The following is a 57,671-nucleotide window of genomic DNA, read 5'->3' as shown; positions in this document are numbered from 1 at the left end:
ATTTCCACGGGTCGTGGTTACATAAACCTGATTGTTTTTTTCATTGTAGACGAGTTCGTACACCCCATCTCCTACTTTGGTAGATTTTCTCACAGCTTGTGCAGATGCATTGTGTCCAATAACTGTGAAAAGCAAACAACCTAGTGCAATTTTTATCATTTTGTACGCCATAGTTTCTTATATTTTTAAATATTGATTCACGGTGGATTCAGTTTATTATTCGTATTCTAAATTGCTCAAATATTCTTGAGCAATTTAGAATAGTGCAAATGCGTAAATAAAACTAATTTATATCTACCTGAGGAGTCAATTTACCCAATCCAGGGATAGAAGTTGCATCGGATATTGAGACACCTTTTGTTGCTTTAGCAGTTGCAGGGTCTACGACATATACTGTTGGATACGCATCGGTTGTGACTACAGGAATATAAGCTTTCCCGTCTGCTGTAAATGGCCAACCAACGCTAGAAATTTTGTCGATAGCAGGAAAGCCCTCTGTGATCATTTTGAAAGATTTATCACTCATTTTAACAACTCCATACTGTGTTGCTGTACCCGCACTTGAAGCAGTTCCTGCGGTATTATACATTTCTAATAAAAAATAATCATCTTTGATATTCCAAACTTTGCGAAGCGCGTAACCTCCTGATGCTGCTGAAATATCGAAGAAATAGCCTGCATCAAAGGCGGTAGCACCTTTTTTTATCAATAATGCACCAGAAGGTTTTACGCCTTGATAGCCTGAAGAGAATACATAAGTATTTCCTTCCTGGTCATTCGCCAATTGACCGTATCTTGCCGACCTAAATTGCCCACCCGTTGGACTTAGGCGACTATCCTCATATTTTGTTAAAACTTTCATCGACGCATCAAACTTTGCGACATATATTTTATCAGTTGGAGGGGCTACAGCACTAGGCCCTGCCGCTAAATTGACCCCGCTTAAGAAAGTTTCATTGCCGGCATCTACTAAACCTACAAAACTTGCTGTAAAATCATTCACATAGTTTTCACCAAGTACTGGATATGGCGTGATCTGATTTTGATTCGAAATATTCACTGAATAAAATACCGATCCTTTTTTACCATTATTTGGAGCAGTCAATGTTTCTCCATTAGCAATAGCTACCAAGTAATGACTAAAAGAACCGATACTGTTGAATCCCTTATCCAATGTAAAGTCATCTATTTTCTTCAGTGCTCCCGATGCACTTAACTGAAACACTGAACCAGGAGCAGGATTACCCTGACGATATTCTATGGCAAACAACGCGCTTGTTCCATTATATCCCCATTGCGTAAAGCTTCCATTATATTCAATCGTACCGGGATATTTTGTGGTAATAACGGTATCTTTTGCAAGATCATCCAATGCCATAACATAGGTAAATCCATTATTCACCCCAGCAAAGAAATATTTATCCTTGACAACAACTTCAGGATTCTCTGGATCAACTGGTGTCGGATCTGTGTCGTTAATATTTTTATCCTTACTACAAGACGCTAAAGCCAGTAAAACGATGGCGAAGCTAAAAAACTTGGTTTTTGTTCTATTCATCACTATTTAATTAAAAATTATTTATTTTGTTGATTTTTACTTCTTTTCATCACATAGAATCTCATCTTCCCGTAGATGGCACGGCCCGGTTTGAGCATTCCAAAATTGTCAGCCAATTCGGCACCGGTTAAATTCTGCACTTCAAGCGTAAAATTGTACTTCCCGTTTTTGACCATATAAGTAGCGCCAAAATCATGTGATATTTGTGTTGGAAGAGCATACTTCTCACCTCCATTGACCGCATCCCCTAGACTTTCAAAATTCAGATAAAACTTCCCTACATAATTAAAGGAGTAAGTCAGATTTAGTACATTATCCTTACCTCCTAGATGGTGCAAATAATATCCTGCTTCAAGGTTGCCAAAATTGTACGGGATATTCGGCATGTGATCTTTGTAAGTAGAATTTTCTATTGTACCAGAAGCAGCATCTCTCGTCTTTTCGTTATTATACAAGTTCATAAAAGTATATGTTCCACCGATAGTCGCGATATTCTTAAAGTAATAACGGGCTTCAAGATCCACTCCTAGCGTTCGCGTTTTACCAAAATTGACAAGCTCAGTTAACTGCGAACGTGGCATAAATGTGGTTCTGATAAAATCTTTGGTATCTCTATAATATCCATTGACATCCACATAGATGACATGCGCACTGCCGACTTCTTTATTGATGGTCACACCAAGATTATAGTTCATCGAACTCTCTGGTTTCAGGGCTGTATTACCGACTTCCTCCGTCTCATCTCCAAACAAGTCCCTATCAGAAGGTAGACGATATGCCCGCTCCCAAGATGCCTTGAACTGAAATTCTCTCCAGAAATAGGTACTGGCGATTCCATAACCGATTTTATTGTAGGATACTGATTTTTCCTGATAGTCTGGATGCGCTTCATCTCCGTTATTATATGGTCCTCTAACCTTCTGTAGATAATTTTTGCCAAATGCATTTACGTTCCAGCTACGGCTGTGCCTGTAGCGATAAGATAAACCAAGTACATTTTTTGAACTGTGCCTTTTTAGTTTTTCGAATTCACTGAGCGATTCTTCGGGCAGATCTGAGACGACATTTCTAACAAATCCTGTCTGAATATCATTCAGGGTAATGGCATGCTGGTCATTAATTCGATAGCTTAAATTAGCCGTCCCAGAATAATTAGAATTATCTGAGTCTGAAAGGCCTGCAACACCACGCTCTCCTTTGGACACAGCAATGATGCGTTCCCCCAACCAGTTGTAAGAATAACTAGACGTATCTACTGTACTATTTCGGCTAAAATTATAGTTAGCGGTAACGCGCGCCGTCAATCCCTTTATTAACAGATCTCTTTTATAATACTCCATTGTCGGCTGTATCCCTTTTGATTTTTGAAATACGTCTCCATAGACCGTTTCTATATTCCCAGGAGCATTCTGGATTTCTTTGTAATCCTGACTCAATGTCGCACCAATAAAAAATCGATCTGCCCAAGGTTTATTCACCCACCCCACTTTAGCTACTATCCCCTCATTATGATAACCACCATGAAAACGTTTAAACCACATCGTATCACGACTCGTATTTCCATTCGTTTTTAATCTACTTTTGATTTTATAGCTATTATCCGAATAGTTTTGATACCCGTTTAGCTGAAAGGAGAACCCTTTGGGAGTTGTGTGTCCCACAATAATATTGGTCCGATGTGTATTATATGTACCATAAGAATAGGACGCGTCCACAAAAGAATTTGTACTCTGATTGGTTACAATATTAATTACTCCTCCCAAAGCGTCAGATCCAAATTCAATGGGTATTACACCTTTATAGATTTCAATACGCTCAGCTAGAGACACCGGAATATTATTGAGCTGGAAGGAGGAACTTGTACCTTGCATAGGTACGCCATCCATAAAAATTTTTATGTTACGCCCAGTAAATCCATTGATCGCGATATTAACATCCGATCCCAGACCTCCAGCCTGTCTTATTTTGACTCCCGAAGCTTTTGCCAAGAGGTCTGTAAGGTTCATCGTCGAATTATATCATGCTTTAGCATCCAATGCAACAACATTAAAAGGCGACTCTCGAACCTCCTGAATACCAGATTTGCCAGCAACAACGACTTGGTCCAATGTTGTACTCGGATCTGCATTTAAATCAAATTGTAGGTACTTATTTTCACCATTATTCACTGTAGCAAATTCTTTATGAGCTAAGAATCCGACTTTAGAACCAATAATTTCATATTTCCCTGGTACAACCACCAATATATAGTGTCCGTCTTTATCCGTTGAAGTACTATACGCCGTGTTCTTAATATATACCGTCGCATCCGATAATGCTTTTCCATCCGCATTTTTAACATAACCGATTATCTTCACAGAAGCACGATGCTGAGCAAAAGCTTGAATCGTAAAAAACACAATAAATAGAAGTAGATATTTTCTCATTATATGACTATGATTAATTGATATGGATCAGCTCAAGTAATACTATTATTATTTAGACTGATTTTAAACTGTCGCAAATTTAAGAGATGACAGCCGTCGTAGTATAACGGAAATGGGATTAAAAATCATGTTTTAGGGATTATAGGGATATTTTCGACCAAAGCTCAACCTAGATCGACGAAACTCTTTTTTACAAGATTTAGAGGCTGCAATTTTGTTCTGTTTAGAATGATTAAAAATAAAATGAAAAATTGTATCACGATTCGTCTCTTGGGACCAGCTGATAATAGTAGACAAATAATGGAAATTACACTCCCTGTAAGAGGCAGCGATAGGGATGAATTAGTTTATAGCAAAAAGGAATTTAAAACTGATCAAAGTAAATTGTCGCTGAGAAGATGGGTAATGCCCGGATTATGCATAATAGAGGAAGAAAGCTTAATTGTCTCACAATTCGACATAGATAAACCCTATATATCAATAGTCTGTCAACAAGGTGTAGTTAGAATCTCCAATAAGTTAACGACTCAGGCACAACAGCTAATGACGCTAAAAACTAGAGTACCCCGTTGTACGGTTTTATTTTCTGTAGATTTATTTACTAACCTTTTTGGAAAGGAAACTTGGATCAATAAGGATAATTTTTTTGAAAAGCTGGTGAGCGCACCAATAATTGTCTTTGAATATTTTCTCGAACCCAACATAAAAAATATAATTGATACCCTTTTAAATGAACATACTGATGATCCATTTAAAAGATATTATTTTGAGTTAAAAATAAAAGAACTTTTATATCTCTTACTTCTACAACCTCCCCTGAATTTTTCTGATTCAACAATTCCAAATGAAGTTGAACAAAAATTAGCCATCGCAAAAGCCTACTTACTAACAAGCTATCAACTATCTCCGACAATCAAACAGTTGTCAAGGTTGGTCCTGTTAAATGAATTTAAACTTAAATATTTCTTCAAGTTAAAATTTGGAACAACGATAAAGTCCTATATTATCCATCTCCGGATGATAGAAGCAAAAGCCTTAGTATGCAATGGTTGTAGTGTAAACGATATTGCGGCTCGATTGGGGTATAAAAACGTTTCTCATTTTATTCTAATTTTTAAAAGAACTTTCGATGTTACTCCTAAAGAAATGGCCAAGAAAAATTGAGCATAATGAAGAAATTGCTCAAGATGATATTATATAAATTGGATAGCTTTTAAAACATTAAATGATAAAGCAATTGAGAAATTAAATCAATCTTAAGTAAGCAACCTTTTAAAGATTGCGTGAAGTCCTTTTTTATACTGCTCCCCAATTGTTATTTCATAATCCTCAATCCATACACTATTGGTGGATAAAGACGTGACCGCATCCAATGCCACGATATACGACTTTTGAATCCGCCGGAATCTTTCTAACGGCAATTTCTGTTCAAGTGACTTCAATGTAGCTAACGTAACAATTGTTTTGTCAGAGGATTTCAAATGAATAGCAACATAATCTTTTAAGCCTTGAATAAATTTAATATCCTCCCATGCAATCTTTATTTGTTGATGATCAGATCTGACAAATAGTGCCCCCTCCCCGAGAAGATTAGGCAAGGCTGCGATTGTTGACTGGTAGTATTTAGAAGCTTTATCGACAACCTTCAAAAATTCATGATATTCAAAAGGTTTTAATAAATAGCCTAAAGCTTCTACTTCATAACTTTCGACAGCAAATTCATTATGCGCTGTAGTGAAAATAACCTTTGGCCGTTTGGATTCCTCTAATTCCTTAACAGATCGCGCGATTTCGATTCCATTAATGCCAGGCATATTTATATCCAAAAACAACAACTCAAATTCTATTTCAGAAATTCTATCGATAATGTCCTTTGTACTATTATAGGTAGAAATCAGCCGCAATGCTGGTGTATTTTCGATAAAGGAATTAAGGAGACCAAGTGCTAATGGTTCATCGTCGATCGTCACACAATTTAATATCATGTCAGTTGAATTGCAAGTTTTAAATTATAAGTCCTGTTGATTTCATCTACTTCAGTCAGTATGTCATATCGCGATGCATATAATAATTCTAGCCTTCTTTTTGTATTACACATTCCTACCCCTTTTATTTCAAGGTCCTCTAGCCTATTGGACAAAGTACCAATTTTATTTTTTGTTTTCAAAGTCAATATATCACCCTCCAATGCAATATTAATGAATATAGTTGCATCATCATCAGTAATACCATGTTTAAAAACATTTTCAATATACGAGATCAGAAGCATGGGTGCAATTTGAAAATCTCCAGTTTCTTCGGGGATCAACAATTCAATATGAATATTGTTATTTGTACGTAATCGCATAATAGACACATAATCTTTTATAAACGCCAACTCATTTGCTAATGGAGTCATTGTATGTTTTACCTCGTAAAATTGATAGCGGAGCAACCTCGAAGTCTGCGCAAGCGCTTTTCGTGAAGCATCTGCATCTAAATAGCTAAGTGCATAAATGCTATTAAGGGTGTTAAAAAGAAAATGCGGATGGATTTGTGCTCTCAACGTGGTAAGTTCCATTTGAACTTGCTCGTGTTCCAAATGCACTAACCTTTTACTGTCTTTATTCCATTTAGTCATAATCGACATAGAGGTACTAATACCCAGCATGATCAAAGTTGTCCAAGTTGCAAAACGGTCAAGGTATAATCTATGCCAGATAGTAGGAATCTGTAAAAATGGTTCCTTGTTATGGAGATCAAGTAGCCGAGACACAAAAGACATAAAAAAAGAAGCAAATAGAACAAAACATACGATACTTATTACATACCATACATATCTCTTATTAAATAGAAAGTAGGGCACAAAATAATACGAATTCATATAATAAGCTATCACCATAATACAAAGGTGAATAACCTGCTTAATCAAAAATTCAGCGGGATAAGATATTTCCTTTTTTAATGTATAGGGGTATCCAAGCAAAGCAAATGCAAGCAATGTCCAGGAAAGTAGATGTACCAACACACCCTTATATTATTAAATTTACTCACTTTCATGCTCATTATTTAAGAACCTCCACGGAAGTAACTCCGTCAGGCCTTGCTATATTAATTCTCTTAATTTCCTGCCGAGTCTTTAGGTCTATTACAGCAATATAATTATCTGGGGTACAAGAGATGAACATACGTTCTTGTTCAGTATCCATATAGGTACCTGCACCTCTACCAATTTTTTGTTTTTGCTCAAGTTGCAATGTGGTCCGATTATAAAAAAGTAGATCGCCTGTTTTAACACTCACAATACATACTGTATTTCCATCGGGTGTTATTTTGAGACGATGTAAGCCCAATACACCACTATTTATATCATGCTTGATAAGCTTTTTCTCCAAATCCACCACGATGATATGACCATCTGGACGAGCTGTCCACAATTCTTTGCCGTCTAAGGATATATCAAATCCCTCAGCACCAAGACCGACCTGTATAAGATCTTGCCGCCACTCCTTCCGTATTTTTGCATCGGGAGGCAAAACTCCTGTTGGAGGCATATAGGGAGCAATATCTTTTTTTTCATAAACACTCACTGTCCCGGATTCCACATTGGTTGTATAGAATGTTAAACCATCATTCTGAACGGATATCAAGTGAGTAAAGTCTTGACCGGTTCCAAATACTTGTTCAACTCGGTCCGTCTTTAAATCCAATAAGACCACAGCTTTCGATCCCTGTACTGTAACCCAGAGCTTATTGGATTGATAGGATAAGCCGTGAGGGGTAAAAAAGGGCTTTGTATCTATTGTCCTTTTTAAATTTAGTTTTTTCAGATCGACCACATTAATTTTGGAGCCAATCCCTGTCAAAATCGGATGTGAAATATATGCTTCATTTCCTTCGCTATTGGTTACGATCTCATGGGGATCTGAACTAATGGGGATTGATTTTATAGCCTTGAGCGTTTGATAATCCAAAACAACCAATGAACTATCTCCCTTCGATAGAGCCAGGATATACTGCTTCTTTTGAGCAAATAGGATGTTTGCCCAGAAGAAGAAAAATAAAAACAAAGAATTATACATGATCGTATTTTATTACTTAGATTTTATTTTATTCATCAATTGCTGGAATGCAGGAATAAAATCCTCAAACAAAGAATTATCTTTATTTCTCAGCATTACCTCACTAAAAAGCTTCAATCCCAACGCAAACTCTACATTGTCTTGTTGTGTAGGAAAATTATTCCTTTGTATTGACATTTCAATAATTTTAAAAATGTCATCGTGATTTTGGAATTCGAACGTCAAAGGTTGATGTTCCATTATTTCCCCTTTGTTATTCTTTAAATATTCCAATTGAATGTTATATTGATAGGTTTTCTTCTCCATTTTAAATTTTATTTTTTGATTCTATATTAACTAAACCATGTCTTAACGCTGATCTAAATAGCCCCTTTAAAGCTTGTCTTTGAATTTAGTAAAACTATTTACATTTCATAATCAATAGAAGCTAACGCATGTTTATTTTTACATTAAATCAATTCTTCTTAGAGTTGCAACAATAAAATGGACAACTAGTCTAGCAACATGTTTACATATTTTTCTAACGAGCTCCTCTGGAGAAATCCTGTTTTAGCTGGTAATCAACTATCTCTGCATTAAAATCAAAAAGAAAGGCTGTACTCAACGACAGCCTTCTTTTTCTAACGAAACATATGCAAACCTAGGTTAGGACTCAGCATATTGGAAAACTATTTGGAAAAAATTTCCTCTAATTTTTTATCCAATTCTTCACCACGCAAATATTTCGCAATGATTTTACCATTAGGGTCCACCAAGAAATTCATGGGAATAGCCTTCACATCATACATTAACCCCGCTTCATTTTCCCATCCCTTGAGATCTCCCACTTGTTTCCAGGTAAGTCCATCATCTTGGATCGCTTTTAACCATTTCGCTTTATCAGCCGCTTTATCCATGGATACGCCTAGAATTTCAAATCCTTGCTTTTGGTATTTAGTATAGGATTTTACTAAATTCGGATTTTCCCGTCGACATGGTGCACACCAGGATGCCCAAAAGTCGATCAGGACATACTTGCCGCGGTAATCGGATAATTTCACAGGCTTGCCATCAACATCAGGCTGTGTGAAATCCTGGGCTTCGACCCCCTCACTTGTTTTTTTGACTAACGCTATACGTTTTGCCAAGTCCTTACCCAGAATAGAATTCTGCAAGCTAGGATCTAGTGTAGCAAATATCTTCTCGGCTTTGAGCGCATCAAATTCAGGGGGTAACGTTGAATTAAAAGCCATTAAAGCCATATAGCTTTTTGGGTTTTTGGCCACATAGTCCAATTTCGCATCGATGGTCTGTTGCTGTATAGCATTTGCACGATCCTCCAAAGACTTGATATATTTAGGGTCTTGCTGATCTGCGAGCGACTTAGCTTTATATTCGTTATTTAAAACCTCATATTGATCATATATCGGTTTCAACATCGTATTTACCCGTTCATTTTCTGTATTTAAAGGGGATCCGGAGATTTTTGCATGTTTAATTGAATCTGCCGCTACAAATTTGATCGTTGCTGATTCAATAAAAAAAGGAAGAATATCTTGTTTCGGTGGTTTAGCAGGGTCAAAAGGAGCATTATCGTGGATAATACGTAAATGCGCTTCCATCGGGGAAGGGATACTTCCCTTAAATTCAAATTTTCCATTTTTTATTTCAACGGAGTCAATGCGTTCTTTTCCGTCATAATTAAGACGCAGATATGCCTTCGCAGGTTTGTCTAACTTGCCCACTGCTCCTTGCAGTGTATAATTTTGTTGTGCATATCCTAATGCTGGCAATACGCAAGCTAAAGCTAGCGCCCATTTCATATTTTTCATAATTATTTAGTTTTTCTCGTTCAAAAATCTATTTCACTAATTTCGTCAGACTGTTTTTAGCAGCCTGTCCCACAGTTCCTGTCTGTAATAATTGTTTGTAAAGTTTTTCATCCCGTAGTACAGACAATGCCTCTTTAAAACTTTGGTTGGATTCGTTCCGGATCCGGGCCATATAATCACCGCCAGTATATAACAATGAACCTACTTGTGCTTTAAATTCAACATCAATAGTAGCATGCGCGTCAAGCTGTTGTGCAGGTGGAATTGCTACAGCAATTTTGTTAGCGGCAGTGATCAGTTGCTGGTGTACTTCTTTTGGAACTTTAAACCTTATGTTGAATGCTTTGAAATCTGGATACGCTTTGAGCAGAGCCTCACGATTTTGTTGGACAAACTCAAATCCACCTTTGGCAACGAGCCCACTGTTCATCAGTTGTGCCATCCAGGTACTATATTCATTGGTATCTATGGGAACAAAACGATCTGGCATAATTCCACCACCCCCAAAAACAATCCTTTTATTTCCAAGTGTCATGTATTTTAAAGAGTCCGGAAAGGAAATATGTCCTTCTTCCAATAATTCTTTTGATTCCATTCGACGGTTAAAATCCTGGAAATAATCATCCTTGCCTTTATTGTAGGGCTTTTGGATCGAACGCCCTGATGGAGTATAGTATCTCGCACCGGTAAGCTGCATTTCTGAGCCATCCGATAGCGGTACCGGTTTCTGCATCAAGCCTTTTCCGAAGCTGCGGCGCCCGATAATTACAGCACGATCCCAATCCTGAAGTGCTCCAGTGACAATTTCACTGGACGAAGCAGTTGATTCGTCAATAAGGACTACGAGCTGTCCTTCGTAAAACTGACCAAATCCGCCCGTAAAGTAATAGTCTTTTCCGCCTTCATTGGGCACTGAATAAAAGACAATTTTCTCCTTAGGCAAAAACTCATCGGCAACACCAATAGCAGATTCGACATAGCCTCCACCATTGCTCTGCAAATCAAGGATCAGCTTTTTCATTCCTTGTTCTTTCAGATTTTTTAGAGCAGCATCAATCTCCTGACGTGTCGTTCTATTGAAAATTGAAAGCGCAATGTAGCCGATCTCCTGATCTACCATATAACTTTCTCGAACCGATTTCTCCAATATATTTTCGCGAACAATACTGATATTCTTGCTTTCCTTACTTCCCGGAGACGCAATTGTAAGGAGTACTGGCACGTCTTTTTCACCGCGCAATTTTTCCATAATCTCCTTATTGCCCCATTTTTGCTCAAGGATGCTTTCTCCGTCTATCCCTTGGATCTGATCACCGACACGTATTCCTGCACGCATGGCAGGTCCATCAGGATTGACTTTGGTGACAAAAGTCTGCTCTTTTGTTTTTAGAAACTGAATGCCTATCCCAGCAAAGCTTCCACTCATGGCGACACGCATCTGTTCAGCCTCCTCACGACTGGTATAGTGTGAATGGGGATCTAAATCTGCTATCATCGCTTTGATCGCCGCATCCACCAGATGTTCTTCATTGACCTGGTCGACATAATTCTGCTGAATAAGCTTCAGTGCCTCCTCAAATTTATATTTTGGATTCATCTGAGCCTGCAAAGACAGCCCTAGACCAAGCATGCCGACGAGTAAACTCGTTGCTTTCCTATTCATATTGCGTAATATTTTAATATTTTATTTTTCGTTTTTAAGTATCTCGATAGCCAGGGAAAGTTCATCCATCAATTTGCTGGGGCTTCCTGAGTAACCTCCCGAGCAATAACGCACCCGACCATTTTTCACAATGATTTTTCGTGGAATAGATGAATCGCCGAACAGCGGGACCAATTGTTTGAACACCAAATCCTGCTCATTCGTCTGTGGATTGACCGAATCATGTAACAAATTGAAACGAAAACCTTCTCCACGAACATAGTTCACTGATTTATCTTTATAATTTCCGGTCTGCATGGTACCTAGCATATAAATGGCAACATGTTTATCCTGCGCATATTTATCGACCAAAAGCTGCATTCCTGGAAAGGCCATAATACATGGACGACACCAGGTAGCCCAAAAATCCACGACAACAATTTTATCTTTCCAATCTTCTGGCGTAATAAATAGACCTTCGGCAGTTTCCAATCGAAAATCAGGCATAGGATGATTGACCCAATTGTGATCCACATAGGCCTGCATTGCAGCTTTTTCCTCGGCGGATTTTAATCCCGTCAAGTAAGCCTGATAACCACCCTCATCGCCAGCATGTCCTTTTAAGTAAATTGCTTTGAGCTTATCAAACATACGCGGTGTCATTGCATTGTATCTTGCACTCATCTCAAGTAAGGGTAAGATTTGTTTGTCATCGCCTAAGCCTTCCAGCACCTGAAGATTAATTTCATTGAGTTCGGCATTATTGTATTTACCATCTTCGGAAAGCAGTAAGAAATATTTTCGGGCTTCTTCATACTTTTTGAGGTCATTTAATAAAGAAATATGGGTAAAAAGACGGTCATCCAAATTTTTAACGACATTGGAATCTGCCTGAGTCTGCCGATCAAAATCTTCCTGATAAGAGTTGTCTCCTTTACGCGCGATCAACTTGGGTAGAATTGCTTCGGATACTTGATAAAGGCTATCTCTACCAACCATTTTAAACATATATGCACGCATGATATTCCAGCGCATCAATTCGTTTCCTGTACGGAAATCAATATCGTCATACAGTTTCGCGAACTTGTCAAGTTGTTTGGAGTCAAAGTAAGCCGATCCGAGTCCACGGTATACTGCATAATAGATAAACCCCTGACCGTTGGGATGCTGACGCCATTGCTGAACAGGAAAACGTTGTAAAAAATTCTCATACGAAGCAATTACCTCAGCTTTGTTTGGACTGCTTCCCATGGTATTGCTGTAAGCAATAAACCGGGCCGTCGCACCAGTTGGAAAATCGGTGTTTACACGTTGCTCGATCAATTGAGTCAAGGCTTTATCCTGAAGCCGCGCGCTCGCAAAACTATAAAGTTGGTTAAGGTTTTGATCCGAGATAGCCTTTTGTTTAAGTTGATCATTAATCAGCTTCCTGGCGTATGCTGGAAATGCGCCTTCCAAAGCCAATTTTTGTAAGTTCATAAAAGGCTGAAAATAGCGCAGGTAAAGTTTTCCAGACAAAGCAAATTCTTTTTCAGCCAATCCTTTCAGATAGACAGCTGGCATCGCAGGAGGCTGATTATTATAATAAGAGAAGATTCCACCACCTGCTATTGCAGGTACCTGAAAAGCAGCTTCTCCCAAATATGCCCCCGCTACGGAATTTCCTTTTCCATCAGCTAGAGCAATAGCATAGCCACGATTCTGATTGTTGTCAATTGCATCCGGGTGATCAGCTTCTCCCTGATAGAATTTTACGGCTATAAAAGCCGTCGTCGGTTTAACCGGTACCGCTACTCTCCATAGCCCTGTCGCATTTTTCTGCATGGGAAGGCTTATCTGCTTCCAGTCAAAATCTTCAAACAAAAAGAATGTCGCATGTATTGCATCACTAAATTCAAGATCCTTGTCTTTGGCGCTGTAGACCACCTGAACAGGCGCTGTCGTTTGGGGTTTTGCCGGCTTGAAAACGCTGCTGTCAAATCGAGGCTGCGCATATAACACAGCCTGGACAAACAACAGCACTAAAAAGATCATCTGTTTTTTCATCTTATATAAATTATCTAGGGTTTTGGCCAATTTCAGGATTGAGAGTCAACACTTCCTGGTTAATGGGGTATATCAAACGTGGGCTTGAAGCCGTCAAGGTATAAGTCTGTCCGTTTAACGTACGGCTAACAGGTTTAAAATAATTACCATCCAATGTAAGGCGGCGCATGTCGTACCAACGTAGATCCGTTCCAACAAATTCGCGACGGCGCTCGTCGACGACCGACTGTAGTAAGTCACCACTGATATCTGTCGGTGAAAGTGCGATGTATTTACTTGCTGCAAAACGCTTCTTACGCAATAGATTTAGCAATTCGACTACTTTGGCTACATTATTTTGACGAGCGTATACCTCTGCCCGATTGAGAATGATTTCGGGGCTATTCAAACCTACATAAGAGTTGTAATAATAGGGGTTATTAAATAAAGGTTTGATATATACCGATCCTTTGTAGGTATTGACATCGGTACCAATGAATAATTTCAGCCGAAGATCATCAGCTTTGTACAGTGCAATAAGTTCAGGATTTATCGGGCCGCGTATAAATCCTGAGCTTAACTTCGACAAGAGTACTTCCTTATCATCAATCAACCGAGGATAGGATCCTGAAACGTAGTCCTCCAGATTATATACTGTAGGATCTAAAGCTAAGGCCAAGTCGGCATATCTACCAGCTTCTTCAAAATTACGCATTGTCAAGTATACTCTTGATAACAAGGCATAAGCGGCGATTTTGGAAGGATGGTAATTAAAAGTCGGATAATTAGGTAGATTTTCCGTAGCCAAACTTAAATCTGTGATCATCTGTTCATAAATCCGAGCTAGCGACACACGACTTAGGTTTTCAAAAAGATCTGCTTTCAGCAATAATGGTAATCCGGGTTGGCTTTCGGCCTTTGTGGGATCATATACTTGGGCATACTGATTGGCTAAAGAAAAATAGGCAAACGCACGATGAACACGAGCTTCAGCAGCTACAGCAAGCTTTTGTGCCGTTGTGCCATTTTGGCTTTCCATCACCCCGTCAAGAATTTCATTGGCAATGTAAATCTGTTTATACAGATTATTCCAGGCTACATCTTGCTGATTGTCTACATAGAAATAGTCATTCCAGATATAAGCTCTTTGGTAATTCTCGCCCCAGGACAATGAAGCTGTTAAGGGAACTTCCGTAGCGATATTATCACTTGTGATAAGTGGCAGTACATACGAACTTTCAAAGTTACCCTTATTGTTGAGAAGATAACGAAAATCGTCGGTTGTCTTCAGGGTACGTTTATCATACTGATCTACTTCTACAAATTTCCGACATGAAGCTGCCAATAATACGCTCGAGGATAGTAGGCTATAGAGGATAATATTTTTGATTTTCATGATTTCAGGTTTAAAAAGATAGGTTTAGACTCATAAAATACGTTGGTGAGGGCGGAAGATTTGAATAACTATTCAATGTCCGATAACTTGGATCAATTCCATCTTTATTTTTACGCCAAAGTAAGCCTAGATTGCGAACACTCGCATTTACGTTTACAGATTTAAACGGTGTATGTTCCAAGGTTTTGAATGGAAAACTATAACCTAGATCAATCTGTTGCAAGCGAACATTACTACCACTGATTACCAACGCATCCGAATTGGCATAACGGGACAAACTATTGTATTGGTAACCTTGCTTACTCAACCCTGGTACGTTTGTGAAAGCCTCATCTCCAGGTTGACGCCATCTCTTTGCTAAATCAGACTGAAGACCGATCACTCCAGAATAGGGAGCATAATCTGGATAGTTTTGTACGGAAAGTCGTCTAAATACATGTCCCAATTCGTAGGTTATACGCACTCCCAAGGTAAAATTACGATAGGAGAATGTATTGAATAGTCCACCAAAATAGGGCGGTGTGGTACGCCCCACATTCACAAGGTCTTCGGGTGAAAGTGCTGTAGCGGGTGCGTCAGCATTGACAATTTCTCCATTTTGTTTGTATACCTGCGAACGTCCTTGATTATCTAGTCCTGCCCAACGGTAGGCATAGACATAATCTGTTGAATTTCCGACAATCGGAATAGTTCCATTGATGTAGTCAAGGACCCGAGTCGGATTGCTGAAACGCGAATCTGTGACTTTATTGGTATTATAACCAAAATTGAATAATGTATTCCATTTCACCTTAGATTGCAACCAAACAGCCCTTAAGCCTAAATCAACACCTTGTCCCGACATTGTCGAGCTATTAAATTTCAGACGCGTCCAGCCATAGGTTGGGTTGAACGGGAAATCATAAATAATATCAGAAGATTTCTTCGTATAATAATCTACGTTAAGCTGTAGTCTGTTGTGCCAGATGCCGTAATCTAGACCAATATTTAGTGTATGGACTTTTTCCCAGCTAATCTGACTATTAGCAGGCGATACAATTTCTGCCGTTACTTCATTTGTAATGTTATCATTACTTGTATTGATAACAACTACCCTATTTGCACCTGTTGGCAAAATACCGTTGACTCCGTAGGTCATACGAATTCCCAAAGCATCTACCCATGTCGATTCTTTTAAGAAGTTTTCTTTTTTAACATCCCATTTTCCACCTACAGACCAAAGTGGCTTACCGCGCTCACTCTTAGAAGCACCAACTAGCGTAAAATCATCAAATCGAATGCTTCCAGAAAGTACATACTTACCGTTAAAGGCCGAAAAAGCGCCATTGGAATAGTAAGATAACGCTCGGTTTCTATTCTTTGCAATGGCAGCATTGGAACTGAAATAATTATCCCAACCATAAATTGTCGGGTAACTTCCTTTTGGGTTTATAACGGCAAATGAATAGGTATCAGCGTTGAATCCTAAATAGTTATCTCCGGATGACCGGTAATTATTCTGTTTCCATTCGGCACCGGCGAGAAAATTCAAATTATGCTCCATAGACCTGCCAAAAGCTTTGTTGATATTCAGCTGCGAACGAAAAACGTACTGGGAGCCATTGTAATTTTGAATGCCCAATCGACCTCCCATCGGATAGCCATATACATAATTTCCATTAGCATTGAATGTAGTACCGATATTGATCTGATTTCTCTGGCTATAACTATTTACCCCATCAACATTTTCCGTGTTGTTCAGCTGCCGCTGCCATTGCCCCATTACCGAGAGATCTGCCCAACTGGTCAATTTAGTATTGATATCCATGTGCATCCGCAACCCATGATTTTGATTATTATAATTTGCAGCAGTAAGCTCTTCTATTGGATTATAAGCCCAATCCATATAACCTTTGTTCTCAAAATCCTGCGAGACCTCAGGTCTAAATTGAATATAGCGTCGTATGTTATTTCCGTTCTCATCTTTCAACAGATCATAAGGGAGAAGGCCGCCTGAACTAATATTTGATGATAGAGCGTTGATTACGGCCGAATTACCAATGGAATTCCCATAATTATACGTAATACCCGTCGCTAGCTTAACCCGATCGTTGAAAAGCATATTGGTAAGATTAGCCGTTGTATTGAAGCTTTCTGCTTTATTTGCGCGAAACACGGGGACATCTTTTGTATAATTGGTGGAGACAAAGTAGGTGCTCTTATTGGCTCCTCCCGAGATCGAAAGATTATACTGTTGGGAAGTCGCTTTCTGCAATAGATAGTCTTTGATTTGATTACGATTATCAGTAGATGCAAGTCTTGAGAGTGCTGCGTCGCGTTCCTGCTCGGTTGCTGTCCCCCGTATTGCACGAAAAATCCATTCGAGTGATTCAGAGTGAGGTTTGCTACTATTAAATGCGTCCCAGCTATTTTTTTCGATATTGTCTGCTATAAAGCCTTCCTCGACCAATTGTTTTTCAAGGTCAATATATTGCGACGAAGACATCCTGTCCATTTTATTCAGATCAGCTGGAGAGGCGATACTTAAGGAAGTACCGAAATTGATTGATGTTGGGGTAACTCTTCCTTTTTTAGTTTCAATAACGATTACCCCATTTGCGGCTTTGGCCCCCCAAATTGATGATGCCGCAGCATCCTTCAATACAGTTATGCTTTCGATATCGTTCGGATTTATTCGGCTTAATACCGCACCACCAGAGCTCTGTGTATTGCCTTTATTTGTAAGCGAAAACTGGGCATCAACGGTTTCCGCCATCGGAAATCCATCAACTACGATCAATGGTTCTTTTGGCGTTCCTCCGGTACCAAAACTATTTATACCGCGTATCTGTATATTATTTGTTCGTGGATCTACATACATCCCCGGTACGAGCCCCTGTATTCGTTCAAGGATATTGATTGCCGGTGTTTCCTGTAATTGTTTGGCCGTCACGTTTCCAAATGAACCGGTAGCTGTCTCTTTGGGGATTTTAGTGTACCCCATAGACACCACTTCAACATCATCCAACACACTGACGACCTGTTCCATCGTTACATTAATCTGATTACTACTGCCGATTACCCTACGCTGCGGCTCCATCCCCATGTAGGAAAAAATCAGCGCATCAGCTGGTTCGGTGAGGCGAAGTGTGTAGCCACCATCACTACTTGAGGTCACCCCCGTACGTACAGCATGTCCATCGGACATGACAGTAACACCCACCAAGGGTGTACCTTTATTATCTTTTACAAAACCTGTGATAGTCTTCCAATACAGCCCATCATCATCTTTACTTCTCTTATCTCTATTGTCCCGAATAATGGTAAAATAATTATTTTGAACGTAGAGAAAGAGATAATTGTTTGGATAGAGAAGTTCTTTCAATACAGTCTCCACAGGAATTCTCTTATTTTTCGGGATCAGATCACTGTTAACAAAAGAATCGCGGATTAGTCCCTCTTCATAAGAAAATTTCGTTCCGTAAATGCGAGTTACCTCGCTAAGAGCCTGCCCGAGACTAGCTCTTTTTTGTGCAAAGCTACCTGTGGTACTCATCAGGCAGACTATAGGCACAAGAAGTTTAGTTTTCATAAATTTTGATTGATTAATAGTTGTTTTAGTTAGGTTTTATTACAATCTGTTTGTTTTTCACTTCAATGTTTACATTCATCGTATGTTTGATAACAAAGAGAATGTCATCAATCTTTTTTACTGGAATGACACCGGTAAACCGCTTATTGAGCAATGCTGGGTCTTCAACCACCACTTGGTAGCCATAGTTATCTTCCAACACACTTACTATATTGGCTAAGTTACTGTGCTCAATGCTCAATTCGCCCCGAGTCCAGGATAGCACTTTGTTGGCATCGTTATAAACGATCTCATTAGTTTTTAAATTTTCGTCGTAGATGAACATCTCCCCTGGTGCCAGTACACGATCCTCTCCATTTTGCCCCTGAACGCGTACGCTTCCTTCAAACAAGGTCACTTCGATGCGTCCACGGCGATCCTTCACATTGAACTTTGTCCCCAACACCGTCAATGAAAGTTTGCCCACATGCACGACAAAGAGATCGTTTTCGCGGAGGCGATTTTTAATTGCTGTATGTTTTACCTCAAACATACCTTCCCCTTCTAACCAGACTTCACGCGGTTTATCGGTTTTCCAACTGCGTACATAGGAAATGCGGGAATTACTATTTAATTTGATAATAGAAGAATCTGGAAGAGCCAATTCACGTTGTTCACCAAATGCGGTATTCGCTGCTTTTGTACCAAATTGGCTAATTTCATAACTCAATATTCCAAGAAGCAATAGTGCCGCCGCTGAAGCTGTCCATCGAAGAATTGTTCTAATAATCGATTTTTGCACTTGTTTCCTCTCATAAACTGGAATCTGACTTTGGATGTTCGTCCAACGCTGATGACTATTTAAGCTGCTTTGAACAGGTTTCTGTGCTTTAATTAACAGCATCCACGATCTTGCAATATCCATTTCGGCGGCCAAATTTGGATAATGACTGCCCAGTTCCTGCCAAAAATCCTGTTGCGCAGCTTCATTCTGAAACGTAGACTGCACAAAGTCCTCATCCGAAAAAAAGTCCGTCGCCGTATAATCTTTATATTTTGCTAACCTAGAATTCATACTGTTTTATATAGGTTACACCCTTCACAAAAATTTTACCCCAATAAATTTTATTTTTTTTAAAAATAGCAATGCCAGTCAAATCAACCCAAAAGGCACAAACGCCATTCAGGATAATTTAATACTGGTTATTTTATATATTGTGGAAAAACTTACAGTTAGATGTAAGATTTATTGATATCGTAGCTGGTTGAGCAAATAGAGCAGTACCAAAAGACCAAACCTGCCAAAGTGTTTTTTCAAACTGTCTAGCGCACGGTAATACAGTTTATAGGTATCTTTGGTCGAAAGCCCCATTATTTCGGCTATGTCTGTATAGGGCAATTCTTCAAAAAAGCGGAGATGAATAATTTCGCGCTGACGAGCGGTCATCTTTTGCAGTGCTTGATCGAGTCTATCCCGGACCTCAGTAGCACGTTCCTGACGGATTATAGTAAGATCATGTGGAAGCTCAATGGTAAATGGCAAATAATCAACGGAAGAATTCGTCACTTCTGTCCGCCGAAGTGATTGCTCAATTTTCTTCACCAACGTACGACGGAAAGCCTTATATAGGTAGTTTTTGACCGCAACATCTGTACTTAAGTTCTCCCTGTTACACCATAACTTAACAAATAGCTCTTGAATACTGTCCTCGATAATCGCCTCATCTTGTGTGAACTTGAACCCATAATTGAACAACAGTTGGTTGTATCGTTCAAAAAGTATTTTGAACGATGGTTCATGTCCAACTTGAAACATTTGCCAAATCTGTTGATCGGAGTTCATTAACTAATGCGCGACTTCTTGCTTTTCAGTTTAAGTAGATAAAATTTACATTCAAATCTAGCAATTTTTTTCAATCAACATAAGATTCAATATTTCTAGTTCTGAAAAGCGAGTATTCGCCTTCCTCTAGCCAAGCTGGAGATTTCAGGGCAGTTGACTATCCAGATTCGAAAACCGATGACTAGTTAATCCGGGCAATTTTGAACATTTGAATGTTACGCTGAAAAGTCTCAAAACCATTTTCACTTACTTTTATGGTTTATTTAAAGTGGTCAATTCGCCTCGGAATCTCATGGTCTCAATGCCCGAAATCGCCACTAAGGTCCATATTACACGTTTTAATTCGAAATGATTCACCGCAGCTTTTCCATAGCAAAGGTTAAATCACGTATCTGTATTTTTTGCTCATTATTAATAATAGCACCATCAGTCCATTCCAGTAACAAATCGTAACCCCAGCTTCTACTTACCTTATCTTTAAATAATGATGGATCGAAACGAGGTTTTTTCTTTTCAGCTATGTCTATCACTGAATTTAAATAAAGATAAACAGGTGTTAGATCTTTTTCTTTTATGTCGTAACCTATCTCTGCAGCATATTCTTTAGCTTTTTGTTGTTGATTGGATACGATATAGATTTCCAGAATACATAGCCGATACAATTCTTTATTCGCTTGAATTTCCATTTCATTTGCAATCCGCTTGCAGTAATAATCTATTGTTTTCTGAAATGCCTCGCGAGACTTTTCTTTCTGGTTAGTCTTCTGATACAAGAGACCCACGTCGACCCAGCTTTCAATTCTAAACTGCTTCGACAAGGTGAGATAGTCTTGAATTGCCGCTAGGGTATCCTTGACGGCGAGATAACTTTTGGCTCTATTTTCAAATTCGGGGACAACAAAATTCATTATGCGAATCGGCCCTATAGTGTCGCGCTGAATAGCTCTCGTCAGATCGGATATTGCACCATTATAATCACCACGTCTGAATCGTGCCTCACCAATATTTCTAAAATTGAGCGTTTTTTTGGTTAGATCTGGATTAAGTTCAATGGCCTTATCTGCCAACTCAACAGCTGTCTTATAATCCTTGTCGAAAATAAAGGATTGGCTACTCCGCTCCACAAGCGCATTGACCATATTATTATCATTGGGCAGATCATCCATGTCCATCAGACCAATCTGTTGGAAGTACAACATTACACCGCTACGCTTTTCTGCATAGGAGTTTTGATTTTTGGGCGATTCTGGTAGTTTATTTCGTCGGAAACTCAAGCTCTCCAATAGTGGTGCTACGACCATTTCTTTTGGAACCTCTTTTATATTATTGTCCATCAAAAGTAGCTCCTTACCAAGAAATTTTTCCCATCCTGCTAAAGGTAAAGTGGAAATTTTACAATGAGAGAGATCTACAGCATATGAAGTCGATGGAATAGTGAATAATGACTTTACTATTTCAAAAGACGAGAAATCATTATTGGATATTAGAATAGTGTTAATACTCTTCCAGTTTTTCAGATCATTTGGAAAACTACGAAGAGCTGTACTGGCAAGCTGACGGTTGGTTTTGGGGTCGTCTTTGCGATAAATTTCTCTCGATGAATCATATACATTATAATGTGAAGGTCGGCTATTGATCGCATAAAACGCATGTAAATTAACAAGTTGACCTAGCGATTCAGGGAGCACAGTTATATCATTGTGACTTATATTTAAAATCCTCAACTGTTTCATATCACCGATAGAAACGGGTAATTCACTCAGGTGATTGATATCGGCATATAGCTCCCGGAGATTGGCCAGCCTCGCCATATGAAAGGGTAGTTTTTCCAGTAAGTTCGTAGAGACTCTTAATTTTTCGAGCTTCGCTAGCTTTGCAATACTTTCTGGTAATGCTTTTAGAAAATTATCGCTTACATCAAAATTCTTTAAACTCAACAATGTACCGATGTCTTCGGGCAACCGACTTAAATTGCAATACGATAAATTTAATATTTCGAGGTTTTTCAATCCAGCAAATGACGGTAGTGTAGCTATCGGATTAGCTTGCACATTTAACTCGTGTAATCTATGAAGACCATTGATCGTAACCGGAATATACTGTAACTTATTTCCTTGAAGCTGTAAGGTATTTATACTTGTCAATTTCCCCACATCATTTGAAAGAAACCCAAGCTTATTATAGGATAGGTTTAGATTTTTTAATGCAGTTAACTGAAACAAGACATCCGGCAGGCTATCAATTGCATTGTCAGATAGGTCGAGTAGACGAAGTTTTTTTAACTGGGCTAACTCTTTGGGAAGATAAAATGCAGACTTTGTATTTTTAATCTGCAATTCCCGCAATTCTTTGAATTGAAATAAAGAGGAAGAAATCTGTTTTAGAGGTCCGTTTGAATAGTTCAGATATTTCAATTGAGTGCTGCTGCTGAAATTATTCGTAAATCGTCCTAGGTCATCGATATCGTTAAAATTTAATACTAACGTTTTGAGGGACCTGAATCCTCGGTCTGAATATATTGCTGTGTCTTTAACCGTAAAGTAGCTTAAACTAAGTGTTTCAATTCGCTCTTTATTGGGAAGTATATCCAATACATGATCAACGCGGTCACTTGGCGAAGTAGCGCTAATAGCTATTTCGATTAATTGGGACGGAAATTCAAATTGATCCAATAAAGGTTTATAATTAAGCGAAATGCCTTTCAATTGATAATTTTCTTTTAAACCTTTCGGGATATACTGCACCGGAAAAGCTTTGAAAATTAAATAGTGTAGCATGGGCAACTTATTCAGGTTTGAAATTTCGCCAGCCAAGTTTATTTTAGAGTTGCCCTCAAATGCTATTGCCCTCAACTGATTTTGTTTATAAAAAGTATCGTCAAGATGTAATATACCTACAGGCTGCAAAGTATCATTTCTAATTCTAAATTCCTTAAAGACAAGAGCCTCCACATGGGGGAATAAATATAATGATTGACAAAGACTATCTAATTGGGACTGATTTTCAAATTTTAGCCCTAAATAGCGAACCTTATATAGGCTATCAGAACAATCTTTTAAAAGAGGAATATCTTTGGTACTCAGCTCAACAAAAGAGATTCGATCGTTAGGATGATGATGGTTTATAGAACTTACACTGTTTGAAGAGCCACTCAGAATCGCTTCATACCCCAAAAGATCCTGAGCAGTTAACTGCAGACTAAAAAGACAAAAAGCTAAAAATAAAAATCGCTTCAAATATAAGATGTTAATCATATTCTTTCGTTTATCCATTGGCCAACTAATCAACAATAAATTTATATACTATCGGATTCGAGATTTGGTTATGTTTGACAAGAAAACTATTCCCAACCATATTGACCAAATCGATAGTATTGTCATGACGGAGATCTTAACTATATGCCCAGGGATAATTAATGTATTCCAGCGTGGAACGACTACATTGGAAAAAGTGAGGTAAAACGCCACTACTATTAAGATTAGAGTTAATAAAAATAAAACAAAAAATATCAATTTTGATTTAGAATTCATATTATAGCTGGTATTTCTTAAATATATACAAATGTTAGGAAAATTTTGGAAGAATCGGAATCTACTTACATTTATTTCCACTTAAGTAGTCAGTATTCCCGAAGGTTATTAATGGAACAATCAAATCTGAAGAACCTAATACGTATATCGAATCCATGTTTATCAAAGATTCCATATACACGGCTTAAAAGGGGTATAGCGCTGCGACCTTTGGAGATACAGGAGTTAAAAAAAAGCGTCTCGGCTCGGCCTTAGCACTAGTTTATTCTTTCACCTGAGATACCCATTTGGGAGCACGATCAATAGTCTGTCTAAGGTATAAATTCAATTGTGCAACATGATGCTGAATATGCCGCATATTATACAAGAGAATCTCAAGGAAAGAAAAGTTTTTAGATTCGTTGTTCCAACGGGCATTCATTCTGCTCGGTGTGAACTCTTCTATATGCTTTCTAGCTTTCTGTCTACAGTGCTCTAAACACGTAAGAATTTCCGACCTGGTATATGTCCTGTCCGGCTTTTTGCCTGTCCGATCAAATTCTGAAAATGTAAACGGTTTTGGTGGTTCAAATTTTCTGGGTTCTACAGATAAATAATAATCTGGCCAAAAGAGACAGCGGAAAGACAGATACCAAAAATCTAATGCGGTGTCCCAATGTTCATCGGAAAACATATAAATCGCGTTTTCGAGCATGTCTTAACTAGCTCCAAACTGGCTCTACAGTACATCGTTTATCATAATCGAATCTTGCATCATTCTTATAATTGCATATCTATAATTAATAATTCCTTCATCCTAAACTCGCTTAACGATAATTTGATGAATAAATATAATTAATGTTCTTCAGCAAACTGTATATCGACAGTTCTATTTCTTACCCTATGCCAAGTCGATCGAAGAACAAATCTTTTAAATTTATAAGACTGTAAATAATCAAAATTCAAATAGGGTAACAATAACCAAAAAATATAAAGCTATGCAAAAGATAATTCCAAACCTTTGGTTTGACAGCAACGCACAGGAAGCCGCGGCATATTACCTATCGGTTTTCAAAGATGGAAAAATAATCAATACTACCTATTACCCGAATTCAGAAGCCGAAGGACTGGCTGATTTCCAAAAGGATTTCGCCGGAAAGGTACTAACCGTGGAATTTGAGATTCTGGGAATGCGTATTATCGGGATCAATGCCGGACCGATATTCAAATTTAACGAGGCTATCTCGCTGATGATCCCCTGCAAAGACCAAACTGAAATAGACTACTATTGGGAAGCACTTACATCGGATGGAGGACAGGAGAGCGTTTGCGGGTGGCTCAAAGACAAATACGGATTAAGCTGGCAGGTTTGTCCTGGAAATTGGGAGGAACTCAACAAAAGACCAGGCGCGTTCAAAAAAATGATGGGAATGAAAAAGATTATTATTGCGGATTTCTAAAACTAGGTAACGACAAAGTCCATATTCAAACACTGGTGTAAACTCGAAAAAATAAACGTACCGGCAACGCAGCAATGGCCGCTAGGTTTCAATCATAGACCGAGGCCTTCTTAAAAATTTGAAAATGCGTCTCTGATTATTGCGCAAGCCATTATCTTTCAATAGGAGATTGGTCTAGGTAATTTTCAAATATCGAAAATCCGACAGCAGTAACATCCAAGGCAACATTGGACAGAATAATAATTGCTTTTTGAGATTTATCATCAAATGCCACAAAAGACCTAAATCCACCTGTACCTCCAGAATGATGAAATATCGCCTTACTTCCAGCTTTTTTAACACGCCAACCCAATGCCATAGTTTGATCCTTATCTGCAAAAGTCAGCTGATGTGTCAAATGAATGGCCTTTGTCAGTTTATTTTTGAAGCCTAACTGTGCCTTCATAAAAATAATCATATCGTCCAATGTAGATCTTATGGCACCAGACCCCGCCAAAGATTCCAAGTGCCAATACGACGTTGGCCTACCTTTTTCATCGTATCCTTGTACCACGTCGGTATCCCCTAGCGATGTATTTTTCATTCCCAAGGGCAAACAAATATTATCAATGACCAATTGTCCAAAACTTTTGTTACTATGACGTTCTAATGCTACACCTAAAACCCCAGCGCCTAAATTTGAATAAGAAAATCTGACTCCGGTCTGAGACGAAACATGATAATTTTTAAGGAAATGGAAGAGTGAATCAACCTTATAATGACTATAAGGATCTGCCGGAACGGCATTAGTCGTAAAAATATTATCCGGGAGCCGAGGAAATCCAGCGGTATGATTTGATAATTGAACAAGTGTGATCGGATGACAATGCCATGCTAAACGAGGAATGGAATCGGGCAGGTATTTACTGATCGGATCCTCTAATCGCATATTGCCATCAACGACTTCTTTTGCCAATAAAAGTGAGGTGAAAATTTTTGTAACTGAACCAATCTCAAAAATACTTTTGGAAGCATCTGGAAGTTGTTTACTTGTCTTAGCAATAGCTCCATAACTATATTTTCTTTGTCGCTTTCCATCAATTACCGCTAACATAATACCTGTGGCAGCACCCTTTTGAATATAAGGCCTGACGATTTTTTCCACCAGCAAATCTATGGAGTCTTTTAACGGATTATTACTTTCTGCTTTGAAATTCTTATCTTCTATGAAAAATGGCAGTTCCTTAAAATTCATCCTTAGAACCTGTTTCTCATTGTCAAGCAGAACAGAAAATAATTGTTCGGAGTTTTCAAATTGAATGGTATAATTATACCCGTTTTTAGTAGAATCAACAAAAGAAAAATATTGCATCAGGCCCACATTTGCCACAAACTTCCGCATTCCCAACGAAAACTTTTCTTTTGAAATTTTAGATTGATAAGTGGCGGACGATTGCCCGTAAATCACGTCTGATTTTTTTTCATTAAAAAGTCTTTGAAACTCCTCCATAAAATAATTGTAATCGGCACGAGTAGTCTGGGCAGGTAAGTACCGTACCGAGAACAGCAATAAAACCAGGAGACTGTAAAATCTATAATTTGGTTTAATTTTCATTTTTGTGTATTTCGGGTATGTTTAACAAATTTAATATATCCAATTGAAGAATCTTTACTATTTTCATTAATAAGATTTTATCTACATTGTCAAGAATATGCATCAATTATTGAATTTTTAAAATATAAAATTTGGAAGATAATCGATTACATCATTTAATTAAAATTATTAGGCAGTTGTTCCCTTTGAATGATAAGGAGGTTCTACTCTTGACGGATAGTATCAGTATTTTTTCCGCAGAAAAGGAAAATAACCTGATCAGACCGCTGCATGTTGCCGATCGGCTTTTTTTCCTAGAAAAGGGAACTGTTAGAAGTTTTTATCAGAAAGATTATAAAGAAATCAATACCGAATTCTTTTTTGAAAATGATTTTTTTACTGCGTTTACAAGTTTTCTTACCCAGGAAAAAACGAACTTGCATTTTCAATGCATTGAACATTGTGATTTAATAAGCATACCAAAGGATCTCATAGATAAATTGCTCCGGAAGGATACCAAATGGAATATTTTATTGAATAATATTTTAGCCAATGAATATATCAAAAAATGCCGCAGGGAAAGTTCCTTTCTGCTTTTGGATGCCAATGAACGATATCACTATTTTCTAAAACAATTCCCGGATGCAGATAATCGGATACCGCTTTTCCATATTGCTTCATACCTTGGGATGAGTCCTGAAACACTCAGTAGGATCAGGAGTAAAAAAATCAACCAAATTGATCTAAGTCAAGTAAACAATATTTAGATTTCCACACTTTTGTCATAGTAAAATTGAAATCATTTATGGAAAAAAGAGTAAAATTTGACTTCGAGATATTCTTTACGAACGGCGGTAGTATCAAAGGGGAAGATTTCAGATTAGATATATCTGGAGACGATATCATTGACAGTGCCCTGGCGGACTACATCGTTGAAGATATGCAGTTGCTCATGGTAGGAAAAGTTAATATCCTTAACAAAGAAATCCTCATTGAGCCCCATAAACGTAAACCAATTGATGAAAGTGTGGCGGAAGATTTCTTAATAGATTTAAGTCATACAATAGAGGATGGCCTGATCACTTACAAGGGGCTACCCGCACCGATTATTTGCGACTATCTCTCCAGGGAACAATCAAAACAGAACTATGATAGCGATACATCTTTTCAGATTGGAAAAATAGAGATGGTCACTAACACCGGAACTTATATCGATTGTCCATTTCATAGATTTGCGGATGGCAAAGACACAGCTCAAACAGTATTGAAAGATTTTGCACAGCTGGATGCTGTGATGATCCATATACCATTTACAGAAACCCTGAAAATTACAGAAGATCATCTTAAAAATAGAGAAATCAGGAATAAGGCTGTATTAATACAGACCGGCTGGGATAAACATTGGAATACGGAGCTATATTATCAGAACCATCCGTTTCTTACCGAACAGGCGGCAATATATCTTCGGGACTGTAAAGTTAAACTTGTAGGTATTGATTCCCATAATATAGATGACACGGATGGCAGAACAAGACCTGTTCATACGGTGCTATTGGGTGCCGGGATTTTAATCGTTGAACATCTCTGCAATTTGAATAAATTACCTGCTGAGAATTTTACGTTTACAGCCGCTCCACCAAAATTTAAAGGTGTGGGGACTTTTCCGGTCAGGGCATTTGCTTCTGTTGAAAAGAAATAATTATATTCAAATACGAAATCACCTTTAACAAGAAACACAATTACATGAAAAATAACGTAGGATTAACAAAAGATGCAGGCTGGCAGTTCGGAATCAGAAAAACTATGCCAGCAAACCTGGAAACATTGTGGAATGTCTTTTTTTCAGACAGGGGATTAAGTTATTGGTCTGAAGGTGTAGACCAGGGTTTTTCAACTTTTAATAAATATTCCCATATCCGAACAAAGTGGAGGCACAAAGATTTCACAGAAGACGCCAATTTACAGATCAGATTTATTCCTTCGAAAAATCAAGATAAAACAACAATTTCATTTCATGTTGATAAATTAAAAAATGAAAGCCAGCGTGAAGTGACGAGAGCATATTGGTCAAAAGTGATTGAAGATCTGAAGCTATTGCTTGATTCTTAAATCCCATATGAATAGGGGTTGTTTTATCTTCCCTAATCTTCCAAAACTAACTCAAATAGACCTGGATAGCTCTTTACAATGCCTTTCTGATCGACTTTGATCGACGAGGAAAATACGGTATCAAGATTGTCATACAGATATTCATCCTTCTTCTTTCTGCTATAAAGCTGTTTGACTGGCTTTATTTCATTTTCAAGAATGTTGATGTATATGACATCAATAGACTTTGATTGCCCTATATCCAGTGACAGATTATTGATTGGCAATGTATTTGTAAAAGGTGTAACCGAAATATCGATAAAGAGAAATTCATTGAACTCCGGTCTAGGAATTCCATTAATCGACCATAAACCTGCAGCGTTTGTACCGGTAATTAAATTTTTGTGCCCTTCAATTTCTGTTTTTATTTCAAATTCCTGTATGCACCAATTTCTGTCTATTTTTAAAACATAATCTACATTATAAATACGGTTTAAATAGTTGCCAATGATAGACGATTTTACATAATAGGCATCATTTTTCAGTTCTATCGTGCAATCTTCCCAGGATTTATAAACCAAGCCTCTCCAGATAATCTTTCTCATTTCGATCTATGAATTACAGTTTGCGGTCTTATTTCTGAACATTTCTTTGAATGATTTTTTGAGATGGATTCCCTTTCCCAATACCATTCCGAAACGGTTCTAAAAGTCATTTATGTAATTAAGCAGTTATTGTACCAGTTATTTCTCAAATCTAAATAAAAGGTGAATGTTATATAAATACCGGCCTTTAAGGTAAAATTTACTTTTATTTAATTGTATATCCGTTCGTATTGTCATGATTGCGACTGAAGATCCGATGCCAATATTTGCCATTATCTTCTTGACTCCTGCCCCGCATTCATCTGAAAAGTTAATGAAATCTATTGATCGTTAGATCGAACTAACCTCTTATTCTCGTTACCGTCATTTGGGGAAGCGTTCTCCCATTTCATTTCCTTCGTATTCAATTTTTTTATCAGATACTGTTCTGTATATACCTTGCGTTCATCGAAGAGCGTAACCAAAGTCTTATCATTACTTAATACATAGGTTCTGTAAATTGTAGTATCTCGATTTGAAAGCGCATCGTAGATATTCTTAATACAGGTCATATCTGAGTTGAATTTGTATGTAACGGAACCATCTACGGCCATTTTAGGATCATCATTTGCCACGGTCCATTTACCGATAAGGTTATCAATGGCTATCTTTTCATCTTTTTTGCAAGAGCTAAGAAAGACAATAATGATGGCTGGAAGTAGGATTCTGTAATTTCTTTTCATAACTTCTTGGTTATTTATTATTGATATATCAACAATACGAGTGAGTTTGATAATCTGCTACAGTAGTACTTAAAATCTTGATCCCGTCCATGTCAATACATTTTACAAGAAAACTTGATCCTAATCATTACATATCCCATCATCAAAAACAGGTCTATAATTTCAATTGGTCATTGTTTTTAGTGATAAAGAATAGTAGATGGCACGGATCGTATAACCTCCTCGTAATACTCCCTTCTCTAAGTACATCCAATCTGATATTTTTTGGTTATCAATCACTACGGTATCGCCAAGGGCGACCTCTTTCGTAGACACCGGACTGTTAGAGACAACGCCGGTAAAGTCGGGATTGACTAGCGTTGAAAACAGCCTGAGATAGTTGATGGGAATGTTTCCAATTTGCGTTGAAATACGTAACTTCAATACAACTGATCCATTGAATACAACATGATAGTTCCGAATAATAATCGCTTACCTCCATTAAACGGCCTGGTACTTATCGGCGGCAAAAGCCAACGCATGGGAAGAGCGAAAGAAAAGATGCGTTGGCATGGTAAAGAACAGGTCTATTATTTGGCCGATATGTTAGGGAATTATTGCGTTGAGGTATACATTTCCTGTCGTGTAGAACAGTTTGATGAAATAGCGGACGGCAAGGAGATGACTTCAACCTACGCATGGCTTTCCGATCGTTATACAGACATTGGTCCTATGGGTGGAATGCTGACTGCTTTTGAATTTCGGCCCGATCGAGCCTGGTTGGTTGTGGCCTGTGATTTACCTCTGGTCGACCCCGAGGCGATCGCCTATTTAATACAACATCGCGACCCTCGAAGGATCGCCACCGCATTTAAAAGCCAACGGGACAGCTTGCCCGAGCCATTGTTGGCGATCTGGGAACCCAGTAGTTTGCCCATATTCCAGCAGATGCAGACTCAACATAAACTTTCACCACGCCGGGCATTGATACAACATCGGGCCCTATGTATTGAAGCCCCGGATGTCAATACCCTTGTCAATGTCAATACCCCTGCCGAGGCCGACAGTGTAAAAGCCATGATCAACAATAAAGATTAAGGTCGTTGAAGTGCGCCACGGTAGAGCATTTCATCCACTTTCTTGTATACCTCAGGGTCATGTCGTTTTATTTTAATCTTCACATATTTGGAAGCTGGCATATTACTTTCTTTTACGACATTGTTGACCGAAACCAAAACATTCGTCTCGGGGAAATAGGTTACCGTATTTTTTTCAGGAATAGCGTAGGAAACGATCAAAAATAAGGGAGCTACGCGTTCTATACCATCATCGTAATTATACAGATCAACTTTTTCTCCAGCCTTAAAACCAGCTTTATCAATATCTTTCTGATTCATAAATACCACACGTCGCTCATTTTTTATACCCCGATAGCGGTCGTCCAGCCCATAGATTGTGGTATTGAACTGATCATGGGTTCGCGTTGTTGCCATCATATACTCATCGTCATCCAGATGGTTTTCGGGGATATCCGTTAATGTGAATGGTGCTCGCCCTCCGAGTTCATGCGAAAAAGATTGTGCATCACGGGCGCCATTCGGCAGATAGAATCCATCGCGCTGACGTACCCTCACATTGTAATTCTCAAAACCGGGAATACATTGCTCAATTGCATCACGTACCGCGTCGTAGCTGTCATGGTAACGTTTCCAGTCGACTACCGACCGATCTCCTAAAGTTGCCATTGCCATCCGGCAAACGATCTGTGTTTCGTTGACCAGATTTTTGGAAACAGCATCCAATACCCCTTTCGAAGATTGAACCACACCCATGGAGTTTTCCGTGCTGATGATCTGAACTTCACCGTTCACAATATCCTTGTCGCTGCGTCCATAAGTCGGTAGGATAAGCGCCTCCTTGCCATGGATCAGATGGCCACGGTTTAATTTGGTGGAAACAGCGACCAATAAATTCAGCTTCCGCAGTGCATTTGCCGTAAATGTTGTGTCGGGTGTGGCGGACAAAAAATTCCCGCCCATGCAAAACAGGAATTTGATTTTTTCGGCGTGCATCGCTTTAATTGCACGCACCACATCATAACCATGTTCACGGGGTGGATTAAAGCCAAAATACTGCTGCAGCCTATCTAACTGCTCGTCGGTAGGTTTTTCATCGATAAGCATAGTACGGTTTCCTTGTACATTACTGTGCCCCCGAACGGGACAGACACCGCCCCCTTTAATACCGATACTTCCTTTCATCAACAAGATATTGAGGATCTCGCGAATCATATCAACACCGTTGGGCTGCTGGGTGAGGCCCATGCCCCAGCAAAAGATAATTTTATTTCTGTAAGCGAGCAGTTCAGCCGCTTTTTGCATATCGGGAATTGCAATGCCACTTAGCTGGCTCAGATGCTCCAGATTATAGTCCGCTTTACTGAATTGCGCCAAAAAGTCCGAGTAGCCCGTTGTCTTGCTGTTAATAAAATCGGAATGAATAACCAGGCCCGGATTTTTAGCTTCGAGGTCCAGTAAAATAAGTTCCAGTGCTTTTAAGAGTGCCATATCGCCATTGATCTTCACGGGAAGATAAAGGTCGGCCAAACTCACCCCTTTGCCGATGATCCCATTGACCTGCTGCGGATTATGAAACCCCATTAATCCAGCTTCGGGCAGCGGGTTGATAGCAATGATTTTGGCTCCATTCTTTTTTGCCTTTTCCAGCGCACTCATCATACGAGGTGCATTTGTCCCTGGATTGTGACCGATGATAACGATAAGCTCGCTTTCATAAAAATCGTCCAGTTTGACTGTGCCTTTACCGATTCCAATGGTGGGGCGAAGTGCCGAACCGGAGGTTTCGTGGCACATGTTAGAGCAATCCGGCATATTGTTGGTACCAAATTCTTTGGCAAATAATTGGTAGACAAATGAAGCCTCATTAGACGTACGGCCTGAAGTATAAAAGGCGGCCTGATGCGGCGATTCCAAGGCATTGAGCTGTTCGGCGATTTTTTGAAAAGCACCTTCCCAGCTGATCGGTTCATAATGTGTTCCTCCCGGGCGCAGATACATCGGATCTGTCAGCCGCCCCATCTTACCGATCTCATAGTCGCTGAGCTGTGAGAGATCGTACACTGAATTGTTCTTAAAAAACTCTGGGGTGACTCTTTTTGTTGTAGCTTCTTCTGCCAGTGCTTTTGCGCCATTTTCACAGTACTCACCGACTGGCGAACGCTCATCGTCTGGATCAGGCCAAGCGCAACTCGGGCAGTCGAAGCCGCCTACCTGATTCATTTTGAACAGCGCCTTGGTACCCCGGATAAGCGTTTTCTCTTCTATAAGATCGGCAAATGCCGCCAATACAGCCGGAATTCCAGCCGCTGATTTTTCTACGGGTGTCAATTTCAGATCCAAGAGCTTATAAGGATTTTCTGCCTGTGGCTCCTTCTTGATTGATTGCTCCAATTTTTGCTTATTGTTCTCTTCCATAACATAAGATTTTGGGACAGTTCACACTATTTTTCTATGTGCTTAGCATTTAAGATTGGGATTCGGAAAGTTGTCGCTCTGATCCTCCAGGGTATTGTCGATGCAGGCAAAATCCTTTTCCACGAGAATTTTAACTGGTCCCGACTGCCCGTCGAAACCTATCCGCTCTGTCGCCACCAATTCCTTTACCATATTGGCAGATAGTCCAATCACAATTTCATTTTCAACAAAAGAAGCAATGAGTTCTTCAGTATCCGTTTGCAGGATGCGGTATACAAAGGGCTGGTTGATAAATTCGGTTCGGGAGGCTACTTCGCCTGTATTGCCCAATTTATCAATTTCGGACATCGTCAATCGCAGTCTAACGGAATTATCTTTAATCCTTATTTTCATCTTTCTATTTTTTGATCTAATGCTGTCGGGTAGTCGAGCATCCCCGCTAATCCGTCTATTTTAACATGGTCTGCCAGGTTATAGATATTACATCTATGTTCGCGTAAAAAACCAAATAAAGTGATACCGAATTCCTTGGCCAATTCAACCGCTAGACTTGATGGCGCACCTATTGCTGCAATAATCTGTATCCCGGCCATGGCTGCCTTTTGTACCAATTCAAAACTCGCCCGGCCACTCAAAACCAGGATATGTTTTTGCAACGGCAACAAATTGGCGGACAATGCGTGCCCCACAAGTTTATCAAGTGCATTATGCCGTCCTACATCTTCCCGTAAAGCGATGAGCTGCCCCTGTAAATTGAACAGACCAGCAGCATGTATACCGCCGGTGGCTGAGAAATTCCCCTGTGCGACACGGAGGAGATCCGGCAAGCGATAGAGTATATCTAATGCAATTGCACAGGATATAGGCGCCAGATCCTTGAAAATACTAACCGTTTTGATTGCTGCGATGGAGCCTTTTCCACAAACACCGCAACTTGACGTGGTGTAAAAATTTCGATCTAAGGCGCTTGTTGTGGGGGCAAATCCGTCGTTCAGTCTCACAATAACAATATTGTCGTTATTTCTTGTGCAGGGTGCTTCCGAACGATCCACAGCTGCTACCTGGCTGATCGCAGAAATAAGGCCTTCGGTAAATAAAAATCCTGTAGCAAGTTCGGCATCATGGCCGGGTGTCCGCATCGTGACTGAAATATTTTTATAGTCGGCCTTTCCGTCAACTGACGTACATATTCTGATTTCCAGCGGTTCTTCGATCGATATGCTATCCACGACATGCGCTGGGATACGACCCGTCACTTTGACAAGGTCAATCTGTTTTAAAGTCGTATTGAGCAGTGCGTTGGATTCCATGGTTGCCAGTTCACATAGATTAAATATACTAAATTTATGGTGCTTATTTTAATTCATTGTGCTTAAATACTTAGATCAATTGGCAAGGTATAGATCCGCTTTCCTGTTGCCGCATAAATCGCATTACAGAGTGCCGGTGTAAATGGCGGTACAGGGGGCTCTCCAACTCCGGTCGGTTTTGCGTCGCTATCGATAATATCCACATGGATCTGTTTGGGGGAATCCGGCATCCGAATGATCTGATACCCGTCAAAATTACCCTGCTCTACCTGACCATCTTTTACCGTGATCGTACTTTTGAGTGCCAGACTTGCGGAAAATTGTGCGCCACCTTCAAATTGTGATTTGATACGGTCTACATTGACGGCTAGTCCGCAGTCCACCACATAGTAGACATTGGGAATACTGATTTTCTTGTTCTGATCCACATTGACCTCTACCACGCAGGCAACGTACGTTAAAAAGCTTTTATGTGCCGCAAAGCCCAGGGCAGTACCTGCTGGCATGGATTTACCCCATCCGGAAAGCTTGGCTACGCGCTCGATCACCTTTTTCATGCGTGCTGTATCCCAAGGGTAATCTTCGATCTTTTCGCCATAATTGGGATAGCTTGTCTTGATCAGTTCCTGCTCAAAGGTAATGTGGCGGTCTTCACCTAGTAGCTCCAGGGCATTCGAAACGGCATCCATTCCTCTTGCTTCAGCAATTTCATCGAGCATTGTCGCAGCGGCAAAAACCTGTGGAATATTACGTACAGACCTCAACCAGCCAATCCGCAGATGGGCTTTAGCATCATGCGTAGCAATATTTATTGCTGGAACATTGTAAGGGAAATCTGAAGCTCCCAACATTAACTCGCCGTCGCTGGGCTGTACCACTGATAAATCCTCTGTCGCAGAGATAGACGGATTAGCAATATGATGGGCCCAGCCACTCAATTTATTTTGGCTGTCGATGGTGGCGACAATACGCTGTACACTCATGGCGTGGTAGTAATCATGACGAATATCATCCTCACGTGTCCACTGAACCTTGATCGGCAGACCAGATTCTTTGGCCAATATTGCTGCCTCCAGGATAAAGTCAGGTTTTGACTTTCTGCCAAATCCGCCCCCCAGGAGGGTTACGTTCATTTTTACCTTGTCCACTGCCATACCCAGTTCGGTGGCTACTGCATCACGTGCGCCCTGCGGATTCTGTGTACAGGCCCACACTTCGCAGCTTCCGTTTTTCACGACAGCCAAAGCACAGGGCGGCTCAATGGTGGCATGCGCCAGGTAAGGAGCAATATACGTGTGTTCAATAACTTTTTTTGCATTCGCTTTTGCGGCGTTGAAATCGCCACGTTTACGACGGAGTGTTCCCTCCTGTGCCACCACCTGCTTAAGTTCTTCGATCTGCTTGGCTGAATCGTAGCCGGCATTGGGTCCCATCTCCCATTCAACCTCCAACAAGTCCCTGGCTTTTATGGCGGCCCAGGTATTTTCGGCGATGACAGCCACCCCAGCCAATGGTTTGGATAAGGTGGCTGGCAGTCCGGCACCCTTGATCGTAATCACCTTGAGAACACCCGGCACAGCCAGGGCTTTACTGTCGTTTACGGCTTTTACTTTGCCGCCCACGACCGGGCACCGTTTAATGACCGCAATTTTCATCCCTTCGACAACGGCATCAATTCCAAACACGGCTTTTCCGGTGACAATATTGTGCAGATCAATGATCGGGGTTTCTTTGCCGATCATATTGAACTGCTGTCTGTCTTTCAGTTTCACTTCGCTGGCTTTCGGAATAGGGAGGGTTTTTGCAGTTTCTACCAGATCGCCAAAATCCTTTTTCTTGCTGGATTCCCGTTGGATAACCTGTCCATTTTTGGTATCCAATTGGTCTACGTCAACGTTCCATTCTTTGGCTGCAGCACGAACAAGGAGTAACCGCGCTATAGCACCGGCTTCCCGCATGGGTTTATAAAACATCCTTACTGAAAAGGAACCGTCTGTGTTTTGGTTACCATATTTTTTTTCATCCCCTTCAGCCTGGATGATTTCCACCTTCGTCCAGTCGGCCCCCAATTCGTCAGCAATAATAAGGGGAAGAGACGTGCGGATACCTTGTCCCATCTCTGAACGATGTGCGACAATGGTCACTTTGCCATCTGAACCAATTGTTAAATATACATTTGGAGCCACAGTAGCCACTTTTTTACCCTTGTCATCACAGCTAAAGAAGCTTACACCCAGAACCAAGCCACCAGTAAGCAAGCCGCTGGCTTTTAAAAAGTCGCGTCTAGAAACAGTAAAAATCTCCGAATTGACCCGATCGGTTTTTCTTTTTTGAAAAGGAGCTAATATTTTCATCTTGTTTATATTTTTGATAATACCTAGCCGTTTGTAACGGGTGTACCGGCTGCTTCTAAAATGGCTGCTTTGATTCTATTATATGTACCGCAGCGACAGAGATTGCCCTGCATTGCTTGCTCGATCTCGGCTACTGAAGGTTTCGCATTTTTCTTCAAAAGAGCTGCCGCATTCATGATCTGTCCGGTTTGGCAATAGCCGCATTGGGGTACGACATATTTTTCCCAGGCCTCCTGAACAGGGTGATCACCTTCCTCTGAAAGCCCTTCGATTGTTGTAATTTTACCCTCACCGATCGCAGAGACCGGAAATGAACAGGATCGGATTGCAGTATCGTTGAGATGTACGGTACAGGCACCACATAGCGCTTTTCCACAACCAAACTTGGTCCCTTTAAGACCTATGATATCACGGAGTACCCAAAGCAAGGGCATATCCTCAAGCACATCAACTTCGTGCTTTTTGCCATTTACTAAAATTGAATATTTTGCCATAATCGTTGTTTTTTCTTGTTTATGTAAGCGATATATTATCGGTTAAAATGGGATAAGTTTTCTTACTATACGCTAGCATTCAGTTTATTCTGTGGTACAAAATCGTTAATTAAATTAATCAAATAATTATACATTTTACAGATGTTTTTACCATTATTACAGTTTTGGTGTTTTTTAACGTGTAATTCATTAAATTTGATAAACGGCATTGTATCATATTGCTGTTAATTTAATCATTATATCCGCGTTCCACTGTCTTGCCCGTAGTTGCATGAAAGAGATTAAAGACATTGTTTTAGCTGCCGATGTAGCTGCTTCCGAAAATATAAGGATGGTGCTTGCCACTGTGGTTAAGGTTGAGGGTTCCTCCTATCGAAGACCCGGGGCCCGCATGCTTGTAACAGAAGACGGGCAAATGACGGGAGCCATCAGCGGCGGATGCCTTGAAGGAGATGCCCTAAAAAAAGCCCTCTTAGCTATCCATCAACAGAAAAATCGACTCGTCAGTTACGATACGAATACAGAGGAAGGTTCGTCAATCGGGTTACAACTGGGATGCAACGGTATAGTTCATATCCTTTTTGAATATATAGACCTACAACGAAAGGATCATCCCATCGCGTTGCTGCAACGCTTGCTTCAACAGCGTGAAGAAGGCTTGTTGATTACGTTCTTTTCTACGGACAGAAAAGGAGAACAAAAAGGAACCCGCTTACTTATTAAAGATCTGAAGGAGCAGGCTTTTGCCCTAGATGCTCACTATTCACCACTGAACGAGCATATCCAATTTGCCAAAAGAGCACGAAAATCGGTTCTCACTTCCTTTCAGGAGAATGGTCAAAGCAGTGAAGTACTCATTGAGTACCTCGTTCCTACGGTGCACTTGGTTATTGTCGGTGCCGGTAATGATGCGCAACCTGTCGTAGAGATCGCGCATCTGCTCGGCTGGGAAATTACGGTGGTTGACGGACGTGCCAGCCATGTCAATACGGCACGCTTTCCAAGAGCTCATCAGCTTATTGCCGCACCAGCAGTTGAGATCACAGCTAAATTAAGCATAGATCCATGGACTGTTTTTGTGTTAATGACACATAACTATGCTTACGATCTCACACTCCTTAAAAACTTGATGCACACATCGACACGTTATATTGGCTCTTTGGGTCCAAAGACCAAATTACTACGCATGTTCGACGATATGCAAGAGGCTGGTGTGACCGCTACCGAAAGTCAACGAAACATTATTTACGGCCCAGTAGGACTCGATATCGGTGCCGAAACTTCCGAAGAGATCGCTATAGCAATCGTTGCAGAGATCAAGGCTGTGTTGAATAATAGGCCGGCAACTTCATTAAAGTTCCTCAAAACGAAAATACATACTGAATACCCCACAATAATTTAGAAGACATCATGCTGACGGATACATTTGGACGGATACACAACTACCTGCGCATATCGCTTACCGATAATTGCAACCTCCGTTGTTTCTATTGCATGCCGGAGGAAGAGTATAGCTTTACCCCGAATGATAAATTGATGCAGGTGGACGAAATTGAGCAATTGGCTGGATTGTTTGTCGATCAAGGAATCAGCAAAATCCGCCTTACAGGAGGTGAACCCTTGGTTCGCAAGGATGCAGCCGACATTATAGCACGTTTGTCCAAACTTCCGGTTGAACTTCATATGACCACCAACGGAATCCGTATCAACGACATGTTGCCTCAGCTTGTGGACGCAAAATTCAAAAGCATCAACATCAGCCTGGACACCTTGCAACCCGGAAGGTTTTTTCAGATCACACGAAGGGATTATTTTGACCGTGTACGTGCCAATATAGACCTTTTGCTTAAACATGGAATTCATACCAAGATCAATATGGTGGTAATGAAAGGCATCAATGACGATGAGATTTTAGATTTTGTTGCATGGACAGCGAGGAAGCCGATAGAAATCCGTTTTATCGAATTTATGCCATTCAGTGGGAACAAGTGGAGCAGCAACCAGGTGTACACACAGGCCGATATTCTAGCGACTATTCAGCGGAGCTATCCCATAGAACCGATCACTGCAGGTCCACACGATACCGCTAAAGCATTTTCGATTGCCGGACACGTTGGGCGTATTGCTATTATAAGTACAATGACGGCCCCTTTTTGCGCAGGATGTAACCGGATACGGCTTACAGCAGATGGAAAACTCAAAAATTGCCTATTCTCTACGAGTGAAACTGATCTGTTGACAGCATTAAGGACCGGCAATGAAGTACTTCCATTGATAAAAGCTACCATTAGCACCAAAGCAAAGGAATTAGGGGGACAATTAACAACAGATTTTGAACAAATAGACACCGATTTTCTCAAGAATCGGAGTATGATAACGATTGGCGGATGATAAAACAAACTGGTATAGTCATATTAGCGGCCGGAAATTCTTCGCGGCTCGGCCTCCCGAAGCAGCTGCTCGAATTTGAAGGTGAGACTTTATTGCGACGTATCAGCAGGGAAGCGCTGGCGATACCCAATGCCAAGGTATCCGTTGTGATAGGTGCTTATCCCGACCCTATCAACACAGCGCTGAAGGACAGTAATGCCGCTGTGGTAATCAATCCACATTGGACAACCGGGATGTCTACCTCTATTGGTGTAGGCTTAAGGGAGTTATTAAAACATCATCCCAATCTGGATCGTTGTATAATCAGTCTATGCGATCAGCCTTTCGTTGACCGACATGTCTTTCAGCAGCTTATCCAATTGGCCGATAGTACTGATAAAGGTATTGTAGCAACCGGTTTTTCAGGCATATGGGGCGCTCCGGTACTTTTTGACAGAAAATATTTTGAGCATCTGATGTGTCTGGAGGGACAACAGGGGGCTAAAAAAGTAGCCGAGCAATTTCCCGACGATCGTGTCGTATTTTCTTATGAGGACGCAAAGTATGATATCGATACGCTAGACGATTATTTCAATCTCCCCCATCAGTTTATCAGTGTTCAGCAGGCCAAAGATATTATCCATCATCATCTGCCTGAGCCAAAACAGCTACGGTTCCCCCTCGAGGAAGCCTTGGGCTATACCTTGGCCCAAACCGTTGTTGCAAAGCAGTCAATTCCTGCTTTTCCGCAGTCATCCATGGATGGTTATGCTATTCGGTATAGCGACAAAGAGCGGGAACTTTCTGTCGTGGACAAAATTCCTGCAGGCACCACAGTCGAAAAAATATTGACAGCAGGACAGGCGATGCGCATTTATACTGGAGCTCCTCTGCCTCGAGGCGCAGATACGGTAGTGATGCAGGAAAAAGTAGATTTGAGCGATACAAATACAATCCAGATTCGCGATGAAGCCCTACAATTGGGGGACAATGTACGTCCCAAAGGGTCAGAGGTGCAGGCCGACAGCATCGCCATGCTCCCAGGAACATCATTGACTCCGGCTGCTATTGGCTATCTCGCAGGCATCGGATGCAGGGATGTTCTTGTTACTGCGCCCCCACGGATACAGCTTATTCTCACCGGAGACGAACTGAAACCTATCGGTACGACACTTGGATATGGAGAAGTTTATGAGTCTAACTCCTATCAGCTAAAAGCTGCATTACGGCAGCAAGGCATACTACAAGTTGAAAGTCGGCATGTGCCGGACGACAGAAGCCAGCTCCAGGCAGCTTTAGAGCATGCATTGAATGAAGCGGATATGGTTCTTTTAGTTGGTGGAGTCAGCGTGGGCGACTATGACTATGTCGTGGATGCGGCTAAGGCCAGCGGTATTAAACAGCGTTTTCATCGTATTCGTCAAAAACCGGGAAAACCACTCTTTTTTGGCACAAGAAATGAAAAGTTGGTGTTTGGGCTACCGGGCAATCCTTCCTCTGCCCTAACCTGTTTTTACCTCTATGTGGCCCCCGCATTGGAGCATATGATGCAGCTTCCGCAACGTACACGTTCCATCAAAACCCATACAACACATGCTTATAGTAAAAAGCCCGGTTTAACTCATTTCCTTAAGGCACGATACGATGGACATGCTGTCGAACCATTACACGCGCAAGAATCTTATCGCCTCCAATCGTACGCCCAAGCCAATTGCCTGCTGATTCTCGAAGAGGATAGCAAAGGTTGTGCCGCTGGCGACGAAGTTTTTATCCATCTTTTAACCTAATTGAGCCATGCAATTGGAGCTTTTTTATTTTTTTCTTTTTATGCTGGCTTTTCTTTACGCATCGGTTGGGCACGGTGGTGCAAGTGGCTATCTGGCATTGATGGCACTCTATGGAATTGCGCCACAGGAAATGAAACCTACAGCATTGGTGCTTAACCTCTTTGTCTCTTTAACATCCTTTATACAGTATTATAGGGGGCATTATTTCAAACGAAATCTGTTTTTGATGGTCGCCATTGCCTCTGTTCCCATGGCTTTTATAGGCGGCATGATCACCTTGGAAGATCATTTGTACAAGAGGTTGCTGGGGCTACTGCTGCTTTTTCCTATTTTTCGATTTTTCTTTTTTAAGAGCCCTGCCGAAGATGAGCTCAAACCGTACAACAGTTTTGGTGCACTGGTAATTGGTGGCATTGTGGGACTACTTTCAGGCATGATCGGTATTGGCGGCGGAATTATCCTCTCCCCTTTTCTGATCCTGCTTAAATGGACCGATCAAAAACAAACTGCGGCTATCAGTGCTACATTTATTTTTGTAAATTCATTGTCGGGACTTGGTGGTATGCTCACAAAAGGTATTTCGTTCAATGCCCATATGTGGGGATACGTTGTGGTAGCTTTCCTTGGAGGTCTACTCGGAGCCTATCTTGGATCAAAAAAATTAAAACAGGATGCGCTGAAGTATGTACTCGCTACAGTTCTTTTGGTTGCAGCCTATAAATTATTGTTTACATCAGCTTAATAAATTTTAAAAAAATAGGACTGATCTATTTATCCAAATCGGATAACATAAAGAAAGCGAACAAGTCTTTCAATTGTGAGATGAACAAAGTAGGATAAAAGAGGCGAAACTTTGACAAAAAATGAATAAAAAAATGAAAGTTCACGTAAAGACCTTTGGCTCCTTGACCGATATATTGGCAAAGGAATTTTATATAACAGCTAACGATACAACAGAGTTATTGGCAACATTATCGCGCGACCATGCCGAATTGGCACAGCGCAGCTTATTGATAGCCGTAAACAATACTATTATTAAGACACCGGTAACATTTCAGGAAAATGATATAGTTGCCTTAATGCCACCCTATTCAGGAGGATAAGCAATGCGGAATGAACGGTATTCGAGACATTATGTCCTCCCGGGTTTTGGTGAATTAGGCCAACAAAAGCTGCAAACTGCCCGCGTACTGGTCGTTGGCGCTGGCGGTCTTGGCTGCCCTGTGCTCCAATATCTGGCAGCAGCAGGGGTCGGAACACTCGGTATCATAGACCATGATCATGTGGGGGTGAGCAACCTGCACCGCCAGGTTCTGTATGATACCAACGACATCGGCCGAGCTAAAGCTGAGGTAGCAGCGGGTAAGCTCAGGCTGCAGAATCCTGAAATTGAGATCCGCTATTGGGCGGAACAACTGCATTCGAATAATGTCGCCGACCTGATCAGTTCGTACGACCTGATCATGGATTGTACAGATAATTTTGCTGCACGATATCTACTTTGCGATGCTTGCCGTTTATTGGATAAACCGTTGATTTTTGCTGCAATCTATCAATATGAGGGACAGGTAGCTGTATTCAATATGGCCGACAAAGAAGGCATAAAGACAAATTATCGGCATTTATTCCCTGCAGCCCCAACAACCTTGGAAGCTCCCGACTGCAATGTAGCGGGGGTATTGGGTGTATTGCCCGGTATGATCGGAATATTACAAGCAACAGAAGCCATCAAGCTATTAACCGGCATCGGTACCGCCTTGATCAATAAATTAATGACGGTCAATATGCTTGATAATAGCAGTTATATCTTTGAAATCCCCTTTACGGCATCCGCAGAAACCATTTATCCACAAACTTTAGCTGAGTTGAGTACGTTTAACTATGAGCAATACTGTGCTTCGGAGAGCCAATTTATACAGGCCATAGATGCACAAGAGTTTGTTGAAATGTGGTCCGCAGAGGATGTTGTGCTTGTCGATGTACGCGATCCAAATGAACTTCCGCGTCTGTCCCAGCCACATCTATCCATTCCGCTTTCAACATTACCTGCACAAATCAAAAATATCGATAATACACGCGTTGTTTTTATCTGTCAGAGCGGAAAACGGAGCCTATTGGCTGCCCAGTACTTTTACGAACAGACAGATGCCGGACAACAAATATTCCATCTGGACGGCGGCATGGTCGCCTTAAAAAACTATATAAATGAGTAAACAAAAAAACGACATATTTTTTCAAGGACCAATTCCGGCCACTTTGGTTGCGGAAGCTATCTCAAAGCACTATAATAAACCTGAAATTGGTGCACATAGCATCTTCCTGGGACAGATCAGGGCTGATCAGATCGATGGAAAGGCCGTAAAATCTATTGATTATACGACAAACCGGGAACTGGCCTTACTTAAAATGGCGGAGATACGCGAAGCAGTGCTTGATAAGTATCCATTAGCCTGTATGCATGTTTATCATAGCGAAGGCGAAGTACAGGTTGGCGAAATTTGCTTCTTTGTATTCACGTCGTCAGCACACAGGCGTGCAGCGATGGATGCTTGTGACGAACTTGTTGAACGCATAAAAAAAGAAATGCCCATTTGGGGTAAAGAATTATTTGAAGACGATACGCATCAATGGAAAATTAATAGATAATATGGTTGATATTACACATAAAAGTGCGACGCTGAGGAAGGCAATAGCAATGGCCACGGTACTTGTCTCTTCTGAGAATACCGTCAGGCTTATTGAACAGCGACAGGTTCCGAAAGGCGACATATTTGAATTTGCACGTGCCTCTGCATTACTCGCGATCAAGAAAACTGGTGATATGATCCCTGATTGTCATCCTTTACCAGTTGAATATGCTGCGATCCGATATACCGTAGCGGGCTTACAAATTCATATTGAAGTTGAAGTACATACGATCTATAAAACTGGTGTGGAGGTTGAAGCTATGCACGGCGCCTGTGTTGCAGCGCTCGTTATTTATGATATGCTTAAGCCCATAGACAAACAGGTGGAGATAGGTGGAATCCGATTACTTGAGAAAAAAGGCGGTAAGAGCAATGAATCGTTGCCTTGGGTCGCAGCGCTTAAAGCTGCAGTCGTGGTTTGTAGCGATTCGGTAACCCGAGGAGAAAAAGAAGATATCTCAGGCAGGCTTCTGTGCGATCTTTTGGAAAAGCAAGGCTTGCACGATATTGCCTATGCGGTAATTGCTGACGAAACGAGTGCAGTACAAGAACGTGTGGAACACTATGGGCAAGCTGGTATAGATCTTCTGGTATTTACGGGAGGCACAGGACTCTCGGACAGAGATATTACGCCAGATGCTGTGGCACCATATATTACCAAAGATATTCCCGGAATTATGGAAACGGCAAGACAATACGGGCAGCAGCGTGTTAAAACAGCCATGTTATCACGAGGTATTTCAGGATTTGCCGATCGCATGTTGGTACTTACCCTGCCCGGATCACCGAATGGTGTACGCGAAAGTATAGGCGCATTATTTCCACAGGTGCTGCATGTCTTTCAAGTGAGGGAAAACCTTGGACATTAAGTCCTCAGCTTTTCGACAAGCTGTTTGATCCGCATAATGGTCTGGCTGATTTCCACTTCACGCGTAAATCGGCCCAGACTAAATCGAATGGACGATAAGGCATCCAAATCTGATAACCCCATAGCCTTGAGCACATGTGAAGGCCTTGAGGTCACTGCAGAACAGGCCGAGCCGCTCGATACCGAAATTGTTCCTAATCGGGTAATCAGCTGCTCTGACAGCACACCTGTAAAACGGATATTCGTCGTATTGAAAAGTCTATGCGTTTTACTCCCATTTATAAATGTATCTGGTATAGTAAGAAGTTCGCTTTCAAGATCATCTCGGAGCTGTTCTACACGGGATTGATCTATCGTTAAATCTTTAAGTGCAATTCGCAAAGCAGCAGCCATCCCAATGATACCGGCTGTATTGACAGTTCCGCTACGCCAGCCCTGTTGCTGTCCGCCGCCATGAATTTGAGGTATCAAATGTTCTTTAACCCGACTGGCGATATACAGTCCCCCGATTCCTTTCGGTCCATAAAATTTGTGCGATGAAAAAGCCATAAAATCAACATCAAGGTGCTGGAGGCTTATGTCCATTTTTCCAACCGCCTGTGTTGCGTCACATAGAACAAAGGCATTGCCCTGATGCGCTATTTCACTGATCTGTTTTATCGGTAAGATAATACCCGTTTCATTATTCACCAGCATAGTACAAATTAACAGCGTATCTTCGCGAATACTTTCCTTAAGCAATCTGAGATCGAGCATGCCTTGAGGATCTACCTTTAGATAGGAAACTTCAAATCCCAATCGCTCCATAAAAGCGCAGCTATCCAAAACTGCTCGGTGCTCTGTGGAAATGCTGATAATATGTTTCCTGGACGAAAACTGGAATCCTTTTAGGACCAAGTTAATTGATTCTGTGGCACCCGAAGTGAAAATGATATTCTTGGCCTCCGTACCCAGTCTATCAGCGATGTCTTCGCTCGCCTGATCCATAGCATCCTGTATGGTTAAACTAAATAGATGTGCCCCACTTGAATTGGCATACTCCGTTCTAAAAAATGGAAGCATTTCATTTAAAACACGCTCATCTACCGGGGTGGTCGCATTATAGTCAAGATAGATAAAGTTTGAATTTATACTGTCCATTTATTTAATATTTATTGATGCTTGTGGTTAACAACAAAGCAGCCAGTAATGATGCAATTTTTTTCATTATTTAAAGTTAACTTTTTTATAATTGTTTCCTTATTCAAAACGGTCAGAAAACCTCTTGTCTGTGCCCACACCCCTGCGATAGAGGCCCAGATAAAAAATATAGGAAGCGAGTACGAAAATACGCTATGATATTTCATAGTATATTTACTCAAAAAGGGGCGCAACTTTGGTTCTGAAATCACCGACAGCAATTGAAATTGTAAGACAAAAATTAGAAAATTTCGAAGCAAGATTGGAGACGATAAATCGGGACAACAATTCAAATATTGAAAGAATATGACTTTACTACTTGCGATTGCAGCGATGTTCTTTTTCAAAAATCTAAGTAGAAAAGCAGTTTTATTCTAAAAATACCGATCTTAATAATAATTTAAACCTCACATAGATATAATGGATTGGATAACTCGAGAGCGCCCAAAGATAGATAGAATAGCGTGCCCATGGATCATAAAAAGGTTTATAGATCCGGAGGCAAATATACTTTTTGTCCCGACCGATGAGATTCATGAAATCGCCACTAGGACTGGTGCCGTACCATTCGATATTCCCAATGTTGAATATACGCATTATGATGATCAATGCACATTTGATTATTTTATCAAAAAGCATAATATAAAGGACCCGGCATTAATTCGGATAGCAGCCATCGTTCGGGGCGCAGATACGGACAGACATGATATATCAGCACAATCTGCCGGACTGGAAGCTATTTTTTCGGGTTTAGCCTACAATGTTCAAGATGATTATCAGTTATTGGACCTTGGAATGATCATCTATGATGGTCTGTATAGCTGGTCCAAACATCTCTATCAATTACGGCATAGCAGAGAGAATCCTATCGAAAACATCTTCCTTCAAATTTATCATCGTTACCTCAATGAAAAACAACAGGAAAAATCTCCCGAGTGGACTGTTGCGCTACGGCAAATGATACAAGATCAAATTGATACAAATACTGCACTCAGTTTAAGTCAGCTTTCGGAAGGACTTGACATTAGTCCAAGCTATTTATCCAGAGAATTTTCAAAATATTTCGATAACCTCAATTTCGGTGAATATATCCGTAAAAAACGTATTGATAAATCAATTGAACTGATGGAAGATCCTTCTCTAAGTCTAACGGAAATTGCATATTTGACAGGTTTCTCGGATCAGAGCCATTACACACGTATCTTTAACAAGTTTATGGGTTGTAATCCCTCCACATATCGAAAAAAAACACGAAAAAAGTAAAGAATATACAAAAGGGTAAATAACGTTCTATTTTAGGCAGGTCTGCATTCTTTATACTTGTATATACAGTATAATGCGACTATATGTTCCCAAATAATCGACACCACCCGACATTCAAGTTTAAGATAGGTCTATCCTTTTTTATGATAGTACATATTTTTTCAAAATTATTGGCTCAGCAAAATGATAAAGCATTCAAATTGAATACTTATATCGGTATTGTACATCCTATCGTGTCATATTCTGCAAGTAAGTTCACCACAAATTTTAAAGACAGCTATCTAGTCGGCATTCCTACAGGCTTAAACGTGCTTAAATCAGGACACTTGGGATTTTCTATAGAAATGGTTCCTTATATAAAAGTTCAAAGTGGGAAGAGCAAAATGAGTAACTTTCTATTTCATCCAGGTATTTTATTTCCATTAGGCAAAGACTTTACATTTGTAGGAAGAGCTGCATTTGAAACTTCGGGAAGATACGGTATCACACCTGTCGTCAGTAAAATTATCACGCATGGTCAGGTCGGAAAACTTTTTCTAGCAATCCCTTTTCCAATTAGGTTTGGTAATGAACAGCGTACTACTGTATCGGCTGCTTTTCAATTCGGTTACATATTCTAGCGGTTTCTTATCATAAACATTTCGTTTCTCAATCCATTGTTTGTAGGCTTATGGCTAATTTTAAAAAGTCTCCTTCACGTAGAACTGTCCTCAAAACGCGCCTACTCTTTGCGGGGAGTGGACGACTTCTTCTAAGGCCAGTAAGCTCTAGAATAGCTGAATATTAATCCAACTTCTGATTATCGAGAGGTAAATCATCCACTTGCTTTTCGCCGATGACGACATCACCACGGATGGATCTTAAGTAGCCTTCAAAAGCGATATTCAATCCCTCAATAACCACTTTATCATGTGCATCAATTTCCCCAAGTATTTTCTTATCGTCATAGCTATCGCCAACAATTGCCAAAACGCAGCTCGTGCTTTGTTGTGAAAAAAGGCCAACACCTATTATTTCCTCACCAAATTTTACAAACCATGTTTCTTCATTATGGTCGTCGGTAGTATTGGGTATATGTATCGCCTGCTGCAGGTCTTCACACTTAATGAGATCAAAATTCATTTGCTTTGTTTATGTTATATATAAGACAGCGTTGAACAGAATATTGTTTTTTAGGAACCGATGACTTCCAAAAATGGGAAATAAAAATGTTGAAATTTCGATATTAAGTTTAACAGTCAAAATGGAAATTTGCGCTGTAAAATTTAAACGTGCATCTACTTTATTTGGAGTAACGGTGAATAGAACATTTACAAAAAAGGCACCGTCCGACTTTCAACGCATTTGGCAGCATATAGATATAAAGCTGCACTCCAGGTCTGCCAATCCTGTCCACTAGGTATTGCATCTTGACTTTTGATCCATTCGTTGAAACCGTATTCTAATCTAAAATCTACAGCCTTCTTAACAAGCACTGTGAGTGAGAGTAATTTTACCTCTGCTAGATCAAATCGCTGTGCTTTCACTAAGGCGGCAATATAGAAACCACAGACAAAAGGCCATATTCCACCATTGTGATAATCGCCAGGTTGATTGTACTGGTTATATCGTTCATGCCATTCGCTATCTCCCGGACAAATAAATGGGAAAAAATTAGGGGGCAGATCTATAGCTAACTGTCCTTCTTTCTGCATAGACTTGCAGGAGGATTCCACCCAATCTATGATGGCGTCTGCCTTTTGGGAAGATGCTATCCCGCTAAGTATGGCAAGGCTATTGCCCAGCAGATCAAACTTTCCGCTATGGTATAATTTATATGTCCATAGGGCATAATACTGATCTTCATTAGCAAATAGAATATTCACTCCATTTGCGAGCCTATCAGCACGCTCCTGATAACCTAATAATTGAAGAGCATTGTGATATATGGCATTAACATACAACCCATACCCCAATACCCACTGTTCGTCCCGCCAGTCGCTAGTGGGTTGCTGGGCAACAACCCCGTCATCCGTAGGACTCTGGTACGTCATCCAACGTAGCGACTTGTTAACGGCACGCCCTAGAAAATTTGTATTTCCTGTCATTTTGCGGTATATTCCTACAGCCATGAGAAACAACGGTGTTGTATCACTTGCCCCCAAATTGTTAGGATCATAGACAATGGATGGTATATGGCCATGTACTGTCTGGGTGATTGCTAAAACTTTCAAAACACTCTTTATACTATCATAAAGCTGCATATTATGAGTACTAGCAATGCCAAGGATTGAAAATAAAAGATCCCGGGTATAAGGTTCCGGATACCCCCAGCCCGCCGTGCGCGGAAGGTGATGGAATGGCCCACTACTATTATTTAACAATACTCCTTCAGCAGCTAGCTTTGCAGCATTGATCTCCTCAAATTGTTTTTCGGTAAGCATTGCTCCTCTAATTAGTTGATCTTGAAATATTTTTCCATGATTTTAACAAATCGCTTGGCTACTACCCTGTAGTCGAATCGTTCTTCAACTCTTTTTCGCCCAGCTGCTCCCATTGTAGTACGAAGGGACGCATCTCGCATCAATCTAGACAAACAATCTGCAATATCATTAACGTCCGCCCTGTAATCTACGGTACGAGGTATATCAAAATGGATAATATGATTGTCCTCATAACCAGATTCAGTACCTAGTATAACGTTGTCGACGACAATTTCTTTGGCTACCCCTGCTAAAAGAGCCGTTTCTCCATGAACGAGTGTATCAAGCATGCCCATCGCACGGATACCAACAACAGGTTTACCGCATGCCCCTGCCTCAACCTGGGGCATACCAAAGCCCTCCAATCTGGAAGGAGCTGCGTAGATATCGCAAGCACCGATTAGATAGGGCATAAAATCGCGCGAAACAGTATTTGTTGCATATATTACTTTTTTACTAATCCCTAATCGTTCGGCGAGGTCGTGATCAGATTGATTTTGAAAAGAGGTGCGCGGCTGTGGCCATACTTTACAAACATATTTCCATGGAAGCACATCCCTGTCGATTAAGGCAAGTGCCTCCATAACTTCATTTGCGCCTTTAGAAGCTGCATCTCCACCAATAGTTAGAATCATAATCTCGTCTGGCGACACGCCAAGCTGTTTTCGTACCGCAACGATTTTGGGATCGTAATACGCATGTGGGACAAAAGAATCCGTAGGACAACCTACAGGAAGCACCTCTATCTTATCTCCTGAAATGCCGTCCCTAACATACATTTGTTTAACCCAATTAGAAGTAACCAAAATAAGTGGTAATTCGTTAAGTATTTCATTATAATTCGCAATATATCCATCGGCTACAAGCCATGGTACAGCTATTCTTCCAAAAAGTTGCGGATGCACGACGATCGACGGAACATGCCCCCAATATCCAATACCAACGACAACATCTGGCTTGAACCAATCATAATACCATTCTTTCTCCTGACAAGATTGCCAATGCGCCGCATGAACATCAACACCTATTGCCTGCAATCCCTTATAAAGTAGATCGCCCTGTGTGGACAAGCCCCCCGGAGATGGTGGGTAATCGTATAATAATAAGACTCTCATACCAATACTCCTCCTTTAGACAACCAAACCATAGCCTTTCCGGTATCTGTAAATGACCAAAACGCTTCTGTACTCGGGGTTGTAATCACCTCCCAGCCCTCCTTTGGATAACCGTATATTCTATTCATAATATCATACTTGGTATCATAAATTGCAAGATTGAGCTGATTTTTTATCGGAGCCATTTTATGTGGTCGCGGATAAAACTGACGATTGCCATCGTGATAGGCAAATGTCCAAAGTTCCTTGCTTTTTATCTTTCTGTTTTTCCAGAGCTTTATAACGGCTTCGCTAACTTCAACATGTCGTCTGTGATAAGTATACTCGCCTGAAGGATTATGTGTGATCACGAGGTCATAAACAATAGGTGGCAACAGTGCGAGAATAGTCTGTTGAAGTTCGGATTCGTGCAACGGCACCTGTCGGACCCCATCATCAAGACATCCCATTGCACCATTTGCTCGTAGCACTCTAAGTGCAGCATCGAATTTTAAAGCACGGTCGGGATCATCGCCCCGACATACACTTATTACATACACCTGCCAATCAAAATGTTCGAGAATTGTACCGCCTGCCCAAAGTGTCTCATCGTCGGGATGCGCAACGATTACAGCTATTCTTTTTTTTGCCGAGGCTGTATCGGCAACAATGGATGGAATAACATTTTTCATCTCTTTTATCCTTTAATTTTCTTAGGCTGATGTATCAGCTAGAATCTAGCATATTGTCATCGGATGAACCTTCCTCCACTATCACACTATAATCCGTATATATTTCTGCTAATTTGTATCTCATATCAGCTATCGTTCTTTAGTTACTATTTTTTCTTCAACTCTCTTAAAAGATGTGCTAAATAGTCTGTTTGTACTTTTTGAATCTTCAGTAGTTTTTTGCTTTGCTAAATGAGTAGGTGGTCCATCTATTCACTCAGGAACTTGATCTTCAATTGTATACCTGTCTCCATCAGCTTAAAATTTACTAAATAATAGTATTATCGATTCATAATAAAGTTCTGATTTATACCCCACTACACGTTATACATTTAGACAAATTTGTTATATAATTGGTAGATTTTCCGATATAATACTAAAGTTCTTCGAGATTTTTTCGCTTTCTTAATAGGAGTTTTTCCCCTAATTCAATGGATTTATAAAGTATTCCCAATTTGTCGAGTTCAGACTTTACCATCATTTTGCAACGACGGCTTACCATATTTTGAATGATTATTTTCCTGTCTGCATATCCATTGGGATTAAAGTCATCATATGTTAAACGAAGCTTGCTTATAATTTGTCTTTAAATAATTGTTTGCTACTCATTTGATTTACGATGCAAGGACCACGGAATTTTAAACGGTTTGAGACCAAATACGATATTAAGATTCACTTTCATAAACAAATCTCCGTATATAGTTTTCCAAGTCGATAAGATCAAAAGGTTTAGCTAAAAATCCATCGGCTCCACATTCCACTGAAATACTCCGTCCATCGATATGACCTGAAATCATAATTACGGGCAGCTTATCATGTTTAGATGAACTCCTGAGGTCTCGCAGTACTTGGTCTCCGTTACGTGCAGACATATGAATATCCAAAAAAAGAATATCAGCATCTATACTGTCCAACACGTCTATCAGAACTAAGCTATTCGCTACCGTTATAACTATCGTATCTTGATCCTCCAATACTATAGAAAATGCATTCAGTATTTCTATATCATCATCACACACCACAATTTTCTTCTTCATCTTGAGTTTTTTAAATTCTATTGATCAGAGATACATTTTTCAGAGATCATCATTTATAAAAAATGGATCTTACAGACGTAAGATCCATCCATTTTTTTTGTTTAGTAACTCTTATTTAGCTTTTGTATTGAGGTTGGTATCCGCCAAGGCAGTTAAATCAGAATCACATTTTTTTTCTTCTGAAAGAGTCTCACGCAAAAGCTGAATGGCCTCATTGTACTTCAAGACTTTAGCAAATGCCGCGAGCGTACCATATGTGGCAATTTCGTAATGCTCAATCTTTTGGGCAGCTGCGATAATACCTGCATCTCTAACGGTTCCTTCTTCGGTTTCCTCGATAATATGTTCACCTTCTTCGATCAACCCTGCCATTGCAGCACATCGCTCTGCTTTAGGCTTCAGCTCCAGAATATCGAAGCACTGTTCCAAGCGTTTCACATGATCTTCGGTTTCCAAAAGGTGTTTGGAAATCGCTTTTTTTAATTTCTCAGCGGTAGCGTTTTTTTCCATTTTGGGCAATGCTTTTATCAAAGCTTTCTCCGCCCAATAAATATCTTTAAGCCCGTCTTCAAATAGCTCGGCCAAATCTTTTGCAGCATCGGATCCTGAACGCTTTTTCGTGTGGTCTGTGGATTGTTTCGTCATCGTTCCATTTCCAGACTTTTCACTTGCGTTACTTTTAGTTGTTGTTTCCATTTTTTAAAGTTTATTGCCCTAGAGCTTTTAAATTAGAACATCCATCGAACAGTATTAGTTCTATTAGCAGAGCTATCACCTGCATTTCACGTGTATATTCCAACGAAGACGTATAAAAACATCTTTTTGTATTGAAAATCAAGATCTTTTTAACTGGAATAATAAGTATCTCCAATTGGGATCCCCCCTCTCTGATACATTTAGATTCTAAAAAACGATTAAATTTTGCTTATATTTAGACATAAAGTCCGCTAACACAAGATTCGAACAGAAAATCAAACATCTTATTCTACAATTTGTAATTATATAGTCATTCCTTACAAAGTGATATATTTTGGTCATTGATATTGACTTCGATTTCACCAACAGCAACAGATATGAAAGAAAATAATGATACCATCTCCCATTTGCTCATGCGGATCGAAGATATTCCTGCAGTAAAGAATATATTGAACACCATATGTCTATATACAGGAATGGATCTAGGGCTGGTGACCTCTCACAATGGCCATCAATGGATAGCCTGTGCTGTACGGGATTCGCTCGGAGTCGGAGTAACAGCGGGGCAGCAGCTCGAATTACATTACACCTTAGGAGATGAGGCACATGATAAACATGCTCCTATTATTATCCCCGATATCGACCACTGTGAAAATGAAGATTGGAAAAGAAAATTGCATGCAAAAGGTTTTAAAAGTTATATCGCATTCCCGATCGTTGACAATGATGGATTGTTCTTTGGAACCCTCTGCACGATAGATTATAAAGCCGTGTCAATTGATAGAGAACGAATAGCACCACTATTTGAACTTCTAGCTGAACTGATCAGTTTTCATTTGGGTTCGATCGCCAAAATAAAAAATACCCAAGCCCTGTTAGGTGAAGAATTACAATACTCTGAACGCAGGGATACGCTATTATCCGTGTTGGGGCATGACCTAAAAAATCCATTGAGTGCTGTTATTACCTTATCGCAATATCTCGCCGACAAACTCGAGAATGCAAAACATAAACAAACGGCCAAGCTTATTTATGATTCGTCCTATAGAATGAAAGGTCTAATAGATAACATGCTTGATTTTGCCCGGAGTAAACTCGGCACGGGAATACATCTGAACAAAAATCTGGTCGAATTAGATAAAGTGATCCTTCAGGCCCTTCGTGAGATCCAAACAAGTGCACCCCACAGAAAAGTACAGACAAATCTCGGAGCAAAACATCCAGTAACATGCGATCATGAGCGTATGGCACAGGTGTTTTCAAATCTCATAGGAAATTCATTCCGACATGGTTGGGCAGAAAATACAATCGTTATAAAGTCCTCTATTGAAAGTGACAGATTTATCTTCCAGATAGAAAATGATGGCCATCAGATAGCAGCGCCTATATTCAATAACCTATTTAAGCCCTTTGTTGGAAGAAAAAACCAGAAAGAAGGTGGACTGGGATTGGGCCTTTATATTTCCAAACAGATAATCACGGCTCACAGCGGTGATATCCATGTCAAATGCTTTGATGAAAAGGTGGTTTTTACCCTTTGGATACCAATATGATAGATGCTTTGATCATATTTTTATGGGATTTATGCTCGACAATTAAGCATCATAAAGATATAATATACGATACTCAAATTCAGTTTTGTTAAAGAAAAAAGCGAGCAAAAGCCTGGTCTAATAATCCAGCCTTTGTACCCGCTCCAAATTAATCTGCCTTTGTGCAAGAGCAAACAATAAGCTATCTTTTCAATTGCCTATTTCTTTTTTTTACGGAAAACATTCTCCGTTAAGTCTTTCGAAACAGAATCTTTTTCTTTTTGATAAGAAGATTGCGTTTTCTCTTTTGTGCTTTTTTCCTTTTTAATGTCTTTACTCATGATGTATGGATTTTATAGTGCGTATTATCCTTTTCCCTTTTCAATGTTTATACTTGATCGGGAGGAATAAAAGTAAACTAAAACGTGTTCTCTCTTTGAGGTACGCTAGCAGCTAGTTGTTGAACTAAAAATTTCCGGAAAATATATTGTGGAGAATTTAAAGATAAAACAAGTGTATTTATCATATTGGACCTACGAAATGGGGTTATATGAAATAGTAGATCATAGTATTAAATATACAAATAATAATTGACAATGAAGCAACTACTGTTCAAAAGAAACTAACTCATAGGTTCGTGCGTATAATCCTCCATTTTAAGTCTTGCCATTAGATAGCTTATGGTGGATTCTGCACCTTGATTGATATTGATAGCATGCTCTTCCAGTCCATCAAAACAGCCTCCGGTAACAGGATTATAAACAATCTGTCTAATATGATTCCGTCCCAAAAACCAGTCGAATACTATTCGGATGGTCTTCTTATATTGCTCATCTTTTGTAAACTTATAGAATCTATCTAGTGCAATAATAGTATAAGCAACATCAATGGGCTGCTCTCCGCCCCTGCCCTCGGTTCTCAGCTGGCCACGATGTGCCCAGCCTTTGTTGGAAATCACATGAATCTCTTCGTCGACAATAATCCTGCTCAATAAGAAATCAAAGGATTGATAGGCGATATCTCTATATCTGTTGTCCCTAGTTGTCTCATAGGCGATCAACATGGCTTCTGGAATAACACTATTGCCATAAGTCATATAAGATTCATACCATTGCCAATCTGAAGAGCTCTCATGTTCAAACATAGCTGCTAGACGATCTGCCAGGACTTCTATGCTAGCCTTATAATTTTTGCCCTTCATAAAACTTAGGCCCTTAATGGTAAAGGCCATCGATCTTGTCGAATAGTAAACTAATGCATGCTTGGATGCCCGCTCCAAAAGCTCTATTGCAAGTTTTACTATCCTTTCAGGCAAAAGATTAGCCATGCCCACCACTTCACCCAAAGCCCAAACAGCTCGGCCGTTGGCATCTTCAAGATTCTCCTGTTTATTTTGTATTGTAAAATTGCCGCTCCTGTCTACATAATTCAGAAATGTACCATCTGCTTGCATACAATAACCTATAAAATCCAGATATTTCTGAATCAGAGCAATGGTTTCATATGATTCATATATTTTATAGTGATGTAACATCGCTATAAGTGCTCTTGCATTGTCATCCAACGCATAACCGCTTGCAAGGTCGGGCATAGAGATATCCGCAAATTGAACAAATCCACGTTCTTCAGACATCCGAAAAATATGATCCAGGTTGACGGGGGGAACTGAGTATATCATTTCCCTCTTTTTATCTATAAGTAACTCAAAAAGATAAACATGAGCTATAGCAACGTTCTGCCAGGAGGTTTTAACCATCTTTTGAAGATTCACACGATGAATCTTGCCTAATTTAAGTTCATCATCCAAAATTTGATTGACTGCAGCCGCAAGCTGGTCAGAAGCTTCAAAATCAATTATGGTCCCCATATCTTCCTTTAAAACCTCTTTTACGTGTGGGATTGGTGTTGACACAATGGGACAGCCAGAGCTCAGCGCATAAGAAAATGTTCCACTAACCGCCTGTAAAGGGTCTTTTGACGTAAAAAGATACACATCGGTGATCGACAGATAGGACAATAAATTTTCTGTTGAGAGAAATTCATTAACAAAACGGACATGATCTGA

The 57,671-nt window shown here is 40.1% G+C and carries 52 protein-coding genes (2 of these 52 running past the window's edge); 17 read left to right on the top strand and 35 right to left on the bottom strand.

The genetic code is table 11. The features are described 5' to 3' along the window. The 4 genes from B4N43_RS15175 to B4N43_RS15160 all read right to left on the bottom strand — a co-directional run. Positions 1–171: the 5' portion of a YncE family protein gene (locus tag B4N43_RS15175; RefSeq protein WP_286735502.1), read on the bottom strand. The gene continues 852 nt to the left of window position 1, outside the view; only the first 171 of its 1,023 coding nucleotides appear in the window; it begins with the start codon at positions 169–171; the stop codon falls past the left edge of the window. 112 nt (positions 172–283) lie between these two features. Continuing rightward, entirely contained in the window at positions 284–1,558 is a 1,275-nt protein-coding gene (locus tag B4N43_RS15170; protein ID WP_286735501.1) for a DUF4374 domain-containing protein, read from the bottom strand. Between the two features lie 17 nt (positions 1,559–1,575). After that, on the bottom strand, positions 1,576–3,564 hold the full coding sequence (locus B4N43_RS15165; protein ID WP_286735500.1) for a TonB-dependent receptor plug domain-containing protein: 1,989 nt from the start codon (positions 3,562–3,564) through the stop codon (positions 1,576–1,578). A gap of 12 nt (positions 3,565–3,576) precedes the next feature. Further along, positions 3,577–3,984 carry a carboxypeptidase regulatory-like domain-containing protein gene (locus tag B4N43_RS15160; RefSeq protein WP_286735499.1) on the bottom strand — a complete coding sequence of 136 codons (408 nt, stop codon included), beginning with the start codon at positions 3,982–3,984 and terminating at the stop codon, positions 3,577–3,579. A gap of 243 nt (positions 3,985–4,227) precedes the next feature. Here B4N43_RS15160 and B4N43_RS15155 point away from each other — a divergent pair, with 243 nt between their 5' ends. Next, positions 4,228–5,148 carry a helix-turn-helix transcriptional regulator gene (locus B4N43_RS15155; protein ID WP_286735498.1) on the top strand — a complete coding sequence of 307 codons (921 nt, stop codon included), beginning with the start codon at positions 4,228–4,230 and terminating at the stop codon, positions 5,146–5,148. 92 nt (positions 5,149–5,240) lie between these two features. Here B4N43_RS15155 and B4N43_RS15150 read toward each other — a convergent pair whose 3' ends face one another. The 13 genes from B4N43_RS15150 to B4N43_RS15090 form a co-directional block, all read right to left on the bottom strand. Then, positions 5,241–5,969 carry a LytR/AlgR family response regulator transcription factor gene (locus B4N43_RS15150; RefSeq protein WP_286735497.1) on the bottom strand — a complete coding sequence of 243 codons (729 nt, stop codon included), beginning with the start codon at positions 5,967–5,969 and terminating at the stop codon, positions 5,241–5,243. Further along, complete coding sequence (locus B4N43_RS15145; protein ID WP_286735496.1) at positions 5,966–6,748, bottom strand: sensor histidine kinase; 783 nt, start codon at positions 6,746–6,748, stop codon at positions 5,966–5,968. Before B4N43_RS15145 ends, B4N43_RS15150 begins: the two co-directional genes overlap by 4 nt. Before the next feature lie 280 nt (positions 6,749–7,028). Continuing rightward, on the bottom strand, positions 7,029–8,045 hold the full coding sequence (locus B4N43_RS15140; protein WP_286735495.1) for a YncE family protein: 1,017 nt from the start codon (positions 8,043–8,045) through the stop codon (positions 7,029–7,031). Between the two features lie 12 nt (positions 8,046–8,057). After that, positions 8,058–8,351, bottom strand: coding sequence for a DUF3861 domain-containing protein (locus tag B4N43_RS15135; RefSeq protein ID WP_286735494.1), 294 nt, complete (start codon positions 8,349–8,351; stop codon positions 8,058–8,060). A 362-nt stretch (positions 8,352–8,713) separates the two neighbouring features. After that, positions 8,714–9,856 (bottom strand): TlpA disulfide reductase family protein, encoded by a 1,143-nt coding sequence (locus B4N43_RS15130; RefSeq protein WP_286735493.1) that lies wholly within the window; start codon positions 9,854–9,856, stop codon positions 8,714–8,716. 28 nt (positions 9,857–9,884) lie between these two features. Then, a complete protein-coding gene (locus B4N43_RS15125) occupies positions 9,885–11,519 on the bottom strand; it encodes a S41 family peptidase (protein ID WP_286735492.1) in 1,635 nt (544 codons plus the stop codon). Positions 11,520–11,540: 21 nt separating this feature from the next. Continuing rightward, positions 11,541–13,544 carry a TlpA family protein disulfide reductase gene (locus tag B4N43_RS15120; protein ID WP_286735491.1) on the bottom strand — a complete coding sequence of 668 codons (2,004 nt, stop codon included), beginning with the start codon at positions 13,542–13,544 and terminating at the stop codon, positions 11,541–11,543. Positions 13,545–13,554: 10 nt separating this feature from the next. Then, complete coding sequence (locus B4N43_RS15115; protein WP_286735490.1) at positions 13,555–14,919, bottom strand: RagB/SusD family nutrient uptake outer membrane protein; 1,365 nt, start codon at positions 14,917–14,919, stop codon at positions 13,555–13,557. A 10-nt stretch (positions 14,920–14,929) separates the two neighbouring features. Further along, complete coding sequence (locus B4N43_RS15110) at positions 14,930–18,490, bottom strand: SusC/RagA family TonB-linked outer membrane protein (protein WP_286735489.1); 3,561 nt, start codon at positions 18,488–18,490, stop codon at positions 14,930–14,932. A gap of 25 nt (positions 18,491–18,515) precedes the next feature. Further along, positions 18,516–19,544, bottom strand: coding sequence for a FecR family protein (locus tag B4N43_RS15105; protein WP_075993687.1), 1,029 nt, complete (start codon positions 19,542–19,544; stop codon positions 18,516–18,518). Positions 19,545–19,715: 171 nt separating this feature from the next. Further along, entirely contained in the window at positions 19,716–20,312 is a 597-nt protein-coding gene (locus B4N43_RS15100) for an RNA polymerase sigma factor (protein WP_286735488.1), read from the bottom strand. A gap of 353 nt (positions 20,313–20,665) precedes the next feature. Continuing rightward, positions 20,666–23,566 carry a hypothetical protein gene (locus B4N43_RS15095; protein ID WP_286735487.1) on the bottom strand — a complete coding sequence of 967 codons (2,901 nt, stop codon included), beginning with the start codon at positions 23,564–23,566 and terminating at the stop codon, positions 20,666–20,668. A gap of 538 nt (positions 23,567–24,104) precedes the next feature. After that, positions 24,105–24,515, bottom strand: coding sequence for a DinB family protein (locus B4N43_RS15090; RefSeq protein WP_172840722.1), 411 nt, complete (start codon positions 24,513–24,515; stop codon positions 24,105–24,107). Positions 24,516–24,819: 304 nt separating this feature from the next. Between B4N43_RS15090 and B4N43_RS15085 the strand changes: the two genes are divergently transcribed. After that, a complete protein-coding gene (locus B4N43_RS15085; protein WP_075993690.1) occupies positions 24,820–25,281 on the top strand; it encodes a VOC family protein in 462 nt (153 codons plus the stop codon). A 151-nt stretch (positions 25,282–25,432) separates the two neighbouring features. On the opposite strand, the gene B4N43_RS15080 is transcribed toward B4N43_RS15085, so the two are convergent. Continuing rightward, on the bottom strand, positions 25,433–26,875 hold the full coding sequence (locus B4N43_RS15080) for a serine hydrolase (RefSeq protein ID WP_286735486.1): 1,443 nt from the start codon (positions 26,873–26,875) through the stop codon (positions 25,433–25,435). A 131-nt stretch (positions 26,876–27,006) separates the two neighbouring features. On the opposite strand from B4N43_RS15080, the gene B4N43_RS15075 reads away from it, so the two are divergent. The 3 genes from B4N43_RS15075 to B4N43_RS15065 are packed head-to-tail and all read left to right on the top strand — an operon-like array spanning position 27,007 to position 28,963. Then, positions 27,007–27,621, top strand: a complete 615-nt coding sequence (locus tag B4N43_RS15075) for a Crp/Fnr family transcriptional regulator (RefSeq protein ID WP_075993692.1) — start codon at positions 27,007–27,009, stop codon at positions 27,619–27,621. 38 nt (positions 27,622–27,659) lie between these two features. Further along, entirely contained in the window at positions 27,660–28,553 is an 894-nt protein-coding gene (locus tag B4N43_RS15070; RefSeq protein ID WP_075993693.1) for a cyclase family protein, read from the top strand. A gap of 44 nt (positions 28,554–28,597) precedes the next feature. Further along, a complete protein-coding gene (locus B4N43_RS15065; protein WP_075993694.1) occupies positions 28,598–28,963 on the top strand; it encodes an SRPBCC domain-containing protein in 366 nt (121 codons plus the stop codon). A 32-nt stretch (positions 28,964–28,995) separates the two neighbouring features. On the opposite strand, the gene B4N43_RS15060 is transcribed toward B4N43_RS15065, so the two are convergent. The 3 genes from B4N43_RS15060 to B4N43_RS15050 all read right to left on the bottom strand — a co-directional run bounded on the left by B4N43_RS15060 (position 28,996) and on the right by B4N43_RS15050 (position 30,692). Further along, positions 28,996–29,547: a putative glycolipid-binding domain-containing protein gene (locus B4N43_RS15060; RefSeq protein ID WP_075993695.1), complete on the bottom strand. Its 552-nt coding sequence runs from the start codon at positions 29,545–29,547 to the stop codon at positions 28,996–28,998. 320 nt (positions 29,548–29,867) lie between these two features. Then, the gene (locus B4N43_RS15055) at positions 29,868–30,269 is read right to left on the bottom strand and encodes a hypothetical protein (protein WP_075993696.1); all 402 of its coding nucleotides are present in this window, start codon (positions 30,267–30,269) and stop codon (positions 29,868–29,870) included. 162 nt (positions 30,270–30,431) lie between these two features. Beyond that, positions 30,432–30,692, bottom strand: coding sequence for a DUF2314 domain-containing protein (locus B4N43_RS15050; protein ID WP_075993697.1), 261 nt, complete (start codon positions 30,690–30,692; stop codon positions 30,432–30,434). Between the two features lie 24 nt (positions 30,693–30,716). Between B4N43_RS15050 and B4N43_RS15045 the strand changes: the two genes are divergently transcribed. Next, positions 30,717–31,346, top strand: coding sequence for an NTP transferase domain-containing protein (locus B4N43_RS15045; RefSeq protein WP_286735485.1), 630 nt, complete (start codon positions 30,717–30,719; stop codon positions 31,344–31,346). Here B4N43_RS15045 and B4N43_RS15040 read toward each other — a convergent pair. The 5 genes from B4N43_RS15040 to B4N43_RS15020 form a co-directional block, all read right to left on the bottom strand. Next, entirely contained in the window at positions 31,343–33,742 is a 2,400-nt protein-coding gene (locus B4N43_RS15040) for an FdhF/YdeP family oxidoreductase (protein ID WP_075993699.1), read from the bottom strand. The two genes, B4N43_RS15045 and B4N43_RS15040, sit on opposite strands and share 4 nt — an antisense overlap. 42 nt (positions 33,743–33,784) lie before the next feature. Then, positions 33,785–34,135 carry a DUF7009 family protein gene (locus B4N43_RS15035; RefSeq protein ID WP_075993700.1) on the bottom strand — a complete coding sequence of 117 codons (351 nt, stop codon included), beginning with the start codon at positions 34,133–34,135 and terminating at the stop codon, positions 33,785–33,787. Next, on the bottom strand, positions 34,132–35,052 hold the full coding sequence (fdhD, locus tag B4N43_RS15030; RefSeq protein ID WP_075993701.1) for a formate dehydrogenase accessory sulfurtransferase FdhD: 921 nt from the start codon (positions 35,050–35,052) through the stop codon (positions 34,132–34,134). Before fdhD ends, B4N43_RS15035 begins: the two co-directional genes overlap by 4 nt. Before the next feature lie 62 nt (positions 35,053–35,114). Then, on the bottom strand, positions 35,115–37,406 hold the full coding sequence (locus B4N43_RS15025) for a xanthine dehydrogenase family protein molybdopterin-binding subunit (protein WP_075993702.1): 2,292 nt from the start codon (positions 37,404–37,406) through the stop codon (positions 35,115–35,117). A 23-nt stretch (positions 37,407–37,429) separates the two neighbouring features. Then, positions 37,430–37,900: a (2Fe-2S)-binding protein gene (locus tag B4N43_RS15020; protein ID WP_075993703.1), complete on the bottom strand. Its 471-nt coding sequence runs from the start codon at positions 37,898–37,900 to the stop codon at positions 37,430–37,432. A gap of 271 nt (positions 37,901–38,171) precedes the next feature. On the opposite strand from B4N43_RS15020, the gene B4N43_RS15015 reads away from it, so the two are divergent. The 8 genes from B4N43_RS15015 (at position 38,172) to moaCB (ending at position 45,613) form a co-directional block, all read left to right on the top strand. Next, entirely contained in the window at positions 38,172–39,302 is a 1,131-nt protein-coding gene (locus B4N43_RS15015; protein WP_286735484.1) for an XdhC family protein, read from the top strand. Positions 39,303–39,310: 8 nt separating this feature from the next. Further along, positions 39,311–40,291, top strand: coding sequence for a GTP 3',8-cyclase MoaA (gene moaA, locus B4N43_RS15010; protein ID WP_286735483.1), 981 nt, complete (start codon positions 39,311–39,313; stop codon positions 40,289–40,291). Next, positions 40,288–42,057: a gephyrin-like molybdotransferase Glp gene (gene glp / locus B4N43_RS15005; RefSeq protein WP_286735482.1), complete on the top strand. Its 1,770-nt coding sequence runs from the start codon at positions 40,288–40,290 to the stop codon at positions 42,055–42,057. The genes moaA and glp overlap by 4 nt, the downstream gene beginning before the upstream one ends. Positions 42,058–42,064: 7 nt before the next feature. Beyond that, positions 42,065–42,799: a sulfite exporter TauE/SafE family protein gene (locus B4N43_RS15000; RefSeq protein ID WP_286735481.1), complete on the top strand. Its 735-nt coding sequence runs from the start codon at positions 42,065–42,067 to the stop codon at positions 42,797–42,799. Positions 42,800–42,932: 133 nt separating this feature from the next. After that, positions 42,933–43,160, top strand: coding sequence for a MoaD/ThiS family protein (locus tag B4N43_RS14995; protein WP_172840724.1), 228 nt, complete (start codon positions 42,933–42,935; stop codon positions 43,158–43,160). Between the two features lie 3 nt (positions 43,161–43,163). Next, the gene (locus B4N43_RS14990) at positions 43,164–44,270 is read left to right on the top strand and encodes a HesA/MoeB/ThiF family protein (protein ID WP_075993708.1); all 1,107 of its coding nucleotides are present in this window, start codon (positions 43,164–43,166) and stop codon (positions 44,268–44,270) included. Then, complete coding sequence (locus B4N43_RS14985; protein WP_075993709.1) at positions 44,263–44,703, top strand: molybdenum cofactor biosynthesis protein MoaE; 441 nt, start codon at positions 44,263–44,265, stop codon at positions 44,701–44,703. Before B4N43_RS14990 ends, B4N43_RS14985 begins: the two co-directional genes overlap by 8 nt. 1 nt (position 44,704) lies before the next feature. Then, the gene (gene moaCB / locus B4N43_RS14980) at positions 44,705–45,613 is read left to right on the top strand and encodes a bifunctional molybdenum cofactor biosynthesis protein MoaC/MoaB (RefSeq protein WP_286735480.1); all 909 of its coding nucleotides are present in this window, start codon (positions 44,705–44,707) and stop codon (positions 45,611–45,613) included. Here moaCB and B4N43_RS14975 read toward each other — a convergent pair. Beyond that, positions 45,610–46,752 (bottom strand): cysteine desulfurase family protein, encoded by a 1,143-nt coding sequence (locus B4N43_RS14975; protein ID WP_286735479.1) that lies wholly within the window; start codon positions 46,750–46,752, stop codon positions 45,610–45,612. The two genes, moaCB and B4N43_RS14975, sit on opposite strands and share 4 nt — an antisense overlap. A gap of 459 nt (positions 46,753–47,211) precedes the next feature. Here B4N43_RS14975 and B4N43_RS14970 point away from each other — a divergent pair, with 459 nt between their 5' ends. After that, positions 47,212–48,054, top strand: coding sequence for a chromate resistance protein ChrB domain-containing protein (locus B4N43_RS14970; RefSeq protein ID WP_286735478.1), 843 nt, complete (start codon positions 47,212–47,214; stop codon positions 48,052–48,054). Positions 48,055–48,197: 143 nt separating this feature from the next. Further along, on the top strand, positions 48,198–48,674 hold the full coding sequence (locus B4N43_RS14965; protein ID WP_216640388.1) for a hypothetical protein: 477 nt from the start codon (positions 48,198–48,200) through the stop codon (positions 48,672–48,674). 163 nt (positions 48,675–48,837) lie between these two features. Here the strand turns inward: B4N43_RS14965 and B4N43_RS14960 are convergent, their stop codons facing one another. The 6 genes from B4N43_RS14960 to B4N43_RS14935 all read right to left on the bottom strand — a co-directional run bounded on the left by B4N43_RS14960 (position 48,838) and on the right by B4N43_RS14935 (position 54,074). After that, complete coding sequence (locus B4N43_RS14960; RefSeq protein WP_286735477.1) at positions 48,838–49,176, bottom strand: hypothetical protein; 339 nt, start codon at positions 49,174–49,176, stop codon at positions 48,838–48,840. 188 nt (positions 49,177–49,364) lie between these two features. Next, on the bottom strand, positions 49,365–50,477 hold the full coding sequence (locus B4N43_RS14955; protein WP_075993715.1) for a glycoside hydrolase 100 family protein: 1,113 nt from the start codon (positions 50,475–50,477) through the stop codon (positions 49,365–49,367). A gap of 11 nt (positions 50,478–50,488) precedes the next feature. Further along, complete coding sequence (locus B4N43_RS14950; RefSeq protein WP_075993716.1) at positions 50,489–51,631, bottom strand: glycosyltransferase family 4 protein; 1,143 nt, start codon at positions 51,629–51,631, stop codon at positions 50,489–50,491. Beyond that, the gene (locus tag B4N43_RS14945) at positions 51,628–52,302 is read right to left on the bottom strand and encodes a PIG-L deacetylase family protein (RefSeq protein ID WP_075993717.1); all 675 of its coding nucleotides are present in this window, start codon (positions 52,300–52,302) and stop codon (positions 51,628–51,630) included. Before B4N43_RS14945 ends, B4N43_RS14950 begins: the two co-directional genes overlap by 4 nt. A 704-nt stretch (positions 52,303–53,006) precedes the next feature. Next, positions 53,007–53,378 (bottom strand): response regulator, encoded by a 372-nt coding sequence (locus B4N43_RS14940; protein WP_075993718.1) that lies wholly within the window; start codon positions 53,376–53,378, stop codon positions 53,007–53,009. A gap of 111 nt (positions 53,379–53,489) precedes the next feature. Further along, complete coding sequence (locus B4N43_RS14935; RefSeq protein ID WP_286735476.1) at positions 53,490–54,074, bottom strand: ferritin-like domain-containing protein; 585 nt, start codon at positions 54,072–54,074, stop codon at positions 53,490–53,492. Positions 54,075–54,451: 377 nt separating this feature from the next. On the opposite strand from B4N43_RS14935, the gene B4N43_RS14930 reads away from it, so the two are divergent. After that, positions 54,452–55,627 carry a GAF domain-containing sensor histidine kinase gene (locus B4N43_RS14930; RefSeq protein WP_083663722.1) on the top strand — a complete coding sequence of 392 codons (1,176 nt, stop codon included), beginning with the start codon at positions 54,452–54,454 and terminating at the stop codon, positions 55,625–55,627. A 197-nt stretch (positions 55,628–55,824) separates the two neighbouring features. On the opposite strand, the gene B4N43_RS14925 is transcribed toward B4N43_RS14930, so the two are convergent. Together B4N43_RS14925 and B4N43_RS14920 are read right to left on the bottom strand one after the other, a co-directional pair. Beyond that, positions 55,825–55,947 (bottom strand): hypothetical protein, encoded by a 123-nt coding sequence (locus B4N43_RS14925; protein ID WP_257787001.1) that lies wholly within the window; start codon positions 55,945–55,947, stop codon positions 55,825–55,827. Between the two features lie 281 nt (positions 55,948–56,228). Next, on the bottom strand, positions 56,229–57,671 hold the 3' portion of the coding sequence (locus B4N43_RS14920) for a glycosyltransferase (protein WP_075994922.1). Its footprint extends 780 nt past the window's final position; the window shows 1,443 of its 2,223 coding nt (coding positions 781–2,223); its start codon lies off the right edge, out of view; it ends in the stop codon at positions 56,229–56,231.

The sequence above is a fragment of the Sphingobacterium sp. UBA1897 genome, assembly GCF_002337775.1.
In the GTDB taxonomy this organism is placed as follows: domain Bacteria; phylum Bacteroidota; class Bacteroidia; order Sphingobacteriales; family Sphingobacteriaceae; genus Sphingobacterium; species Sphingobacterium siyangense.
This window is presented reverse-complemented; position numbering and strand designations above follow the sequence as displayed.

Coding starts and splice junctions, on each gene's coding strand:
- B4N43_RS14950 (WP_075993716.1), bottom strand. CDS start 51,631: ATGAGAGTCTTATTATTATACGATTACCCACCATCTCCGGGGGGCTTG.
- B4N43_RS15160 (WP_286735499.1), bottom strand. CDS start 3,984: ATGAGAAAATATCTACTTCTATTTATTGTGTTTTTTACGATTCAAGCT.
- fdhD (WP_075993701.1), bottom strand. CDS start 35,052: ATGGAATCCAACGCACTGCTCAATACGACTTTAAAACAGATTGACCTT.
- B4N43_RS14970 (WP_286735478.1), top strand. CDS start 47,212: ATGGATTGGATAACTCGAGAGCGCCCAAAGATAGATAGAATAGCGTGC.
- B4N43_RS15150 (WP_286735497.1), bottom strand. CDS start 5,969: ATGATATTAAATTGTGTGACGATCGACGATGAACCATTAGCACTTGGT.
- B4N43_RS15090 (WP_172840722.1), bottom strand. CDS start 24,515: ATGTTTTCCGATGAACATTGGGACACCGCATTAGATTTTTGGTATCTG.
- B4N43_RS15020 (WP_075993703.1), bottom strand. CDS start 37,900: ATGGCAAAATATTCAATTTTAGTAAATGGCAAAAAGCACGAAGTTGAT.
- B4N43_RS15130 (WP_286735493.1), bottom strand. CDS start 9,856: ATGAAAAATATGAAATGGGCGCTAGCTTTAGCTTGCGTATTGCCAGCA.
- B4N43_RS14940 (WP_075993718.1), bottom strand. CDS start 53,378: ATGAAGAAGAAAATTGTGGTGTGTGATGATGATATAGAAATACTGAAT.
- moaCB (WP_286735480.1), top strand. CDS start 44,705: ATGGTTGATATTACACATAAAAGTGCGACGCTGAGGAAGGCAATAGCA.
- B4N43_RS15125 (WP_286735492.1), bottom strand. CDS start 11,519: ATGAATAGGAAAGCAACGAGTTTACTCGTCGGCATGCTTGGTCTAGGG.
- B4N43_RS15025 (WP_075993702.1), bottom strand. CDS start 37,406: ATGAAAATATTAGCTCCTTTTCAAAAAAGAAAAACCGATCGGGTCAAT.
- B4N43_RS15155 (WP_286735498.1), top strand. CDS start 4,228: ATGAAAAATTGTATCACGATTCGTCTCTTGGGACCAGCTGATAATAGT.
- B4N43_RS14960 (WP_286735477.1), bottom strand. CDS start 49,176: ATGAATTTTGATCTCATTAAGTGTGAAGACCTGCAGCAGGCGATACAT.
- B4N43_RS15095 (WP_286735487.1), bottom strand. CDS start 23,566: ATGATTAACATCTTATATTTGAAGCGATTTTTATTTTTAGCTTTTTGT.
- B4N43_RS15080 (WP_286735486.1), bottom strand. CDS start 26,875: ATGAAAATTAAACCAAATTATAGATTTTACAGTCTCCTGGTTTTATTG.
- B4N43_RS15170 (WP_286735501.1), bottom strand. CDS start 1,558: ATGAATAGAACAAAAACCAAGTTTTTTAGCTTCGCCATCGTTTTACTG.
- moaA (WP_286735483.1), top strand. CDS start 39,311: ATGCTGACGGATACATTTGGACGGATACACAACTACCTGCGCATATCG.
- B4N43_RS14995 (WP_172840724.1), top strand. CDS start 42,933: ATGAAAGTTCACGTAAAGACCTTTGGCTCCTTGACCGATATATTGGCA.
- B4N43_RS14930 (WP_083663722.1), top strand. CDS start 54,452: ATGAAAGAAAATAATGATACCATCTCCCATTTGCTCATGCGGATCGAA.
- B4N43_RS14990 (WP_075993708.1), top strand. CDS start 43,164: ATGCGGAATGAACGGTATTCGAGACATTATGTCCTCCCGGGTTTTGGT.
- B4N43_RS14975 (WP_286735479.1), bottom strand. CDS start 46,752: ATGGACAGTATAAATTCAAACTTTATCTATCTTGACTATAATGCGACC.
- B4N43_RS15120 (WP_286735491.1), bottom strand. CDS start 13,544: ATGAAAAAACAGATGATCTTTTTAGTGCTGTTGTTTGTCCAGGCTGTG.
- B4N43_RS15060 (WP_075993695.1), bottom strand. CDS start 29,547: ATGAGAAAGATTATCTGGAGAGGCTTGGTTTATAAATCCTGGGAAGAT.
- B4N43_RS15015 (WP_286735484.1), top strand. CDS start 38,172: ATGAAAGAGATTAAAGACATTGTTTTAGCTGCCGATGTAGCTGCTTCC.
- B4N43_RS14985 (WP_075993709.1), top strand. CDS start 44,263: ATGAGTAAACAAAAAAACGACATATTTTTTCAAGGACCAATTCCGGCC.
- B4N43_RS15085 (WP_075993690.1), top strand. CDS start 24,820: ATGCAAAAGATAATTCCAAACCTTTGGTTTGACAGCAACGCACAGGAA.
- B4N43_RS15135 (WP_286735494.1), bottom strand. CDS start 8,351: ATGGAGAAGAAAACCTATCAATATAACATTCAATTGGAATATTTAAAG.
- B4N43_RS14955 (WP_075993715.1), bottom strand. CDS start 50,477: ATGCTTACCGAAAAACAATTTGAGGAGATCAATGCTGCAAAGCTAGCT.
- B4N43_RS14945 (WP_075993717.1), bottom strand. CDS start 52,302: ATGAAAAATGTTATTCCATCCATTGTTGCCGATACAGCCTCGGCAAAA.
- B4N43_RS15115 (WP_286735490.1), bottom strand. CDS start 14,919: ATGAAAATCAAAAATATTATCCTCTATAGCCTACTATCCTCGAGCGTA.
- glp (WP_286735482.1), top strand. CDS start 40,288: ATGATAAAACAAACTGGTATAGTCATATTAGCGGCCGGAAATTCTTCG.
- B4N43_RS14965 (WP_216640388.1), top strand. CDS start 48,198: ATGATAGTACATATTTTTTCAAAATTATTGGCTCAGCAAAATGATAAA.
- B4N43_RS15105 (WP_075993687.1), bottom strand. CDS start 19,544: ATGAATTCTAGGTTAGCAAAATATAAAGATTATACGGCGACGGACTTT.
- B4N43_RS15000 (WP_286735481.1), top strand. CDS start 42,065: ATGCAATTGGAGCTTTTTTATTTTTTTCTTTTTATGCTGGCTTTTCTT.
- B4N43_RS15070 (WP_075993693.1), top strand. CDS start 27,660: ATGGAAAAAAGAGTAAAATTTGACTTCGAGATATTCTTTACGAACGGC.
- B4N43_RS14925 (WP_257787001.1), bottom strand. CDS start 55,947: ATGAGTAAAGACATTAAAAAGGAAAAAAGCACAAAAGAGAAAACGCAA.
- B4N43_RS15040 (WP_075993699.1), bottom strand. CDS start 33,742: ATGGAAGAGAACAATAAGCAAAAATTGGAGCAATCAATCAAGAAGGAG.
- B4N43_RS15035 (WP_075993700.1), bottom strand. CDS start 34,135: ATGAAAATAAGGATTAAAGATAATTCCGTTAGACTGCGATTGACGATG.
- B4N43_RS15110 (WP_286735489.1), bottom strand. CDS start 18,490: ATGAAAACTAAACTTCTTGTGCCTATAGTCTGCCTGATGAGTACCACA.
- B4N43_RS15045 (WP_286735485.1), top strand. CDS start 30,717: ATGATAGTTCCGAATAATAATCGCTTACCTCCATTAAACGGCCTGGTA.
- B4N43_RS15055 (WP_075993696.1), bottom strand. CDS start 30,269: ATGAAAAGAAATTACAGAATCCTACTTCCAGCCATCATTATTGTCTTT.
- B4N43_RS15065 (WP_075993694.1), top strand. CDS start 28,598: ATGAAAAATAACGTAGGATTAACAAAAGATGCAGGCTGGCAGTTCGGA.
- B4N43_RS15100 (WP_286735488.1), bottom strand. CDS start 20,312: ATGAACTCCGATCAACAGATTTGGCAAATGTTTCAAGTTGGACATGAA.
- B4N43_RS14935 (WP_286735476.1), bottom strand. CDS start 54,074: ATGGAAACAACAACTAAAAGTAACGCAAGTGAAAAGTCTGGAAATGGA.
- B4N43_RS15165 (WP_286735500.1), bottom strand. CDS start 3,564: ATGAACCTTACAGACCTCTTGGCAAAAGCTTCGGGAGTCAAAATAAGA.
- B4N43_RS15145 (WP_286735496.1), bottom strand. CDS start 6,748: ATGTCTTTTGTGTCTCGGCTACTTGATCTCCATAACAAGGAACCATTT.
- B4N43_RS15140 (WP_286735495.1), bottom strand. CDS start 8,045: ATGTATAATTCTTTGTTTTTATTTTTCTTCTTCTGGGCAAACATCCTA.